Source organism: Pedobacter sp. R-06 (assembly GCF_049913135.1).
Lineage (GTDB): Bacteria > Bacteroidota > Bacteroidia > Sphingobacteriales > Sphingobacteriaceae > Pedobacter.
In genome coordinates this window covers 4,901,875-4,959,545 of the sequence record NZ_CP183977.1, presented here as the reverse complement: position 1 = coordinate 4,959,545, position 57,671 = coordinate 4,901,875, and the positions used below count along the sequence as shown (strand labels likewise).

Below are 57,671 nucleotides of genomic sequence, written 5' to 3'. Positions count from 1 at the left end.
TTAAAGTAATTGGAACGTTAAGCTTGCCTACAAAAACTTTACCGAACGGAATTGTTGGTACTTCATACTTGCCACAAACGTTACCTGCGGTAACTGGTGGTACTTCGCCATATACTTATGTAGCTACGAACCTTCCTCCGGGATTATCGTTCAATCCAACTACAAGAGAAATTACCGGAACACCAACACAAGGTGGTACCTATAATATTTCTGTAACAGCTACAGATGCTAATAATAATAAAGCGACTACCACTTATGCAATAACTGTAACGGTTAGTGCTCCGGTTGTGGCTTCTGCTACAGTATGTACCGGAAGCACCGCTACTTTAACAGTAAGCAACCTTCAGGCTGGTGTAACTTATAACTGGTATGCATCAACAGGAAGCACTCCATTGGTAACCGGTAACAACGGTACTTTTGTAACACCTGTTGTAAATTCGGCAACGGTGTTTTATGTTGAGGCAGTTTCTGGAACAGCGATTAGTTCAAGAACATCTGTTTCGGTTTCGGTTAACCCACCTGCGACTTTAGCTACGGTTACAACCAATAACCAGGTAATCAACTCTGGACAAACCACAACATTAACTGCAACGGCTGATGCTGGAAATACCATCGCCTGGTTTGATGCCGCAACAGCAGGAACACAAGTTGGAACAGGAACATCATTTACTACACCAGCTTTAACAGCAACCAAAATTTATTATATAGAAACCACAAGCGCTAGCGGATGTAAAAGCGCAAGCCGTGTGCCAGTAACCGTTACGGTTATTAACGGTGGTGGAGCAACAGCTTGTAATGCTGCAAACAGCCAAAACACAGGAATAAACGGAATTTGTTTATTGTGCGGTATAAGTGGAGCTGGAAACTCTACAGATGCTGATGCGACCAACTTTACCAGAATATCATTAGCGGTTGGTGTTGGTGCAACTGGTTACCAACAATTAATCTTCCCATCAACAGGTGTAGCTACAGATAGTATCCGTTTAGATTTAGCTTTACCAGGTGGTTTAGCTGATGTTGGTCTTTTAAATAATATAACCATTACCGTATTAAACGGTACTACAGTTGTAAGAACAGTACAGGTAAATCCTACATTGCTAAATCTTCAACTTTTATCTGGTAACCGTTTTGCAGCGACAGTTTTGGCTGGCGGTGCTTACGATAGGGTACAGGTAAGCTTCGGTGCCTTAGTTTCGGCATTAACAAGTTTAGATATTTATGGTGCAACAGTTGTTTACCCTAATCCAACGTTTATAGCTGGGGCACAATCTATCTGTTCAGGCAGTACCGCAACACTAAGTGCAACTGCAAATGGTGGTACAACTTTAGCCTGGTTCGATGCACTAACAGGCGGAAACCAAGTAGGTACGGGTGCAAACTTTACCACTCCTGCTTTAACAGCAACGACTACTTATTACGTTCAGGTAAGCAAAGGAACTTGTTCAAACACAACAAGAGTTCCGGTAACCATTACTGTTAATCCTGCAATTGTATTTGCTGGTGCAACTTTAACCAATGCAACCATTGCATCTCCTTACAGTAAACAACTTCCGGTGGCTACTGGTGGTACACCTGGTTATACTTACACTTTAGCTGCAGGTAGTACTTTGCCAGCTGGTTTAACTTTATCGCCAAGTGGTCTGGTAAGTGGAACACCAACAGCAGCAGGTAACCCAACATTCGATGTTGTAGCAACTGATACAAAAGGTTGCAGCACAACTTCAACCTTTACTTTAACCGTAACACCAGCATTGGCTTTGGTTCCTGGAGCATTGCCTAACGGTGTAACAGGTACAGCCTATACTACAAATGGAATTCCAGCTGCAACAGGTGGAACCGGACCATATACTTATTCAGCTACCGGTGTTCCTCCGGGATTAACCTTTAATCCGGCAACAAGAGAAATTACAGGTACACCAACTCAAATTGGAACTTTTACCATTCCGGTTACAGTAACAGATGCTAATGGCAATACCATTACTGCTAACTATACACTTAAAGTAACTGATCCACTGGTTTTACCAGCAGCAACTTTAGCTAACGGAACAACAGGAACAGTTTATCCAACACAAACTATTCCATCTGCAACAGGCGGATCAACACCTTATACTTATGCGGCAACTGGTCTTCCTCCGGGATTAACCTTTGATCCGGCAACAAGAGAAATTACGGGAACACCTACGCAATCCGGAACTTTCACCGTACCGGTTACAGTTACCGATGCTGATGGAAAAACAGCAACCAATAACTATACAATCGTAGTGGTTGATCCTTTATTGTTACCAGCGGCAACCTTGCCTGATGGAACAGAAGGAACAGTTTACGCTACACAAACCTTACCATCGGCAACTGGTGGTGTTGGTCCTTATACTTATGTAGCAAGCAACCTTCCAGCCGGATTAACTTTTAATCCAGCAACAAGAGAAGTCTCAGGAACACCTACACAGGCCGGAAATTATTCGATCGGTGTAACCGCTACTGATAGTGAAGGCAGAACCGCAAGTAATACTTATGCTCTTAAAGTAATAGGTGTATTATCATTGCCAGGTGCAACGCTACCAAACGGTATTGTAGGTACACCTTATCCAACACAAACTTTACCAGCGGTAACAGGTGGAACGGCTCCTTATACTTATTTAGCAACAAACCTTCCTCCGGGATTAAGTTTTAATACTGCAACAAGAGAAATTACAGGAACACCAACTTTAGGTGGAACCTTTACGATTTCTTTAACTGCAACAGACGCAAACGGAAACAAAGCAACAACAGCTTATAGCTTAACTGTAACGGTTAATGCTCCGGTAGTTGCTGCAGCAACTGTTTGTTCTGGAAGCCCAGCAACATTAAGCGTTAGCAATTTGCAAGCCGGCGTAACTTACAACTGGTATGCTTCGACAGGAAGTACGCCATTGGTTACCAATAACACAGGTGTTTTTGTAACACCTGCAGTAACCGCTCCAACAGTATTTTATGTAGAGGCGGTATCTGGAACTGCAGTAAGTTCGAGAACTGCTGTTAATGTTTCAGTTAACCCACCAGCAACAGCTGCAACAGTAACTACGAACAACCAGGTAATTAATGCTGGTCAGTCTACTACATTGTTAGCAACGGCCGATGCGGGCAATACCATTCAATGGTACGATGCCGCAACAGGCGGAACGCAGGTAGGAACAGGTACTTCATTTGTTACTCCGGTATTATCGGCTACTACAACTTATTATGTAGAAACAACAAATGCCAGTGGTTGTAAAAGTGCAACCCGTGTTCCGGTAACTGTTACCGTATTAAACAATGGTGGTGGTACTGCTTGTAACGCAGCTAATTCGCAAAACACAGGTATAAACGGAATTTGTTTATTGTGTGGAATAAACGGCGCTGGAAATTCTACTGATGCTGATCCTTCTAACTTTACCAGAATATCACTTTCTGTAGGTGTTGGTGCATCAGGTTATCAACAATTAATTTTCCCAACAGTTGGAACAGCTACTGATAGTCTTCGTTTAGATTTAGCTTTACCGACCGGTTTAGCCGATGTTGGTTTATTAAACAACGTAACCGTTACCATATTAAATGGTACCACGGTTGTAAAAACAGTACAATTAAATGGTGGGCTGTTAAATCTTCGACTTTTATCAGGTAACCGTTTTGCTGCAACTATATTGGCAGGAGGTGCTTATGATAGGGTACAAGTAAGCTTTGGTGCATTAGCATCGGTACTCACCAGCTTAGATATTTATGGTGCCACCGTAATTTATCCTAGCCCAACAATAACTGCTGGTGCACAAACCATTTGTGCCGGAAGTACAGCAACATTAGCTGCAACTGCAAACGGTGGTACAACATTAGTCTGGTACGATGCTGCAACTGGTGGTACACAATTGGCCACTGGCGAAACATTTACTACACCAGCTTTAACTGCTACCACTACTTATTATATTCAGGTAAGCAAAGGCGGTTGTCCGAACACAACAAGAGTTCCGGTAACTGTAACGGTTACACCAGCGTTACCAACACCAGTATTGGCAACAATAGCTAATGTTTGTGAAGGATCATCAGCAACTTTATCGGTTGCCAATCCAGATGCTGCTGTAACTTATAAATGGTACGATGCTGCGGTAGGTGGAAACTTAGTATTCACTGGCGCTGTATTCCCAACTCCGGCATTAACAGCGGCAACTACTTATTATGTAGAAGCATCTCAAGGAAACTGTACAAGCACTACACGTGCTGTAGCAGCAGTATCAGTAAATCCTCGTCCGGCTTTACCAGTAGTAACTGCAAGTTCATCAACAGTTAGTGCAGGTCAGACTGCAATTTTAACTGCTAGTTCTGCAGATGCAACCAATACTTTCAACTGGTACACTTCTAGCACTTCAACTACACCAGTTTATGTAGGAGCAACTTATGTAACACCACCGCTATTAGCTACTACAACTTATTATGTAGAATCGGTTTCTACAAATGGTTGTACATCAGCAAGCCGTGTTCAGGTTACCATCACAGTTGATGGTAACGGATCTCCAAATCCGGTTCCTTGCGAGGCTGCAACCACACAGGTTAATGGTGTTAACGGTGTAGCTTTATTATCGGGTGTATTTAACCCGGCATTGGCGATTGATAACGATACCCAAACTGCATCTTCATTGGTAATGCCGGTAGGAGCGCTTGGTGCATCAGTTTATCAAAGAGTTGGTTTTGGCTCATTATCTAAAGTAGGTGATACGGTACGAGTTTTAGTATCATCTCCAGGAAAACTATTATCACTTTCGTTATTAGGAAACGCGGCAATTACTACTTATGTTGGAACCAACAGTAATGGTGATTCTAAGTTTTTAAATGATAACTTAATAAATATCCAATTATTGAGCGGTAATACCCAGGCGTTAATCACTTTTGTTCCAACGAATGTTTTCGACGGGGTAGAGGTTAGGTTAAACTCAGGTTTATTAGGTGCTTTAACATCAATCAACTTAAATTACGCACAACGCATTTTGGTTGCACCTACTGTAGCATCAGCAAATGTTACGGCTTGTGTAGGTCAAACGGCACAGCTTGAAGTAAGCAACCCATCAGCAAGCTTAACTTACAGGTGGTACGATGCTACAGGCACTTACCTAACCGGTAAAGATGGTATCATATTTACTACCCCAGTTTTAACAGGCGATACTAAATTCTATGTTGCAGCAGTTTCTGCAACTGGTTGCGTGAGTTATAAAACGGTAGTAAATGTAACTACAAACCCAGCTCCGGTAACACCAGATCTACTTTCAGCATCTGTAAATACCTGTCCTAATACATCAGTTACTTTCCAGGTTAAAAACCCAATTGTAGGCACAACCTATAACTGGTACGATACCGCAACATCTACAACGGTATTATTTACCGGTGATAACTTTACCACACCATTAATCAATGCTGATAGAAGTTACTTTGTAGCGGCAGTAAACAGCTGCGGTAGCTCATCAACGAGAACAGAGGCTAAAATTATATTGGGAACTATCGATGTTCCGGTAATTACACCACCATCAATCACCATCAGTGAAGGTTCTGTTGCGGTATTAAAAGCAACATCGAGTACAGCAGGCGCAACCATTAACTGGTACACTACTGCAAATGGTGTGGTTCCAGTATTTACTGGCGAAACTTATGTAACACCGCAATTAAGTGCAACTACTACATATTATGTAGAAGCTACTATTCCTGGTGGATGTACTGCAACAAGCAGAGCAACTGTAACCGTTACTGTAATTCCTAACGGTAACCCGGTAACTACACCATGTGGAGCCGCTACAACAACAGTTGCAAGCGGTGTAACAGGAGTGGCTGTATTGGCTGGAGTTTACAACCCAACTTTTGCGGTTGATAACGACATCAACACAGGATCTAGCTTGGTGATCCCTGTGGGATTACTTGGTGCATCTGTTTATCACCATGTTGGTTTTACAGGCTTATCAAATGTAGGTGATACCTTAAGAGTGAAAATTACCACTCCAGGTACATTACTTTCGGTAGGAGTATTAAATAACTTAACGTTAACAACTTTCCAAGGTACAACCAGCAATAACGATGCGGTTTCTATTTCTAACCCATTAATTAGCTTAAAACTATTAACAGGCAATACATCTGCTATATTAACTTTCGTACCAACCAGTAAATTTGATGGCGTAGAATTGAGATTAAGCTCAGGTCTCCTTGGGGCATTAACATCTGTTAATTTAGATTATGCACAAAGGGTAATCACTACACCAACAGTTACAGCAGCTACAGCAAGCGCTTGTCAAGGATCATCTGCAACCTTAAGTGTTCAGAACCCACAAGCTGGTGTAGTGTATAAATGGTACTTAGGCACAACTTATCAAGCAGGAAAAGATGGAGCAACTTTCACAACAGACCCAACTTTAACTGCTGGAACTTATACTTATTCGGTAACGGCTACGGCTAACGGTTGTGAGACTGTAGGAACCAAAGTAACGGTAACTATTTTAACTCCACCAGTAGCACCGATTCCATCAACTAACAATCCAGCTACAACTTGTATCGGCTCACCTGCTACTTTAAGTGTACAGGCTGTTGCTGGAGTAACTTATAACTGGTACGATGCAGCTACAGCAGGAAACATGTTGGTAACCAATAACAGTAGCTTTACTACATCTGCATCACTTGCAGCAGGAACATACGATTATTATGTTGAAGCGGTAAGTGGAACAGGTTGCTCGAACTCAACACGTACTAAGGTTTCTATCACTGTTAATCCATCAGCAGTTGCTGCCGATTTAACTGTAACCGGAACAACATCATTATGTGCTTCTGGTACAGCGGTGCTTACAGCAGCCAGTACAACAGTAACCAGTCCGGTATTTACCTGGTACACTGATGCCGCTTTAACACAGGTTGCATTTGTTGGTGCAGTATTTAATACGCCTGCCATTACCGCAACTACCAAATACTATGTTACCGTTAGCGGAACAAATAAATGTGCTAACTCAGCGGGTAATGCAAAAGAGGTTACCATTACGGTAAATCCTGTTGCTACCCCATCTGATATTAACCTAGCTGGAACAAGTACCGTTTGCGGTGGTTCTTCAGTTACTTTAAATGCAACAAGCACAACGGTAACCAACCCGGTATTTACCTGGTACAGTGATGCGGCTTTAACTACAGTAGCATTTACTGGTGCTAACTTTGTTACGCCGGTACTTACTGCAACCACTACTTATTATGTGACAGTTAAAGGCGATAATAAATGTGAGAATACAGCAGCTACTGCAAAATCGATTACCATTACGGTTAATCCTGCGGCTACTGATTCAGACCTCGCCATTAACGGAATTGCATCAATCTGTAAAGGATCTACAGCTGTACTGTCTGCTTCAACAACAACAGTAATCAATCCTGTATTTACCTGGTATAGCGATGCTGCTTTAACTACAGTAGCTCATGTAGGTGCTAGCTTTACTACGCCTGCACTTAATGCAACCACTACTTATTATGTAACCGTAAAAGGCGATAATAAATGTGAAAATTTAGCGGCAAATGCTAAGGTTGCTACTGTAACAGTTAAAGAGTTTGCAACATCAGCAGATATTGCGGTAAGCAATGCTCAAATCTGTTCAGGTTCTACCGTAATGTTAATGGCTTCGAGTACTACGGTTACTCAACCGGTATTCACCTGGTATAGTGATGCATCATTAACAAGTGTAGTATTTACAGGCCCAACTTTCACAGTAACTGGTTTAACTGCAACAACTACTTATTATGTAAGTGTTAAAGGTGCCAATAAATGTGAAAACAGTGCCGCAGATGCCAAAGCGGTAACAATAACCGTTAATCCTTTGGCAACTACCACCGATATTATTCTTAGCGGAAGCACAGTGGCCTGTGCAGGATCATCGGCGGTATTAACTGCAACATCTCCAACAGTAACCAACCCAGTATTTACCTGGTACAGTGATGCAGCATTAACCAATGTAAGTTTCATTGGCGCAACATATACTACACCAGCCTTAACCAGCACCACTACTTATTATGTAACTGTAAAAGGTGATAATAAATGTGAGAATGCTCCTGGTACTGCCAGAGTAATTACCATAACTGTTAGTCCGGTTTCTACAGCTTCCGATATAACCGCTACTGATGCAACAATCTGCTCAGGATCTGGTACTACCCTGGTAGCAAGTACAACAACCGTTACCAATCCAACATTTACCTGGTACAACGATGCTGCTTTAACTTCGGTAGCTTATGTAGGTACATCATTCGTTACCCCGGTATTAACGGCAACAACTAAATACTATGTTACGGTTAAGGGTGATAATAAATGTGAAAACTCAGGTATCACTGCAAAAGTGGTAACTGTAAATGTTAATCAGAGTGCAACAGCTGCAGATATTACCTTATCAACGCCTACATTGGTATGTGGATCGGGTACAGCAGTAATCAACGCAAGCTCAACGACAGTAACCAGTCCAATATTTACCTGGTACAACGATGCTTCATTAACAAGTGTTGCCTTTACCGGACCAATATTTACCACTCCGGTATTAACTGTCACTACTACTTATTATGTAACCGTAAAAGGTGCTAACAAGTGTGAAAATACCGCAGCAAATGCAGCAGCAGTAACCATTAAAGTTAACCCGATTGCAGTTGCAAGTGATATCGTCGTAAATGGATCAACAAATATTTGCGGAGGATCTAAAGCAGTATTAACGGCAAGTAGCACAACAGTTACTAACCCGGTATTTACCTGGTATACCAATGCAACGTTAACTGATGTAGCTTTTGTAGGTGCAGTGTTTACTACACCAACTTTAACAGCCAACACTACTTATTATGTAACTGTAAAAGGAGATAATAAGTGCGAAAGCAGTGCCGCTACTGCTAAATCTGTTAACATTGTTGTTAACTCGGTAGCTTCAGCAACTGATGTTACTGCAACAGATGCCACCATTTGTGCAGGATCGTCAGCCAGCTTAGTGGCCAGTACTACAACAGTAACCAATCCAGTATTTACCTGGTACAGCGATGCTGCTTTAACAACGCCAGTATTTACAGGAGCAACTTTTAACACACCAGCATTAACCGCAACAACTAAATATTACCTAACTGTAAAAGGTGATAACAGATGTGAGAGTTCTGCTGCAAATGCAAAAGTAGTTACCGTTAATGTAAATGCAGGTGCAACAGCTGCCGACATCACATTATCGGCCCCAGCTAGAATATGTGGTTCTGGAACAGCAGTAATCAATGCAAGTTCTGCAACGGTTACCAGCCCGGTATTTACCTGGTACAACGATGCTTCATTAACAAGTGTAGCCTTTACCGGACCAATATTTACCACTCCGGTATTAACTGCCACTAAAACTTATTATGTAACCGTTAAAGGTGCTAATAGATGTGAAAATACAGCAGCTAATGTAAAAACAGTAACTGTTATTGTTAATCCAGGTGCGGTGGCAACAGATATCACAGTAAATGGATCAACTTCAGTGTGTGCAAGTACAGCCGCAACATTAGCAGCAACAAGCACAACGGTTACCAACCCAATATTTACCTGGTATAGCGATGCTACTTTAAATACAGTGGTATTTACTGGCCCAGTGTTTACTACACCAGTATTAACTGCAAGTACAACTTATTATGTAACCGTTAAAGGCGATAATAAATGTGAAAATACTGCAGCAACAGCAAGGGCTGTAGCCATTACAGTAAATGCATCACCAAACAACCCAGTGGTATCTGTTCCAAATGGAGGCATATGCGCAGGTGATGGAGCCACCCTAACAGTAACGAATGCACAGGCAGGTGTTACTTACGAATGGTACACTTCAGCGGTTGGTGGTAATTTATTATTCACAGGAACAACATTCAATGTAACAGCCTTAGCTGCAACAACAGATTATTACATTTTAGCAATCGGAACAGGAGGTTGTAACAACAACGGAGGACGTGTTAAAGTAACAGTTACAGTTAACGCAAAACCAACAGTTCCAACTGTCGCAGCAACATCTGTTAATGTTTGTACTGGAAGTCCAGCTGTATTAACGGTAACAAGTCCTCAAACAGGTGTAACATACAATTGGTATACTGCAGCTGCGGGCGGAACATTGGCTGGAACCGGAGTAAACTTTACCACTCCTGCAGTTAATGCAAACATTACATACTATGTTGAAGGTGCAAATGGAACTTGTGTCTCATCATCTAGAACACCAGTAAATGTAATTGCACTTCCGGTACCAGTTGCACCAGCATCGGTAACAGCGGCAAATGGAACACTTTGCGCAGGTAGCTCAACCATATTATCGGTTAATAATCCGGTAACAGGATTGGTTTACAGATGGTATGCAGCAAGCTCTGGAGGTTCTGTACTGGCGGAAGGTATAACCTTTACTACACCAAACTTAACTGCGACAACAATCTACTATGTAGAGGCAATAGCTGTGGGTGGTTGTGCTAGTCCAACAAGAACAGGCGTTACTGTTAATGTACTGCCAGTGTTAGAAAAACCAGTAGTAGTGGTACAAAGCACAACACCAAACAGTGTAACCTTTGCATGGGCTGCGGTTGCAGGTGCTACCGCTTACGAAGTTTCTCAGGATAATGGCTTAACATGGGTAAACCCAACAAGCGGATCAACCGGAACTACTTACTTGGTAGCAGGCTTAAAACCAGATCAAAGTGTAACCATTATTGTACGAGCCAGAGGTCAGATTGAGTGCCAAACCAGCGCAAATTCGATTCCGGTAACGGGTAAAGCAGCTAATCCTTTTGGAGATCAGGTTTATATACCAAACGCATTTACACCAAATAACGACGGTAAAAACGATACATTCTTAATCTACGGTAACACCATATCAGGCGCCAGAATGAGCATTTTCACACAATGGGGTCAATTGATATTCCAGTCAGATAATGTTGCCAATGGATGGGATGGAACTTTCAAAGGGGTAAATCAACCGATCGGAGTTTATGTGTACATGGTTGATATTACATTCACCAATGGAACAACATCATTAAGAAAAGGTACAGTAACGCTGATTAGATAAGAAGAGGATTAACAATAAACAGATAAAATCAAAGACCATGAAAATACTATCGGCTTTAAAAATATATGTTGCAGTGCTAGGATTACTGCTGTGTACAGCTAAGTCCTTTGCACAAACTGATCCGCATTTTTCACAATATTATGCAAACCCGTTATATCTTAACCCGGCCTTAACCGGGGTAATAGACGGCGATTACCGTGCAACTGTAAACTTTAAACAACAATGGAGTGCACTAAACAGTTCTTTCTTAACAGGTGGAGCATCGTTCGATATGGCTCCAAAAAAGAACTTCGCATTTGGTGCCACCATCTTAAACCAAAGGGCTGGGGAGTTAGATTTTAACTACCTTTCTGCCCTGGTATCAGGTTCGTACCGTTTAAGGTTTGGTGCAGAAGGTTTACAGATGGTGAGTTTTGGATTACAAGCCGGTGTAATTAACCGTAGTTTCGATTTCTCTCAGGCCAGGTTTGGTAACCAGTTTAATCCAATTTCAGGTTATGATGGTGGTATGATGAGCGGCGAAACACTTTCATCTCAATCCTCATTGGTTCCTGATGTAAATGCAGGTATCATGTATTTTGATGGTAACCCCAACAAAAGTGTAAACGTTTTCTTAGGCGCAAGTGCAGCACACTTAACCCGCCCGATGGATCGTTTCTCTGGTTCAAATTCACGTATCCCTGTTCGTTTTACTGCGCATGGCGGAGCGCGGATCAAGGCTTCAGAGTTATTGGATATTGTACCTAATGCATTGTTTATGTACCAGGGTAATACAAACGAGCTATCGTTGGGTGCTTATGCACAGCTTAACGTTAATCCATCGGCAAACATTTTGTTTGGTGGTAACTACCGTAATAAAGATGCTGCAATTGCCTTTGTTGGCCTACAGTTAAAGAATATGGTTTTCGGGTTAAGTTACGATATTAATACCTCTACCTTCAACCGCGCTTCTAACAGTAACGGTGGTTTAGAGCTTTCGATTTCCTTAATTGGCCGTAACGGTCTTATTGGTCCAAACTTCTTTTGTCCACGTTTATAATTAATCAAATGAAAAAAATATTACTCTTTTTGTTAGTGGCATTTGGCGGTTTTGCAAACGCACAGTATGTGGTGAATTATAAAAAGGTTGCAGATACTTATTTCGAAAATAAGGATTACTACGCAGCATCTACTTTTTATAAAAAAGCCTTAAAAATTACTGGAGATAGTACCCAGGCCATTTTACCGTACGGTATGGAAAGGAAATCAGCGACTGATGATAAAGTGATAGACGATTATGAAGGATCGATTTATAACCTTGCAGAATCTAGTAGATTGTATAGGGAATTTAACGAAGCTGAAAAATATTATGCAATAGCAATCACCTTTACCAATACACGTTTTAGAAAGGCGCTGTTTTATTATGCAGAAAGCTTAAGGGCAAATAAAAAATTTAACCTGGCTATCGATGCTTTTCAGCAGTTCATCCAAAAAAATCCTGGAGATGCTTTGGTAAAGGACGCTCAAAAGGAAATCGAATCGTGTAAGTTTGCGATCGAAGAAATGCGTTTTCCACGCATGGTGCAGGTTAAAAAAGTACCTGGTAATGTAAATGGTTTAGGTTCTAATTATGCTCCTGTTAAAATCAATAACGAGTTGTATTTTACTTCATCCCGTCCGGTTGCTGTAGGTAGTAAAAAAGACATGGTTAAAACAGATGCTGGAGAGGTTCAGGTATCAACTAAAACCAATCCATTCCTTAATAATATTTATGCAGCCAAAGGCGAACTAACTTCAGCTGATATTGCAGTGAGAAAAATCGATATCAGTTTCCCTAAAAACATGGAAGTTGCTGCTGCTACTTTTACTCCCGATGGAAATACAGTATACTTTACGGCCTGGAAGGATAAAGAAAAATATGCCATTTATTCTTCTAAAAAGACAGGTGATAAATGGGGTGATCCACTACCAGTTGGTTTACAGGTAAATAGTAAAGATTTTAATTCAACTCAACCATTTGTAACCAGCGATGGTAAATTCCTGCTTTTCTCATCTGATAGAAGCGGTGGTTATGGTAAGTACGATCTTTGGTATTGTACCGTTCGCGAAGACGGATCTTTAGGCCAGGCAGTAAATTTTGGCCCAACTATTAATACTGAAGATGATGAACGTGCACCTTACTATAATCCGTTAACCAAAAAGTTATTATTCAGTACCGATGGTAGAATAGGTTTTGGTGGTCTCGATTTCTTTGAGTCAGAAGGTGATCTTGTAGATTGGACCAAGCCAAAAAATGCAGGTTATCCGTTTAACTCATCAAAAGATGATCTTTACTTCACTGCAACAGATGATAAGGGAACAAAAGGATATATCAGTTCTGATCGCGAATCATCATGCTGTTTAGAGGTATTTGAAGTGAAAAAAGAATACTTCTCAATTGCAGGTATTTTAACTGACTGTAAAACTAAATTGCCTTTAGCAGGTGCAAATGTAACCCTTACCAATGCAGAAGGTACTCAGAAAATTACAACTGGTACCGATGGTATTTATAGGTTTAAGGTAGATTCGAAAAGACCAATCAAATTGCTTTTTGCGAAAGATAATTATTTCGCAATTACCAAAAACTATCCTTATGAAGAATTGGCAAAAGCAGATACCTTGATTTATAAAGATTATTGCTTAAGCCCTTTCAAATTAGGTATCCCAATGGCTTTGGATAACGTTTATTACGAATTTAACAGTGCTGAACTTACCGAGCCTTCTAAAAAAGTATTAGACTTCCTGATCCCGATTATGGAAGATAATCCTGAAATGGAAATCGAATTAGGTTCTCATACCGATAACATTGGAACAGATGAGTATAACTTAGATCTATCGAACAGAAGAGCTAAATCTTGTACCGATTATTTAGAAAGTAAAGGTATTGCTGCTGCCAGAATGACCTCTAAAGGATATGGAGAATCAATGCCAATTGCGCCAAACGAGATTGTAGTGAAACGCAAGAAAAAAGATAATCCTGAAGGAAGAGCAAAAAACAGAAGAACAGAATTTAAAGTAACCAAAAAATAAAATACAAATAACATCCCGGTGAGCCATCTTCCTAATAAGAAGATGGCTTTTTAGTTTTAAATTAAGTTGGTCGGGATTTGTAACCACTACTAAAGGATTTAAACCCTGAGTTCAGGAGTCGGGATTGCAAATCCCGATCAACAAAAGAATATGGAACGATCAACTGCAAACTGAAAACTGCTAATTGATAACTTTTTAAATTAATCTTTGTAATTTTCGCCCACCATTTAAATTCAATGAAACTTAATATCCAACCAACCGTAATTTTTAGAACACCTAAATTTTCATATCAATCTGAACTTGCAGATTGCTGGGAGGAATTAAAAGCGGCAATAGCAATATCTTCTGCAACATTTTACGAAACCATAAAAGAAGTAAAGGCAAACGAACTAAAAAATCTTCCGCCTAAAGTTTATTTTACCATCTGGAAATATTTTAACCGTGCGAAATTCCGGTCAACCCCTTATGGCACTTTTGCTGGTTTTAGTTTGTTAAGTGATGCCATTAAATCATCAGATAGCAGAATAGTAATTGAAGAAAACCAAAAGCTACGCGAACTGGTTGATTGGCCCTATAAGAATAATATCCAATTGTCATTGGCAGAATTGTTACGAAAGAACTGCCTGATATTTAGTAACAGCAGTTATTATTTAACGCCCAATAGTATCCGTTATATAGCCTGTACCGATGGTGTTTTTGAACTTGCAGAGTTAGATCAGGACGACTTTGTAAAACAAATATTGGCTGCTTGCTTAACACCGGTTAGGCTTAACGATCTGGTAAAACAATTAAACTTAAATGATGCTGAAACTGAAAACCTGTTTGCCTTGCTGCAGGATATGCACGATTTACAGCTTGTTTTTACCAACTACGATCCCAATATTATAGGGGATGATTATTTTGAACGTTTAGGGCTCACTGCTAACGCTGAGTTACCAAAATATCTTATCGCGCAACGCACAGCTTTATCGGGTGGTATTAATGAACGTTTGCTTCAGGCTATTCCAGGTTTGATCAATATACTCCATGGTGTGATGCCCGCAAAAGATCGCGATGCCCTTAGCCAGTTTCAGATCAGGTTTAAAAAGAAATTTGAGGATCAGGAAGTACCACTATTACTGGCACTAGATCCGGAAATGGGTGTAGGCTACGATGAGTTGGAGCAGGCTGGTCAAAACAGCGAGTTTATCACACGCTTCAATACGAAGCCGCCGAAAAAAGCGGAAGCAGAAAATATTAAAACAGCATTAAAAACCTTCCTAACGGAACAAAGCTTCGAAAAAGGTAAAACTGTTTATCTGAATAAACTTACCTTAACGCCGAATCAGAAATTAGCAGCCTTACCCAATTCATTTAGCATGGTAATGTCTGTTCATGACGATTTGATTTTTATCGAACAGATAGGTGGAGCAACATCAAATGCATTAAGCGGAAGATTTACAATGGCAGCCGATGATGTAGCACAATATGCTAAAGATATTGCGGGCGCCGAACAACAAGCAAACCCCGAGGTTTTATTTTTTGATGTGGCCTATATGGTTGAGGCCAATGTAGATAATGTAAACAGGCGAAAACTGATTTATGGGCATCAATTATCAATCTTAAATTTTGATACCTCAGCATCGCCACTTGCCTTAAATGATATACAGATTTCAATTCGGGGTACAGAGATCATCCTTCGCTCTAAGCATTTAAATAAACGGCTCGTACCAAGAATGGCTTCTGCGTACAACTATATCCGTTCTGATCTTTCTGTATTTAGATTACTGTGCGATTTGCAGCATCAAGGCTTACAAACAAATCTTTCCCTTCCACTTGATACTGTTTTCCCTGATTTGGATTATTATCCAAGATTACAATATCAAAATATAGTTTTAAGCAGTAATAAATGGAGAGTTAAAAAAGAAGCCCTTTTAGGTGCCGGTCAAAAGTCGCTTTCTGTCGCCAACAGTAGGTCATATCTGAGCAATTTAGGCGTTAGCGAATATTTTAAAGCAGGTATATCCGATCAAACATTATGCTTTGCCCTACAAAACGACGATGATATAAATGCTTTTCTGCAATACCTGCAAAAACATGGAAGCACATACATAGAAGAAATGTTACTGCCTCAAAACAGTATCGTGGTTGATGAAGCAACTAAGCCCTATTTAGCTCAGTTTGTTTTAAGTATAAGTCATGGCGAAGAAATTTATCGTGGTTTGGCTAAAACATCAGCAAATGCTGAGGTAACGCGGTTTTTTCTGCCAGGTAAGGAATGGCTCTATTTCGAAATTTATTGCCACCAGCAGCGCGGTGATCAGATTTTGACAGAAGTGATTGCACCCTTCATATCCGCACATACTGACCAGGTCAAATCGTGGTTTTTTATCCGCTACAATGAAAATGGAAACCACATCAGGTTCAGGGTTCAACTAAACAATCCAAGGGATGGGCAGCTGTTAACATCAAAACTCATGGATGATCTGGAATTGTTTTCAAATTCAGGTTTGGTATCTGACGTGCAGATTAAAACCTATAAGCGTGAGTTAGAGCGTTATGGCAGCAACATGATCGAAGATGTTGAGCAGCATTTTGCTGTAGACAGTGAATTTGTATTATCGCTTTTAGAAACTCAGACTGATGATTTCAACAAATATAAATTATGTAGCCTTTTGATTTCAAGGATTATCGGATCTAACATTGTAGATAAGCTGGCCATCAATAAGACCATACGAATAATGTCTGATACCTTTAATGAGGAACATCGATTAGATGCTGCTGATTTTAAACAATTAAACAGCCACTATCAGGAGTTTCGTAAAACAGAATGGACAGCGTTAACAGCAACGCAGGAGCAGGAGTTCGATGAGTTTTCGGATTCGTTTATCAAAATTCTTAAACAATGTGTTCCCGAAAACGCACTAAAGCTATTAACCGATTTAATGCACATGCACGTAAACAGACTTTTCAGCAAAGATCAGCGGACACATGAAATGGTTATGTATTATTTTCTGCTAAAAGATATCCAGCGTCAAAATGCGATGAAAGCTTAACGGTTTAACCTGGCCAAGGGGTTAACAACAGTTACATTTATTTCAGTAATGTACCGGTTAAGTGGGTCTTTGTAATATCTGAATACATAATCATTGCCGTAAAAATTACTAAGGCGCTTGCCAATATTGTCAATCCCTACGTGATGGCTTTCTGTCTGTTTGCCCTTATTATCATTAATCATGTTTATGGTACTGATACTAAGGTTGTCCTTTTGGTAAGCAATTTTAATAAGGGCCGGTTGAGTAGAGTGAGAAACATTTCCATGTTTAAATATGTTTTCAACCAAAGTTAATAAGATAAGCGGTGGAAATCTTAACCCGAACATATCGCCCGTTACCTCAAGTTCCAGATTAATTGTGTTAGCTGTTCGGAGTTTATGCAGATTGATTAGGTGTTCAATTTGCTCAATTTCTTCACTTAGTGGAACCATTTCTGATGCTTCAGGACGTTTTAGGGCATAACGCATCATTTCGGCCAGATTCATAATTGCATCTGCCGCCATAGGTGCCTTTTTGCGGGCGTCGTTATAAATAAAGTTTAAAGTATTAAATAGAAAGTGTGGATTGATCTGACTCCGCAGATAATTATTCTGTGATTGCACAAGGTCGTTCTCTAATGCCTGCTTCTCTATCTGGGTAACCAGGTTTTGGCGTTCTAATGCTTCTACTTTCTTCTGATCCTGAAATGATTTGATAATGTAAACGTAACCAGTAGAATAACCAACATATAATATAGAACGATAGATGCAGGCCAAAACAAATTCCCTGTCAAAAGCTCTGTCCGGATTTGTAGCAATTAGTCTTGTTTTTTCGAATAGGATAATGAGAAGAAATGTAGAAACAACATATGCGAAAATGATTACAAAAATTAGTAGGGTAATCTTTAATGTTTTTATAGCATTCGAACCCGTTTTTAATATTTTTTTTAGTAAAAAGCCATGAGTATAGAACGTTGTAATACTAACAATATATACAAGCAGATAAGCTCCAGGTTCTCTGAATCTGTTGGTGGCTAAACCAAGAATAAACACCTCATAAACGATGTAAAGACTCCAAACTAATAAGTGAAATTTATACTTTTCGTAGAATGTTTTTAGGTTTAAAAAGTTCATTTTTTTCTTTTAATCTATTGAAATGGGGTTTTTATCTCCCAAAAGTAGGGGTTTGTGTAAAAAATTGGCTGGGCGTAATTTTGAGCTGCATCTTTACAGAAATAAATAACAACAATAAATAACAAAATTTAAATACAATATATTATGAAAGCTCAACACACAAATACTTCAGCTAAACTTGCTAAAAAAACTGTTTTTGTTTATAAAAACGTTAAAGCTCAAAACAACTATCAAACTAATCCAACCGGTGATATGAGCCATACGGTAATGACAAGTTTTATCATGGAATTTTAATTTCATAATGAACTCATTTTAATAAATTATATCATCATATTTAACATTTAATACCATGAAAACTCAACAGACTATTAAACTTGCTAAAAAAACTGTTTTTGTTTATAAAAAAATCAAAAATCAAAACAACTATGAAACTAATCCAACAGGTGATATTAGTCATACTGTGATGACAAGTTTCATCATGGAATTTTAGTTTCCAAACTTACTGCTCCTATAGGAAACCAAATCCACACGATCGTAACAACTAGCTGGATCGATTCTATCTAATTACTGATTACGATTAGATTTTAACAAACTGCTCTGTACATAGGCGAAGAAAGCTTCTTTATAACCTTCGCCAATTTGGATCATCTCGTTATTTACCAAACGGATTATATTTCCATCTACTTTTTTAATTGCCGCTTTAGCAACAATATTCGATTTATTGACCCGTATAAATGGGTGGTTTTCTAAAGCCTTTTCAATTTCCTTAAGGGTAAGGTAGGTAGTGTGGGTTTCAGATTTAGTAATAATCTGTATATAATTCTGTAGCGCTTTGATGTAAAGTATTTCATCAATGGCGATGTTAGAAAAAGCATATTTATGGTCGCCTTTAATATAAAGGGCCGCCACCTGATCAGCTTCTTTCGTACTAACTTTGGTATTATTTGCTTCCTTTTTTAAGATCCTGTCAATACCTAATGCAAATTTTGCAAAGGAAATAGGTTTTAATAAGTACTGATCTGATTGTACATCAAATGCTTGCAAGGCATAATCAGGATGCGCAGTAGTAAAAATCAAATATTTTGCTTTTTCTCTGATATTTTTAGCCAGTTCCAATCCATTGATTCCTGGCATATCAATATCCATAAACAATAAATCAATTTCGTCCTCGATACTGATCTCTGTAAGTGCCTGGACAGGGCTGGTAAAGGTTTTAAAAACTGTTAAACCAGGCATTTCCGCAATGTGGTCAGTTAATACTTCAATTGCATGTTGCTCGTCGTCTATAACAACGCATTTTAGATTCATGAGTATAAATATGTTTGTTTTATTTGATTTGAATGCAAGTTAAATAAAAATGAATTGAATTAACAATACCACTAAAAAAACTTAGCTAAGGTTTCGTCTAAAAAAAACCTGGGTTTCGTGTAATATTCTGGGTGGTTGATGTAAAAAAATTACCCGAACCCCTTCTTTTTATAATCTTTATACTGTTTGCCAGAAACAAAAATAGTTAGCAGTGAAAACTACTAATTGTGAAAAACATCTACCTGCCCAATCTTGTGTAGCCTGTAGATAATAAAATTAAAAACAGGCCATACAATACTGGGTTAAAGATTTATTAAAACCAAAAAAAACAAAAAATACCGAAAAGTAAAGAAACATTCCCCTACATCTACCAAGCCTCCACATGAAACATAACGAATACGAGTATTTACTTAATAAAATCTACTACAAGGGGATTCTAAAAAATCAAGGAATCAACGCAGATATGTACCAAAGAATGCAAAATGAATATAGCAATCTTGATGGACAAAACCTTGCTAAGGGCCAATTAGATAGCGAATACGCATTCAGAAAATCTTTCCTGGTTGTACGTAACTACGTTCAGCAGGCGATAAAAGATGGTATGAAAAATTTTCAGTTTACCATGCGAGCAACTGATATCAATAAATTGACTTATATGATTGATATGCTGAACAGAAATTTTTTTGATAAACAAAGTTTAGATCAAATTATTATCACTGCAAACTCGGTATTTAACCAATACAATTTAAAAAACTAACTACCTATAATAGATAACATCATGGAATTGAAAGACGAAATCGGGCAGTTTGCCGTAAGAATTAAGAAAATGCTTCCACAAGTTCAATCTGAGGATTTAACAAGGAATGCGTTAGTTATGCCTTTTATCCAAATCTTAGGATTTGATCCTTCTGAGGTTCAATCTGAAGCTGTTCTAGACTTCGGGGTTAAAAAAAGTAAAAAAGTTGATTACACCATTATGAAAGATGGCGAACCAACAATTTTAGTGGAATGTAAACACCATGCTGAAAATTTAGATATCCATGATTCACGCTTATCTAAGTATTTCCGTAAAACAAAAGCTAAATATGGTTTATTAACCAATGGTTTAGTATACCGCTTTTATACAGAGAAAATGGTGAGATCAAAGAAAAATCAAGAACCATTGTTCGAATTTAAAATAACCGATACTAAAGCGGCTACCATTGCCAAAATGATCGAAGACCATAAAGATTACTTCAATGTAGATCAAAAGCAAACATCAATAGCAAGCTAAACAATATTAATTTTAATCTAAGAGTTCCCGAAAATTCTTACCTAAAAGTCCCGATCTAATCGGGACTTTTTTTGTGGCTTAGCTTAAAAACAAAAGGGCGAAATCTGATCGATTTCGCCCTTTAATATATTTAAATATGCAGATTAGATCAGCTCTACACTTCTGCTTACAAAAGCTGTTAATTCTGCACCGGTTAACATACCCTGCGCTAAAAGTGCTAAATCTACCGCTTGTTTAGCCAGGTTGCGCTGCTCTTCTCCTTCAGTTTTTAAAATTTTACTTACCAATTTATGGTTTCCATTAATGGCAACCTTATAGTTGTCTGGCATCTGGCCATAAAAGCCCATTCCGCCACCCATTGCAGCCATATCTTTCATCCGGCGCATAAATTCATCCATGGTAATGGTAACTGGTAATTCTTCAGGGTGTAAAGCCACAATTTCTACATGCATACCTGGTTTGGTAATGGCTTTTTCAAAAATTGCAGTTACTTCTTTTACCTGATCTTCGGTTAAAACATGCTCGTTCTGCTCATCTTTCTCAATTAATTTATCTGCAACACTCGAGTCAACACGTTTGATTGATGTTTTCTCTAGTTTTTGCTCCAATTGATTAATAAAGTGATTGTCGATTGGCGAATCCAATACTAAAACATCATAATCTTTTTTATTGGCCGATTGGATAAATGCATCTTGTTTAGCAGCATCATTGGTATATAAATAAACCACTGTACCGTTTTTATCGGTTTGTAATGCTGTTACCTTCTCCTTATACTCAGGAAGTGTGAAAAGCTCATTTTTAGTGTTTCCAACTAAAGCAAAATCTTTGGCTTTGTCATAAAACTTCTCTTCACTGATCATCCCGTATTTTACAAAAAGACCAATATCTTTCCATTTATCTTCGTAAGCTTTACGGTCTTTAGCAAATAACTCACCTAATTTATCAGCAACCTTTTTAGTAATGTAGTTGTTGATCTTTTTAACGTTGCTATCGGCTTGTAAGAAACTACGCGATACATTTAACGGAATATCGGGAGAGTCGATTACGCCGTGCAATAACATCAAAAACTCAGGAACAATGTCTTTAACCTCATCAGTAATAAATACCTGACGAGAGTACAATTTAATTTTGTTGCGCTGCATTTCGAAATCGTTTTTCAATTTAGGGAAATACAGTACGCCTGTTAAATTAAAAGGATAATCAACATTTAAGTGGATCCAGAATAATGGTTCTTCACTAAATGGATATAATTCGCGGTAAAAGTTTAAATAATCTTCGTCTGACAAATCTGCAGGAGCTTTTGTCCAGATCGGGTTGGTGGTGTTGATAATGTTATCAACCTCAACATCTTTATACTTCGCTTTGCCTTCTTCATCTACGCCATCTTCAACCGATTCTGTTTTAGTACCAAACTTAATCGGAACCGGTAAAAACTTAGCATATTTATCAAGAATTTCCTGCAGTTTACTTTCTGCTAAAAACTCTTCCGAATCTTTGTTTATATGGAGGATAATATCAGTACCACGTGTAGTTCTAGTGCCTTCAGTAATTTCAAATTCTGTACTGCCATCGCAAACCCAACGTGCAGGTTCAGCGCCATCTTGGTATGATAAGGTTTCAATCTCAACTAAATCTGCAACCATAAAGGCCGAGTAGAAACCTAAACCAAATTTACCGATGATTTCATTGGCATCTTTAGCATCTTTAAATTTCTCTACAAACTCACTTGCGCCAGAAAATGCAACCTGGTTAATGTATTTTTTAATCTCTTCGGCAGTCATCCCCAAACCATTATCGCTAATGGTGATGGTTTTTGCATCCTTATCAACCGCAACTTGCACCAATGGTTGACCAACTTCGCCATTAAACTGACCTAATGAACCTAGTCTTTTAATTTTCTGGACTGCATCTACTGCGTTAGAAACCAACTCACGAAGAAAAATTTCGTTATCAGAGTATAAAAACTTCTTAATTATCGGGAAAATATTCTCGGTGTGTATAGAGATATTTCCTTTTTCTTGTATGCTCATATGTAAATAAATTGTTTAATCTATATCCAGCATAACAAGGGTTGTTCCAAAAGAATTTGTTTGCCAAAATGACAGCATTCATAAACTCGTCATTGCTGATTCGTGGCTGTACCTCACAGACCATTAGTTATTTTATTATGACGTAATTTAAATGATGATTTGGAAAGCAAGGCCTGTATTTCAGTCAATGTTAGTCCCGCTGTACCTTCTGCCCCGATGAAACCTGTAGCACACACAATATCATAATAAAAAGCAGCGCTTAATCGGGGGCATTCGTGCCATCGGGTTTAGATCCAGTAGTGCAGTGCCGGTAGGTAAGGTTTCCCCTCATGCCGTCTATTAAATGATCTGTGTTTCCACATGTTGTAAGTTAAACACAGCCATTGTCAGCCTGAACGGAGTCGAAGACCCTTTAAGCAGCCGATTCCGTGGTCTGTGTCTCACAGATCACTAGTTGCTTTTATTATTACACAGCTTAAATCATGATTTGGAAAGCAAAGCCTCAGTATTATTTATTGAAATTTACTCCTCTTCTCCATAAGCCAGCTCAATATCAATAAACTGAATAATCAGCGAGCAAATATTGCCTTCAATATCAAAACCATAGTAAACAGGGTAGGTGCCATCGCCAAAACCACTTTGAAAAAATGGAACATGGTAATCGGTTCCTGGTATTTTCCAGTTGATCCAATCGCCGCCTTCGCGCTGGTAATCAGGGTTTTCGGCATAATTACTTGCAAAAAGTGCAGCGAAGTAATCATCATAGAGATTCTTACCGGGACTCTCCTTATTAAATCTGTCTTGAAATGCACAGAAATGGTTTAACGTTTCTTTATCCAGTACACAAGCCAGGCCTGCATCTACATTAAAACCAAAAAATTCTCCTTCGTTAAAATCAACAAGGTCTTCTGTTCCTATTAGCGCCTCTTCAAAGCGTATTGCATCATAAGCTGTAAATTGCACCTTAACGGCAGCATATCTGGCACAATCTTCACCATCAGGAACAACTACGGCAGCAGTTACCGGAAATTCGCCTCTAGGGACTTTAATTAAATACGGTTCAGCATCTTTTTGAACATATACAAGTGGGTCTCTGACCAGTATTTCTCCTGTTGGAATAGAAACACTTCCCAGCTCCAGATGATCTATTTTTTTACCAGCTACTGAGGTTTCCTCAAAATAATCATTCAAGTTATTGGGGCAGGCTAGTAAAGCACGTTTCTCGTTCCAGGTTTTTAACCATTCATCGCTTGGTATCATGGTAATTAGATTTGTTTGATAGAAAGATAAATTTTGGTTTTTTTAAATAAAAAAGCCAAGCAGATTTAAAAATCCTCTTGGCTAAATATTTTAATGTTGGATTAACTTAATTTAAAAGAAAACTTGGTTTATCTTCTTCCAGTGAAAGAATTTTAGTGATCTTTTTAAGCAATACATCCATTTGGAATGGTTTTGATAAGAAATCGTCCTGACCGTAGTTTAAGGTAGTAAAATCTTTTGGATCGTATAAACCAGAAATCAGTAAAATTGGAATTTTTGAGGTACTTTCAATTGATTTTAACTGCTCACACAGTACACGCCCATCGATGTGCCCAAGAGAAATATCCAGTAAGATTAAATCAGGACTAAATTTTTCGATTCTGTTAAAGATCTCTTCACCATCATTTAGTGCCGAAACTTTAAATCCTCCGATTTCCAGTATTAATTGTATGGTTTCTAAAACCTCAATATCATCATCTACTACCAGTATTCTCTTCATATGTGTTAGCATTTATATGCCGTTAAAAATATAACAAAAGTTTATGTTGTTATGTTTACAATCTTAAGGATATTTTAACAATAAATTTATAGTAGCTAAAAATTAGACATCGATTTTAACTCGCTTGTTGTACGATGCCTTCTTTATTTAAGATAAAATTAAATAACTCTTCAATCGGTTTCTGTAGTATTTTCCCAGGCTCAATGCCGTTTTCTAATAATACTGAAATTAATGTTTCCTGATAATAATAAGCTATAGAGCCTACAAAATGACATGGAACGTTTTTATGTTTAGGATAATCCTTAACATTCGTATCTACAAATTCCTGAAAGCCAGATCTTAAAATATCCTGAATAAATGGATGGTCTTTATGGCTGGCCATGAAACGGCTAAAGCCTGCTAAATAGATATTAGGGAAAGGTTTTTGATATACGTTGGTAATAATTTGTTCCTTTTCTGCTGGGAAAGATTTTTTAAATTCTGCCGCTAAGTTGGATGGCATTTTATTGTACATATAGCTTAAAAGTACTTTTTTTCCAAAGAAAGTGCCAGAACCTTCATCGCCAAGTACATAACCTAAGCCATGATGACCATCGTGGATTTTCTTTCCATCGAAATAACAGATATTCGATCCCGTGCCTAAAATACAGTTTAAGCCTTCGGCATTTCCGCATGTAGCATACACCGAGCCCAGAAGATCGTGATCTACTGATATAAAAGCTTTACCAAAAACAGCTGACAGACCATTTGAGACTACTTCATGTTTGTCTGGTGAAGAACAACCGGCTCCAAAAAAGTAGATTTCTTTTACCTCATCAGCATATTGTAATAAGGGTTCATTTTTAGAAATCAGTTTGGTAATTTCTTGCTCACTTAAGAAATAAGGGTTTATTCCAGGAGTGCTAAATTTAATGGTTTCGCCATTGTGATAGCCCATCCAATCGGTTTTTGATGAGCCACTATCTGCAACAAGTATCATGGGACTAAATATAAAAATTAATTAGATAAATTTATATTTCCACTGATTTCTTTCAGTGTAGTTTCGGCTATTTTGGCCTGATATTGCATTTCGATGAAACGGTTCCGTGCGTCTATTGCATTTCGCTGGGCTTCTCTTAACTCTAAAGGGGCAATACTACCCAAACGGTATTTTGCTAAGGTTATATCTAAGTTTTCTTTTGCAATGTCTACATTCCGCTGTTCTAATTTAATCAGATCCAGGTAGGTACTGTAATTTTGATAAGCAGTAAGCAACTGGGAGTTTACATCAAGCTTGGTTTTGTTTAAAGTAAGGGTAGAGTTGTCGATCTCTATTTTTGCATTGCGCTCTTGCTGGCGCTGTAAAAAACCATTAAATAAATTTATACTTGCAGTAACGCCGTAGGTAAATCCATTTGCTGCAAATTTTTGGTTAAAGCCCGTGGGGCTGGTACTGTTTGCCCTGCTGTAACCAGAGTTTAGACTGATTGACGGATATCTTGCCCCACGTACAGATTTTAAGATCAAGGAAGCGATCCGCTGATTGATAAAAGCGTTTTGTACACTCGGGTTCTGCTGCTCGGCCATTTCGGCCATTTTGCTAAAGAGGATACCTTTATCTACGTCAATGTTATTAACAACAGAAAAGGAAGTGCCAATATCTCTAACCATTAATTGGTTCAAACGAACTTTAGCTACCTGTAAAGCATTTTTAGTCTGCAGGTAATTTGAAGTATCGGTATTGTAATCAACCTGCGCAGTTAATACATCCAGTTTAGAACCGCGGCCAAGCTGCAGTTTTGTTTTGGCAATACTGGTACGCAGTACCGAAACATCCATAGCACTATCGGCTGCTATAACCAATTGCTGCTGTCTTACAATATCATAATAGGCTGTAATTACATCGGCTACAGTGGTTAAAATGGTTAAGCGAGCATTTAATTCACCCTGTTTTTGCAGTTCTTTTAAGCGGTCGTAATTGGCGAACATACTAAAACCATCAAAAATGGTCCAGTTTAAATCGGCTCCATAACTGTTATTGGTACTTTTTGCGCCTGTAATTACCCGATCAGGGCCAGTTGCGGGGGTTTGCCTGGTGTTCTGGATACTTCCACCATTAGTGTAACTTCCGGTTAAATTGGGCAACATACCAGCATTGCCGATATTGGCATTATTCTTTGCCATATCGATCTGGTTTTTACTGATTTTAATATCGTAATTATTCTGTAAAGCAATGGTAATGGCTTCCTGCAAGCTCAGCTGTTCTTGTGCAAAGCCCGAAAGGGATAAGCTTAGCAGTAGGATAAATATTTTTAATTTCTTGCTCATCTTATTCTTCTATATGTAAAGCTTCTTGTTCAAAACGATGGGCTTCTTTCAATTCTTTATTCGGTTTGTATGGTTTAGCCCAGTAAGAGTAAATAGCCGGGATTACAAATAAGGTTAAAACCAAAGAGAATAAGGTGCCACCAACAATTACGGTTCCCATACTCATTCTACTTTTTGCAGCCGCTCCTAAAGCCAATGCAATAGGTAGTGCACCAATGGCAATTGCCAAACTGGTCATTAAAATTGGACGCAAACGCGAAACAGCAGCTTCACGTATGGCTTCGGGGATCGGAATACCTTTTTCTTTTAACTGGTTGGCAAACTCAACAATTAAAATACCATTTTTAGTAACCAGACCAATAAGCATAATGGTACCGATCTGGCTAAAGATATTCCAGCTTTGGCCACATAACCATAGCGATAAGAATGCACCGGCAACCGCCATAGGTACGGTTAAAATGATAATAATTGGATCTTTGAAGCTCTCAAACTGCGCCGAAAGAATTAAATAAACGAGTAGGAGGGCCAAACCAAATGCAAAGAAGGTATTTGAAGAACTTTCTTTAAAATCCCGCGATTCTCCACTTAAATCAGTAGAGAAAGTTTCATCTAATACTTTTTTGGAAATGGCGTCCATGGCATCAATACCTTCACCAATACTTTTTCCAGGTGCTAACCCTGCCGAAACAGTTGCAGCGATAAAACGGTTGTTCCTGTACAACTGTGGCGGACTACTTTCTTCTTTAGCAGTAACCACATTGTCGAGCTGAACCAATTCGCCCTTATCATTACGTACATAAACCGAGCTCAAATCCAATGGGTCTTTCCGGTCTCCACGATCGAACTGGCCAATTACCTGGTATTGTTTTCCATTCATGAAGAAATACGAAAACCTTTGACCGCTTAAACCTAAATTTAAGGTTTGGGCAATAGCAGATATGGAAACGCCTAAATTTTTGGCCTTATCCCTGTCGATGGTTAAATTAATTTCAGGCTTGTTAAATTTCAGGTTCACATCCGAAACGGTGAATGTTGGATCTTTTGATACCGCATCCATAAACAAAGGAATTTTCTCCCTTAATTTTTCGAAATTTTGTGCCTGGATGATATAGCTGATCGGTAAACCCCCACGACGGCCAACTGAGATAGTTGGTTGTTGATTTACAATAGTTTTACCTTCGGTATATTTTTTGGTAATCCTGGTAAGCATATCGGCAATGTCTTTTTGCGAACGCTTACGATCTTCGGGATCAACCAAACCCATCCTTACAAAACCAGAGTTTACCGAACCTGATCCACCAAAACCTGGTGAGGTAATGGTAATGTTCACATTTTTTTCGGGAACTGAATCGAGAACCAATTGGTTCAATTTCATAATAAACTGATCGGTATAGGTAAAAGATGCACCCTCTGGAGTAGTCGCATTAATGTTTATCGCACTTCTATCATCATACGGAGCGGTTTCTTTTGGTAAAATCTTCCAGAATAAGAAAATTAGGCCCATACAAACCAAAATGATCGGAACGGATAGCCATCTTTTATCCAAAAATTTATTCAGGTTCGATTCGTAGGCATCATTTAACTTTACAAAATAGGGTTCGGTCCAATTGTAAAACCTGGATGGTTTATGTCCACCTTTTTTCATCAGGTAGGCATTTAACATTGGTGTTAAAGTAAGCGATACAAAGGCCGAGACCAGTACTGCTGCACCGATTACTACTCCGAACTCTCTAAATAAACGGCCAACAAACCCCTGCAAGAAAATTACCGGTAAGAATACGGCTGCAAGGGTAATGGAGATCGAAATTACAGCAAAAAAGATCTCATTCGATCCTTTAATGGCTGCTTCGAAGGGCGACATCCCTTCTTCTACCTTTTTAAAGATATTTTCGGTAACCACAATACCATCATCTACCACCAATCCTGTTGCCAGTACGATCGCCAACAGACTCAAAACATTAATTGAGAACCCAAAGGCGTACATGATAAAGAAAGTGAAAATCAATGATACCGGAATATCGATTAATGGTCTAAATGCAATGGCCCAATCTCTGAAAAACAGGTAAATGATTAATATTACCAGTACCAATGATAAACCAATGGTTTCGGCAACTTCGGTTACCGATCGTTTGATAAATAATGTATTATCTAATGCAACTTTCAGTTTAATGTCTTGAGGGATATCGGCTTTTAGCTTATCAAAACGCTTGTAAAACTCTTTACTGATATCGAGGTAATTGGCTCCTGGCTGAGGGATTATGGCAATGGCCACCATCGGTCTGCCCGATTCACGTAGAATGGTTTCCTCGTTTTCAGGCCCTAAAACTGCATAACCTACATCCTTTAATTTGATTACCTGGTTGCTATCTGTTTTTAGGATCAAGTTGTTAAACTCGCTTTCGTTGGTCAGTTTTCCTAAAGTTTTAACCGTTAGCTCGGTAGTGGCTCCGGTGATTTTTCCTGATGGAAGCTCTACGTTTTCATTATCTAAGGCGGTAACAATATCTTGCGAAGTCAGGCCGTAAGCACTTAGTTTATTCGGGTCCATCCAAATACGCATGGCATATTTCCGTTGCCCCTGGATTTGAACGCTACTTACACCCGGAATGGTTTGGATACGGTCGGCAATTACGTTTTCAGCGAAATCACTTAATTCCAGTGTATTACGTTTATCGCTCTGGATCGTCATCGATAAAATCGGGTCGGAGTTTGCATCGGCCTTACTTACTACCGGTAAACCGTCAATATCTTTTGGTAAGGTACGGGCAGCCTGCGATACTTTGTCACGTACATCATTCGCAGCTTCTTCTATATTTTTATCGAGGTTAAACTCTATGGTGATATTGCTTGTTCCCTGGTTGCTTGATGAAGAAATATTTCGGATGCCATCAATGGAGTTGATCGATTTTTCTAAAGGTTCGGTAATTTGCGATTCGATAATATCTGAGTTGGCACCGGGATATGAAGTCCTTACCGAAACCACTGTTGGGTCGATAGATGGATACTCGCGCACACCTAAAAAGGTATAGCCGATTATCCCGAATAGGACAATCAATAAGTTCATCACAATGGCCAAAACCGGCCTTTTTATACTCGTGGTTGAAATACTCATTATTGATTGTATTTATTTTTTTTATGCTCGTTGTTCATTCTAAAACAATATATTTTGGCTTCTTTTGGTAAGCCTGTGTTAGCTACAGTTAACCTGTTTTGTACCTCGATAGCTGCACTATCTATATTTTTATCCATATTAAATTCAACTATAATATTGCCTGCACCTTTTTGGGATGATGTTGATATTTTATGGATATTGCTGATCTTTGAAATTTCTTTTTGTAAAGGATCTAAAACCTTCATTACTGTAGCCGAATCTGCCTCGGTATAGGATACATATACCTGCATCACAGCACGCTCTTTAGGGGTTTGCTTGCAGCCAACCAAGCCAAAGACCATATTCGAGATGGCAATAAAGGCTGCTTTTTTGATACCCGTGGTTGAGATACTCATAATTGTTTAACCAAATGAACTTTTACCGGGGCATCTTTCTTCAATGCCATCGATCCGGTTGTCAAAACCGTATCGCCAACTTTTAATCCCGAGGTAATTACAATATTTTCATCAGTACGTGTGCCGGCTTCTACTTTAACCTCTTGTGCTTTTCCATCTTTTTGGATATAAACAATCTTACCTTTTAACACAGGTATTACGGCTTCGTTAGGAATTAATATGGCATTTTGCACTGTATTTAAGGCTAGCTTAATTTTGGCGAAAGAACCTGGTAACAATGCATTGTCTGCATTAGGTGCCAAAGCTCTGATCTGTAACGTTCTGGTAGCGGCGTTAATTCCAGGTTCAATGGCATAAACCTTTCCTTTATTCTCTTTGGAAGAACCATCGGTGGTGAAGGTAATTTCCGAATTCAGTTTAATCTGCCCGGCATATTTCTCCGGAACAGAAAATGTAACTTTAACCGGGTTGGTGCTCACCAAATTGGCAATTACGGTGGCCGGTGTTAAATAGGTTCCTGCAGAAATACTACGTAAACCCACTCTGCCGGTAAAAGGTGCGCGGATAGTCGTTTTAGCCAGTTGTGCCCTGATTAATTGTGCCTGTGCCTGTAACGATTTTAAATCGGCTAGCGCTGTATCATATTCTTCCTGACTGATTGCACCTTTGGCCAAAAGCTGTTTTGCCCGGTTTTCGTTTGTTCCGGAAAGTTTTTGTTTTGTTAGTGCATCCTGCAATTGGGCTTGTATATCTCTGTCGTTTACTTTAACCAGTACACTTCCTTTCGACACTGTCGTGCCTTCTTTAAAATAAATGCCGGTAACCAATCCAGAAACTTCACTTTTCAATACAACAGATTCGTTTGCATCAATAGCACCAGTTACCTCCAGATCATTATCAAATGATACTGGTTTTACTATGATTCCGTCAACTACCAATGGTGCAGAAGCACCTCCTTTACCACCAGCTTTACCTTTGCCAGCTCCGGCAGATGCTCCGCCTTTTCCTTCCAGTTTTTTATTTGCGTTAATTCTGTAATAGACCAAATAGGCCAAGCCTATAGCTAAAACAGCATAGATAATATACCTTTTCTTCATGTTTATTTATTGTGTTGTGCGTATTCCTACATTAAAATAAAATTAATGTTTGAATTAGAGGGTAAAAATATTCAAATAGTTTAGTCCTAAATTTGTTGTATTAAGGATGTTACAGCTTTTCAGTTTAGAGTTGGCAGTTATCAGTTTGGAGTAAATCAGCCTGGGAATACAATATAATTGACCTTTATATCCCCATAACTAAGTTAGAGATGAGAGAGCCAATTGGTTTTTAGGGTTAGGTTAGCTAAAAAACCATCAACCATCAACCATGAACCAACCTGATGGAAACAACTATTTTACACCCCAGCTGGCTTTTTCTTTCAAAACCCCGCCAATAAGTCTAAATTTGCAACAAAACACAGTCAATATCAATATGTTTAACAAAAAATCAATTTTAAGTTTAGTTTTACTACTAACGTGTATTATGGCAGCGAAGGCGCAGGTAAAAATAGGCTTTGAGGTTTCTTTTAAGGAGCCGCAGGCACACTATGCTGAAGTTCAGATGAATATTTCTGGCTTGGCAAAAGATTATGTAGATGTAAAAATGCCCGTTTGGACACCAGGTTCTTATTTGGTTCGTGAGTTTGAAAAAAGTGTAGAAGAATTTAAGGCTACTGCAGCAGGTAAAGCTGTAAAAGTTGAAAAAGTGAGGAAAAACACCTGGAGAATTTTTTCCGCTAAGGCTGCTAATATTCAGATCAATTACCGTGTCTATGCATTCGAAATCTCGGTGCGTACGCCTTTTATCGACGAATCTCATGCATTCTTGTCTCCAACAGGGATTTTTATGCATCCTGATGGGATGATCAAATCGCCAAGCACTGTAAAAATTATTCCTTTTAATACCTGGAGCAAAGTTTCTACCGGTTTAACACCTATTGCTGGAGCGCAATTCACCTATAAAGCTACTGATTTTGATATTCTTTACGATAGCCCTATTGAAGTGGGTAATCAGGATATTTTCGAATTCACAGCTTCTGGTGTTCGCCATGAAGTAGCCATGTACGGCGGTGGTAATTACGATAAAGAGAAACTAAAGGTAGATATGGCTAAAATTGTAGAAAAAGAAACTGCAGTTTACGGCGAAAACCCTAATAAATATTACCTCTTCATTGTTCATAATTTCTTAAAAGGTGGCGGAGGTTTAGAGCACTTAAACTCTACAACTTTAGGCGCTACAAGAAATGCTTATAATACTGCAGAAGGTTATAAAGGCTTTTTAGGCTTAGTTGCACACGAATATCATCACCTTTGGAATGTTAAGCGCCTACGCCCGGTAGCATTGGGCCCTTTTGATTATGACAATGAAAACTACACAACCAACCTTTGGGTAGCTGAAGGATTTACATCGTATTACGAAAATAAATACTTGCACAGAGCAGGTTTTACTGATGTAAACGAATTTTTGAAAGATCTCGCTGGGGGTGTGGCTACGGTATTAAATACCCCTGGAGCTAAATACCAGTCGGCTGCTTCATCTAGTTATGATGCCTGGATTATTGGTTACCGCCCGAATGAAAATTCAAAAAACAATTCCATCTCTTACTATAATAAAGGAGAAGTGATCGGTATTTTGATGGATCTCGAAATCATCAACGCCACCAAAGGTGCTAAAAGTTTAGATGATGTAATGAAAGCCATGTATTTGCAGTGCAAAACCTTAAAACGAGGTTATACCGATGCAGAATTTAAAGCAATGGTTGAAAAGGTATCAGGAATTAGCTTTACTAACTTTTGGGCAAAATATGTTAATGGTGTAGACGATGTAGACTATGTAAAATATTTTGCATATGCTGGTGTTGATGTATCTACAGAAAATGCAACGCCTGGTAAACCGGTTACTGGTGCGGCTGTTCAATTGGCTACAAAAGGTTTAGAAGTAACTTCGGTTACCAGAAACTCAGCAGCTTGGGTAAGTGGTTTAAATGTTAACGATGTAATTGTTCTGATTGATGGCTCATCATTGAGTGATGTGTTGAAAAATGTGAAACTAAAAGAACCGAAATTTTCTTTAGATATTTTACCCATCATTACCGATAAAAAAATCGGCGATCAGCTAACGGTTAAGGTAATCCGCGATGGACTTGAAAAAGATATCTCTTTAAGTTTGAAAGAAAATCCAAGTGTACGCTTAAAAGCAACCGTAAACGAAAATGCAACACCAGCTCAAAAAGCAGTGTTAAAAAAATGGACAGGCGTATAGGCCGTTCGCAGTTGAAGGTTTTCAATTTGCAGTTAATTTTAAATTTCATAAAAAATCCCGTAAGATTAATTTCTTAAGGGATTTTTCATTTCAGATATTTGTTCAGTTACAAACCAGTATATGATAAAACATTTAGGATTTATATTGTGTCTTTTAAGCTTTTCTTTTTTAAAGGATAAGCAGGGTTTTGTACAGCAAACTTCTTGTAAGGGCTATTACGATAAAGAATTGCACCTATTCGTGTATACAGAAGTTGATGAAATGCCCGAATTTCCTGGAGGAATTGCTAAATTTTATAGGTTTATCTCTAACGTACCACTAAAAGGAGCAGATAAAGAGTCCTTGCAATCAGTTGTTTTTCCAACTTTTGTAATTGATGCTTCTGGCCATGTTAAAAACGTAGGCATTTATCAGAAAGAGGCTAAAGATTATACGCAATTGGATCGTAACATGATAAAATTATTACAGGCCTGTCCGAAATGGGAACCCGCACAGTGTAACAATAAAAAAGTAGCAATGAGCTATCGAACACGGGTTACCTTGTGTTATACTAATTAAAATATTAGATCATAATTAGGACCTATTTATAAAAAAAAAAACCGTAAGATTAATTTCTTACGGGATTTTTTATGTCGTTTAATTACGCTTAGCGCTCAGCGCCATGCGCTCGCCTAGAAAGTATATCTAAAGCCTAAACCGAATCTTCCGGCGTTAAAATCGCTATCGTTGTCGCCAATGTAAAGTCTTGGTCTCCAGTCTAATGCTAATGCCAATGGTGCGCCAGAGAATTTATAATCTAAACCAACCATCGGAACAAGGTAAAAACTAGAACCACCATCATACAATTGAATTGATGGACCACCACCTAAATACCAGTCTAAACCTTTTGCACCTGGGATAGATGAATTGTATTGAAGAAATCCCTGGATAATAGTAGAGTTTCCACCAAATAAAACTTCACCTTGAAGTGCAGCTTTAGGGCTAAAGTGATGCCTAACTGAAGGACCAACCAATGTAGCACCATCACCAAAGTCAATACCTAAACCAAGTCCGGTTTTATAGTTTTGGGCTTTAACGTTTGTTGTAGTGAAGGCAAACAATGCAATGCATCCTAAAATTGTAAATAACTTTTTCATAATTTAAATGTTTTGTAAATAATTATCAGCCTAACAACTTTAATGCCGTTTCTGTTTTTTTGGTAAAAATCCATGAGGATAAAAAACAATGCTTGCATAGTAATTTTGTAATTACTAAGTTTATTTAAATTTTTTTTACGAAAAGTAAATACAGCGTTTTATTAACTACGAGGTATTATTTTCATTAAAAAGGCATATAGATGTTAATCTTTATGTTTGATTTTTTAACTTAACCAAATAATATACAATTCATATGGCGGCAGAAATTAAACGGGTTTTTGATCTTTTGAAATATAGCCTCGAAAATCCTAAGCAAGAATTCATCAGTGGAAAAATTAACGGAAAATGGATAAATTATAGTACAACCGATTTTTGTACTGCCGTAGATAACCTAAGCCGCGGATTAATTAAACAAGGCATAGGCAAAGGAGGTAGGGTTGCTGTAATGTCGCATAATCGACCCGAGTGGAATATCGCCGATTTTGCAGCCAACCAGATTGGCGCCTACCAAATTCCCTTGTATCCAACCCTGGCCGAGCACGATATCCAGTTTATCCTAAAAGATGCAGAAATTGCCATTATTTTTGTAGCCGACGAAGATTTGTATAAAAAAATTAAACCCTGTGCCGATGCGATAAACCCAACCATTAAGATTTATAGTTTTAACGAAATTACAGAAACCGAAAACTGGAATACATTAATTGAACTGGGCAAAGCGAGTACAGATATTGATTTAGAAGAATATCGCGCTAAAGTTGCCCCAGAAGATGTATTGACCCTAATTTATACATCTGGCACTACGGGTACGCCAAAAGGTGTAATGCTAACGCACAATAACCTGGTAGCAAATTTTGTTAACTCGGCCGTGGTGATACCCGAAGGTGTTAAAAAAGGGTTAAGCTTTTTGCCACTTTCGCACATTTTTGAGCGGATGATCATTTATTTATACCTGTTTAACTATACAGGAATTTATTATGCCGAAAGTATGGAGACCATTGTAGCCGATATTCAGCATGTAAAACCCAATGTGTTCTCTACAGTTCCAAGGCTTCTCGAAAAAGTGTACGATAAGATTATGGAGAAAGGAAAAGCATTAACGGGGATTAAAAAAGGGATTTTCTTTTGGTCTGTAGCTTTGGCAGAAAAATATACAATTGATGCAGGGGCCTGGTATAACTTCAAACTCGGAATTGCCCGTAAACTGGTTTTTAAAAAATGGCAGGAAGCTTTAGGTGGCGAAATTGTAGTTATTGTATCGGGTGGAGCGGCGCTAAATCCGCGTTTGGCCAGAATCTTCTGGGCTGCGGGTATGCCAGTTTTTGAAGGATATGGGTTAACAGAAACCTCACCTGTAATTACGGTTAATCATTTCGGCGGAACGATGTTCGGCACTGTTGGTGAAGTAATTAAAGGTGTGGAAGTTAAAATTGCGCCAGATGGCGAAGTGTTAACCAGAGGGCATCAGGTAATGAAAGGTTATTACAACCGACCTGATTTAACTGATGAGGCGGTAGATCAAGAAGGATGGTTCCATACCGGAGATATTGGAGAATTGGTTGATGGTCGCTTTTTGAGAATAACCGACCGTAAAAAAGAAATGTTTAAAACAGCAGGTGGTAAATACGTTGCCCCACAAATGCTGGAGAATAAATATAAAGAATCGATTTTTATCGAACAGATTATGGTTTTGGGTGAAAATAGAAAATTCCCTTCTGCATTGATTGTCCCAAATTTCGAAACCTTAAAAACCTGGGCAGGAAGAAAAGGCATTGCTTTTACCTCGAACGAAGAGGTTATCAAAAATGAACAGGTACTCACTAAATATAATGAGGTTATCGAAGCGGCAAATGTAGGTTTTGGTAAATGGGAACAAGTAAAAAGGTTTGCGCTGTTACCTAAAGAGTGGAGCATAGATGGCGGTGAGCTTACCCCAAAATTAAGCTTGAAAAGAAAAGTGATTACCGAAAAAAACAATGAGGTAATCGAAAAAATATATAAAGATGCAGAGGGTTATAAACCATAGAAAGATTTCCAAATAAGGATTGTCGAAAAATAGCCTTAATAAAAGTTAAATTATGAAAAAGATAATTTTGTCTATTTTACTAATTACAGGTGCAATAATTTCTTTTGCACAGGAAGCAAGACTTAATATCAAAAGTTTAAATACTAAAAATAACAAGGTAATTATTCAGATTCCTGTGGATGATACATGGTTTTATCCTGCTAAGCAAGAGATTAAATTTGGCAATGATAGTACAGTAAATTATTCTTTAAAGATTAACAAACTTGCTTGGTTAAGAATTAACAATAATACAGTGTTAATAGAACCCGGCACTACGCATTTAGTTTTCGATAATGGTATTTTGGTTCAGAGCGATAAAAACAAAAAAGGAATGTTGCTTTTTAACAAGAGAAATTCGGAGTTTTATCAATACAGGGCCGGAAATTATTATAAAAAAGATAGCACTGCAGCCGGTCTGTATCAATTGCTCGAAAATGATAAGAATGAAGCACTAAAACCTTATGCTGAGCTATTTTCGAAACAAGAGATTTCGGTAAACTTTTATAGCGAAATAAAAAGGTATTTTTCAACCGAACAAATAATTTTGCAAGCCGCTATTCCAATGATAGTTTTAAGTACAAAACAAAAAATAAATAGCGATTTGGATAAAATGTGGGCAGATACCTATGAAAAGTATTCAATGAATAATCTTCAAGATGCTTTTTACCCGGATTTTTACTACCACGCCAAATATTATGTAAATACTTACCTCAATTACTACATCCCGCTAAAAAAAGGAATTAAATTGCCCAAAAAAGATGAGGATACAGGATTTAAAATCATATATAAAGCTTTCGAAGATAATTTTACAGGCAAAATGAAAGAATTTTTGCTGGCAACCTTTCTATATGAGGAGATGTTGCAGGCTAGTTATCAGGAGGTATTGGTCGATTTGTTCAATTCATTTAAAAAAAGCTATCCTAAAAGTAATTTTACGCCATATTTGCAACCAATGGCCAATGAAATTATAGCCTACCATAATAAGGTAAAAAACGATTTTGAACCTGAACAAAAAATATTGGCTAACTACGATAAATTTAATAGCCTGGATAGTTTAATTGGCCAATTTAAAGACAAAACTGTATTTGTTGATATTTGGGCAACCTGGTGTGGGCCATGTAAACAAGAATTTGAATATAGTAAAGACCTGGAGAAATTTCTCAAAGCAAAACAGGTTGACATGCTTTTTATCTCTATAGATAAAGATGATGCAGCACAGCAATGGAAAGAGATGATAAAATATTATAAACTTTCTGGCAATCATGTTCGGACTAATCAAGCCTTGAAAAAAGATTTGAGCGATAAATTGGGAAAAAGCGGGAGTTTTGGAATACCACGTTATTTAATTATTAAAAATGGAAAATTAGTTGTTGATAATGCTTTAAGGCCAAGTGATAAAGAAAAATTACATGCACAAATTAGTAAATATTTATAGCTGCTAGAAAGAAGTATTTTCTATCTGAAAATTAAGGTTAAAAAGAAAAGTGATTACCGAAAAAACAATGAGGTAATCGAAAAAATATATAAAGATGCAGAAAACTATAAAGCCCCTCAATAACTTTAAAAAATCGTTTATATACCTAAGCGTTGTGCTGTTATTGGCTGGTTGCGTAACCGGACAATTGGGTAAAAACAACAGCGGTGAATATAAAAATGGGATGGTGGTTTCTGCCCATCCAGAAGCATCGCAAGTTGGTATAGATATTTTAAAAATAGGTGGGAATGCGGTTGATGCAGCCGTTGCGGTTCAATTTGCACTTGCTGTGGTTTACCCAAACGCCGGAAATATTGGTGGGGGCGGGTTTATGGTATATCGTGGTGCAAATGGCGAAATAAATGCTCTAGATTTTAGAGAAAAAGCAGCTGCGGCAGCCAGTAGAGATATGTATCTCGATTCGGCCGGCAATCCAATTGTAGATAAAAGTTTATATGGGCATTTAGCAGCGGGCGTACCAGGATCAGTAGATGGTATGGTAGAGGCACACAAAAAATATGGAAAGCTTTCCTGGGCACAGGTGTTACAACCGGCAATAAATTTGGCGCAAAATGGTTTCAAAATTACCAAGCGGCAGGCAAGCGAATTGAATGGCTTGCATAGAAAGTTTATGGATTTTAATCCAGATGGAACGGCCTTCGTAAATTTAGAGAGCACCTGGCAGGGAAATGACCTTTTGGTTCAAAAAGAGCTTGGTAATACGCTAAAACTGATCCAGGAAAAAGGTAGGGCGGGTTTTTATGAAGGTGCTGTGGCCGATTCGCTTGTGGCAGAAATGAAACGGGGCCAAGGACTTATTACAAAAGAAGATTTAAGAAATTATCATGCTACCTGGCGTAAACCCATAACGGGTAACTATAGAGGCTATAAGATTATTACCATGCCGCCAACTTCGAGTGGAGGTATTGCACTAATTCAATTGCTGCAAAGTGTAGAAAATTTTCCATTAAAAAAGTGGGGCCATAATGCAGACTCTACAGTTCAGGTAATTGTAGAAGCCGAAAGAAGAGTGTATGCCGATAGGGCAACACATTTAGGCGATCCTGATTTTTACGCTGTTCCACAACAACAAATGTTGAGCGCCGATTATAATAAAAAACGCATGTCAAACTTTAACTGGGCAGCAGCAACACCAAGTAGCGCTGTTTTGGCCGGTGAAATAAAAGGAGCAGAGCACGAAGAGACCACACATTTTTCTATTGTAGACCGCGATGGAAATGCCGTTTCCATTACCACTACCTTAAATGGTTCTTACGGATCGCTAGTTGCGGTAAAAGGAGCGGGATTTCTGCTAAATAACGAAATGGATGACTTCTCCGTTAAACCTGGCGCACCTAATATGTACGGTTTAGTTGGTGGCGAAGCCAATGCAATTGCACCCAATAAACGAATGTTAAGCTCTATGACCCCGAGTATTGTAGAGAAAGAGGGAAAATTATTTATGGTGGTAGGTACTCCGGGTGGTTCAACCATCATAACATCCGTATTTCAAACCATTATAAATGTAATCGATTTTGACATGTCGATGCAGTCGGCGGTAGCTGCCAAAAAGTTTCATCACCAATGGCTGCCAGATGAAGTATATATAGAAAAAGATGCCATCGATAGCTTATCAATAGAAAAATTAAAAGCAAAAGGCTATAAAATTGTGCCTAGAGGCCCAATCGGCAGGGTTGATGCCATCTTAAAAACTAAATGGGGCAATTATCAGGGCGGTGCCGACCCGAGGGGAGATGATAAGGCTGTTGGATGGTAGCAATTTCTCACATCTATTTTTTATCTTAGGGTTTAAAGTTTAAAGAGATGAAAAAGCGCATATTTAATCTTGCCCGAAATTATCCAGATTTACCTCAGGTAGATTCGGCCATCTCTTTTGGTCCTTTTATCAAATACCTGCAACGAAAAATTAAAGAAGAACGGACCGTAAAATCTACTCTTTATAGCAATGCCTTAAAAGAATTTAAAAAGCAGGGAATTGATGAACAGGTTATCGCTATTGAGGATATTTATCAGCACGAATTATTGCTGGAACATATGTATGCCTGTCTTTCACCAACACTTTTAGCAGAAGATCATCAGGCCTGGGGGCTCTGTGCGCCAATGCAACCCATTACTTTTTATGGAACGGAGCTGATGTACGAACTACTCGAACATGAAGAGAAAGATCAAAACAGTTTTGTCGGCTCAAAAACGCTTGAGCAACATCAGCATGATCGCCTGCATTTTATCTACTCCTTCATTCTTAACGAATTATATGCGTTCCACGCACCTTTAAAAGAAAAATACCATTCAGGCATCAACTCCGATAATGGTTTGCCAGGTTATTTTCATATTGGTGTTAATGCCAGTTTTATCGAAGTAAAGGCTAAGCAGCCATTGCCCGATCTTAGTTACCGCGAGTTACAACAGTATTTGAGTGAAGAATCTGGATTGGATAAACTACAGCAAGTGTTGCCATTAACGCTTTTTGAGCTTAGAGGTATTTCAGTGCTTACCATTACTGATGTTACCGCCAAGCAGGCCGTAGAAAATATTAAAAGTGTAAGGTTGAGCCGCGTGCCAGGCAGCGAGGGTGGCGCTTATGGAGAAGTGATACAATCGCTAAAAGTGCTGGTGCAAAATGCCAATATCCAATTCGATCTTTTCCCTTTCGTGAGGGTAAACAATAAAATGGTTTATGGGTATGTAAAAGGCGGAAGTGGCTTGTTGTTTTCGGTGTGGGGTGAAGAAACTTTAAGCCCTGAAGCTTTCCGGCAGATTGCCGAAGGTTATGCTGCAAATCCGAATTCGTTTTACTCGCCCGATATCTGGGCTGAAAGCAAAGAGATGTTTCCCTGGTTAGACAGGTTTAGGGAATTGAATGTAAAATCGATGGCACTCATACCTGTATTTCATAACCAGATTTTGGTAGGTGTATTGGGGATGCATACCTGGGTTGGCGAAACTTTCGATGAAAAGAAAATTACTTTATTGGAGCCTGTCTTAGCACCTATTGCTCAACTCTTACAGGTCTATATCGACGAATTTAATCTCGAGATTGAAAACATCATCAAAGAAAAATACACCTCTATCCAGCCTGCTGTACAGTGGAAGTTTAACGAAGCAGCATGGCATCACCTTTACAATAAGAAAAGGAATCTGCCGCAGCATAACGAGGATATTAGTTTTGCAGATGTTTACCCTTTTTATGGTGCAATAGATATTAGAAATTCTACTACTGAACGTAATACAGCCAGTAAGGCCGATCTGAGCCTGCACCTGAGCCTGTTTCGTGAAACGCTGGAAGAGCTGAGCAAAACTTATAGTGATGCTTTGCTGGTAGAAATTATCTTTAACTGCAATAAATGGAGTGATATTTTGCAGGACGATGAGCTGAATACAACTGATGAAAACAGCCTCAATATTTTTCTTAAAGAAGAAACCAGCGATTACCTAAAGCTCATTTCCCAATCGCATCCTAATACCCAACAAGTAATCGGTAAATATCTTGATCGCATTTCGACGCCTCATGGCGAGGTGTATAAACATCGGCAGGCTCTGGAAACATCTATGCAGCTGATCAATACAGCCATTAACAATTATTTTGAAAGTGAACGCGAAAAACTGCAAGATTCTTACCCCTGTTATTTCGAAAAATTCAGAACAGATGGTGTTGAATACGACATCTATATCGGGCAGTCTATCGCACCTGATCGGATTTTTAATCACTTTCATCTTAAAAATATACGGTTATGGCAACTATCATCAATGGCTGAGATTGCCAGGATGGTTCAGCAGCTCCAGCCCGAGTTGGCCGTTAAGTTGGCCACTACACAACTTATCTTTATTCACAACCATCCAATAGACATTAGCTTTAGGGTCGACGAGCGGAAGTTCGATGTAGAGGGGGCTTACAATATCAGGTATCAGATGATCAAAAAAAGGATTGATAAGATCCTCATTCGCAATTCGCAGGAGCGCCTTACCCAACCCGATAAACTGGCATTGATCTATTTCAATAAGAGGGATATTGACGATTACCTTCCATTTGTAAAATACCTGCAGGAAACTGGTGTACTGAAACCTGAAACTGAAGATCTTGATTTGGAAGATTTACAGGGACTAAGCGGATTAAAGGCATTGCGCTTAACTATTTTTTAAACATTTAATTGAGCTGCCTTAAGTCTAATATCTTCAATAAGTTACACAGGCACCCTGCTGCAAATACTTAACGATTTAGCTATATTGCGTCAGCTAATTAAAATGCCCAATCGCTATGCGTAAACTATTTCAACTATTTCCGTTGTTTTTGTTTCTAACAGTTACCCTACAATTACACGCTCAAACCAATGAAGCCAGCCTGCTGAGTCCACTGATTAATCAATACCAATCAGACGAGACCATGCTTAACCGTAAATATACGCTCAAGCGATCGGAGGAATACTTTAAGCGGATGGAGCGCTTTTATACTGAATGGCAAAAACAATTAAAGGCATTGCCTTTTAACAAGCTAACTGTAAATGAAAGGGTAGATTATATTTTGCTTAAACGCGATATCGGATCAGATTCTGCAAGTTTGCAACAGAACTATGCCGAATTTAGAAGCAGCATTTTTACTTTGCCTTTTGCCAAAATATTATTGGATTTTGAAGCAAAGCGAAGGATTGGTCAGCAACAAGATGGTAAAATTACCAAAGAACAATTCGAACAACTGAAAGAGGCCATTCAGAAAGCCACAAAAGCTGTAGAAAACAAAGACTTGGCAGTTACGCCAGTACAGGCTTCTTGGGCAGAGCAAACCGTTAATCAATACCTAACTGTATTTACTGAAGCCTATAAATTTTATGATGGTTACGATCCGCAATTTACCAAAGCCACCAAAACAGTTTATCCTGATGTTGTAGATGCATTAAAGGATTATGCAGCTGTATTGGGTAAAATAGCCAAACCTTCAGATGCTAAAGACGATGGAAGTGGCATTATTGGCAATCCCATAGGAAGAACAGCTTTATTAAGTAGTTTAAAAGATGAGATGATTGCCTATACGCCTGAGCAGATTGAGGCCATTGCCATGAGGGAATTTGCATGGTGTGATGCCGAAATGCTTAAAGCCTCGCAACAAATGGGCTTTGGTAACGACTGGAAAAAAGCACTGGAAAAAGTAAAAACAGATTATCCTGAATTAGGGAAACAGCCCGAACTGGTTTATGAACTGGCTAACGAAGCAATAGGCTTTGTAGAGAAAAATAAATTAATCGCCATTCCAGCTTTGGCCAAAGAAGGCTGGCGCATGCGCATGTTAACTCCGAAGGAACAATTGTTTGCCCCGTTTTTTCTAGGTGGAGAATCGGTATTAATTGCTTATCCAACAGAAGATATGACCGAGGATGCTAAAATGATGACCTTACGTGGCAATAACAGGCATTTTTCCAGAGCTGTAGTTTTTCATGAGCTTATTCCTGGGCACAACCTTCAGTATTTTATGCAAAGCCGCTACAAACCTTACCGCAAAGTATTTGGTACGCCTTTCTGGACGGAAGGATGGTCGCTGTACTGGGAGATGTTATTGTGGGACCAGAATTTTGCAAAATCTCCGGAAGATAAAATTGGAATGCTTTTTTGGCGCATGCACCGTTGTGCGCGTATTATTTTTTCAATGAACTACCATTTAGGCAAATGGACACCTCAGCAGTGTATCGACTTTTTGGTAGATCGGGTGGGTTTTGAGCGTGCTAACGCAGAAGCAGAGGTTCGTAGATCGTTTACCGGAGGCTATGGTCCGTTATATCAAATTGGGTACATGTTAGGCGGATTACAGTTCAGGGCATTGCACAAAGAACTGGTGCAAAGTGGTAAAATGACCAATATTGAGTTTCATAATCGTATACTCCGTGAAAATAATATGCCTGTAGAAATGGTAAGGGCCTTGTTAACCAACCAGCAGCTGCCAGAAAATTTCAGTACCCGATGGAAATTTGCCGGAGACATTAAATAGTGTACAATATTTGGCAGATGTGCTTACAACATGAGGCAATAGATTTCAAAAAAAAATGAAAAAATTTATCCGTGATTTGCAGGAGTGATTCATCCAACATGATAAATTGACATTTAGCTATCTTAACACAAGAAGGGTACTGACAATTACCTCCATTCGTAAAATGTCAACAGAAAATAGGAGTACTAAGGCCCGAATCTAAATATTTTGATTTTGGAAAGCCAATAAGGTTTAAGCAGATGAAAGCCATGCGTTTACTATTTTATAACTTATTTTTTAGTTTCGTCTGGGTATTGCACTGGCGATTAGTGTTGAAAAGTTGATAAGTATTTTTACATGCTTGTATTTTTGGTATGGCTATTGTAATACGAGTGCCAACGCTTATTCAACGTTAAAAGAAAATTTATGAAATTACAACTATTTAAAACACTCCCAGTTGCACTCGCTGGTTTACTCATCGGGTCGGTTGCCTCAGCTCAAGAAAGCCCTGCAACTTCCACAACAACGTTCAGGACATGGTCTATCGGTGTAAATGCTGGTGTACTTACGCCATTATCCCCATTAGGTGGAAAAAATGATTTCAGTAACAACAAATCAAGTTTAGGTTATGGTCTTTACATTAAAAAACAATTTACACCTTATTTCTCTCTTCGTTTAGATGGAGTTCGCGGTAAGTTAAAGGGCGATAATACCGAGCCTTATGAAAGCGGTTTGGTAAACAACTCTCCAGTAAGAGCATTCGACACAGAGTTATCTTATTCAGGAAGTTTGAACGCTGTAGTAAACATGTTCAACATTGATATGTTTAAAAAAGAGAACACGCTACAACTTTATGCTTCTGCTGGTGCTGGTATTGCGGCTTACAAACCCACAATTACTACCGCAGCGGGAACTTCGGAATTTGGTGGTGGCGATAACATCAACGAATTAATTATTCCTGTAGGATTAGGTGCTAAATTTAAAATTTCTGATGCGGTTAATTTAGATTTAGGTTGGACAATCAACTTTGTTGATGGTGATAACTTAGATGGTTACTACAAAAACGGAAACGATAAATACAATTACGCTTATGCTGGTTTAGAGTTTGCATTAGGTACTGGAAAACAATTGGCTTTCCACAACCCGGTAGCTTTAACTTATGATGAAGCTTTAAAAGCAAAACAAACTGCTGAAGGTTTAAAATCTGATTTAAATGCTCAAAAAGCTGATAATGCGAAATTACGTTCAGAACTAAACGATATCTTAAAAGATAGCGACGGTGACGGTGTTGCAGATAAATTGGATAAATGTCCTGATACACCAGCAGGCACTGTTGTTGACGGTTCTGGCTGTCCATTAAAAACTCCGGAAAAAGTTGTCGAAAAAGTAATTGTAACAGAAGAAGATCGTAAAGTTGTTAACGAAGCGATTAAAAACTTAGAGTTCGATTTAGGTAAAGCAACCATCCGTTCTAAATCTTATGCTTCTTTAAACAGAGTTGCAGCATTATTAATCCAGAAAAACTTTAGCTTAAAATTAGCTGGTCATACAGATAATACAGGTTCAAAAGAATTAAACTTGCGTTTATCGAAAGATAGAGCAGAATCTGTAAAAGCTTACTTAGTTTCTCAAGGTGCTAATGCATCACGCATTGAGGCTACAGGTTATGGTATGGGTCAACCAATTGCTACTAATAAAACAGCAGCTGGTCGTCAACAAAACCGTCGTGTAGAGTTCACCCTTTACTAGTCTGTTATTAACCATATGGATAAAGTCCCGATGAAAATCGGGACTTTTTATTTTAAATAGATTTTATTTATATCAGATTCCTGCTCAATCGTCATGCTGAATTTATTTTATTAGTAGTTTTTATTGTTTAAAGGTCTAATAGCTAATTCGTGGTCAGCATCTTTGTTGCAAAATAGACCTTCAAATGAATTGCCTTCGGTGAGCTCGCGAAGGCTTGGCTCGGGGTTACTACATTATTATTGAAATGCCTAAAAGTATTACTCAACGATATTTTAAGTATATTTTATTTAAGCGTAACAATTACTTTTTTAATCTCGCTTAAATCATTCATTTCAAAATTTGGAGATTGTGGATAAAAGCGTTGATAAATGATTTTATCGTCTTTGCTATCGTAAACGCTTATAATTTTATCGTCCGAACGTTGCGTGTAAACCACGTATTTAATATGTGTTTCTTTGTTTAAAATTAAACTATCAAGCACCTTATACGATACAAATTTGAGTTTATAATTATAAGGTTCAGAAATTATACCTGATGGTGGTAAAAGTGCCAGTCTTGAAGAAAACACTTCCTTAATATATTCGGGTACGTACAGTGTTTCCTTTGCTAATTCTGGTAAACGTACCTTATTGTAAAATTGATAATCTAAAGTACAGTTCTTATTTGAGAGCAATCCATCATTGATCTGTTTTAAGTAACCCGTTAAAAATCCTGGAGACCAGTTCAGGAAGCTAGACTTGTTATAGAAGTTTGATAAAATATTATTTTTTATACTTCTTTTTGATCCAAATTGTTGATCCTGCGTTTCAACCAGCAGATTGGTGTTCCGATCAGCAAAAAGTGTAACTGTTGCCAATATACTTTCTTCCTTTACCTTGGGTTTTTTAGATGGCGTTACTAATTTTAATGCATAAACCACATTTACGTTAGTTGTACTATCCAGCTTCTCAGCATATCCATCGAAATAAAAAAAAGAGTAATTAGCAAGTGTATCATAACGAGCAAGCTCTTCGGGTTTAATGATTTTATAAGGTGTAATCGTCCAGTTTTTTTTAATGGCCTGATCAAATTTTTCCAATTCAGCATAATCCGTATACTGTAAAGTAAACAAGGTTGTTGTTTTTTTAAATGTCTCTAATTTTTGACTGTTTAAAAGAGCAGCCCCAAAATAAGATACCTGACTTTTACAAATTGTAGCCCATAAAATAAACAGGCTAAATGGGAGAATTCCTCTGGCTTTAAACATCTTAAGTGTTTTCATTTTGTGTATGGCTATGATAAGAAAAATTTGACAAATATTTTGAATTTTTCTATTGCATTAACAAAATACATTCATTAGCTTTGTTATGCAAGCATAATAAATTAACAAAAATGAAACAACAACAAACCATAGATTACCACGTTAAGTTTGCCTGGCAAAATATGTTTAATAAGTACAATCAAATGGCATCTGGTTTCGGGATTACCCAGGCCATCGGTTACATGCTTATTAATATAGATGATACCGAGGGAACTGCGGTTTCAAATTTAGCTGGCTTGCTTGGGGTTAAAGCTACCAGTTTATCCCGCATGTTAAATAATATGGAAGAGGCCAACCTCATTTACCGTGAAACATCTGCAGGCGATAAACGATCGGTAAAAGTTTTTCTAACTGATTTCGGCAAAGAGAAAAAACATTTGGCCAAAGGTGTTGTTCGGAAATTTAATGAATATCTCGATGAGCATTTCTCTAAAAAGGAGAAAGAGACTTTCATTAACCTATTGATAAAACTAAACGATATCACGGTAGCCTATACTGTTGATTAACAAATATAACAATCAAATCTGTTTGATAGGTTGCAGCATAAATGATTCTATCAGACTAATGAAAAGCAAATAGATAATGAAACGAAGCATTAATAAAGTTGCAGTTTTAGGTTCGGGTATTATGGGGTCGCGTATTGCATGCCATTTCGCCAATATTGGTGTAGAGGTTTTGTTGTTAGATATTGCCCCTAAAGAGCTAAGTCCCGAAGAGCAGGCAAAAGGATTAACACTGGATAATCCAGTTGTAAAAAACCGGATTGTTAATACAGCCTTGCAAACGGCTGTAAAAACAAACCCATCTCCGGTTTATACCAAAAAAGCATTAAATAAGATCAAAACTGGGAATTTCGACGATGATATGCCAAAAATTGCTGGTTACGATTGGGTAATTGAGGTTGTGGTCGAAAATCTTGATATCAAGAAAAAAGTTTTCGAGCAGGTAGAGCAGTTCCGTAAACCCGGCACATTGATTACCTCGAACACTTCCGGTATTCCAATCCACTTAATGGCTGAAGGAAGGACTGAAGATTTTAAGTCGCATTTCTGTGGTACACACTTTTTTAATCCACCCCGCTATTTAAAATTGTTGGAGGTTATCCCTACGCCACACACTCAACCTGAAATTGTTGATTTTCTGATGCATTATGGCGATAAGTTTTTAGGAAAAACAACTGTTTTATGTAAAGATACGCCAGCTTTTATCGCCAATCGTGTAGGTGTTTATTCGATTATGGCGCTTCTGCACCTAGTCGAAAAGCTGGATTTAACGGTTGAAGAAGTTGATAAATTTACAGGACCGGCCTTGGGCAGACCAAAATCGGCTACTTTCCGTACTTCGGATGTGGTAGGTTTAGATACCATGATCAAAGTAGCAAAAGGGCTTTATGATAACTGTCCGGATGATAAAGCACACGATTTGTTTAAACTTCCTGCATACGTGCAAAAAATGGAAGAGAACAAATGGCTTGGAGATAAAACCCAGCAAGGTTTCTATAAAAAAACAAAATCTGCTGAGGGTAAAACCGAAATCCTTGCGCTTGATTTAAAAACATTAGAATATAAACCGCAGCAAAAAGTAAAATCGGCCACCTTAGAAATGACTAAGCCGGTTGAAAATCTTCGGGAGCGGATGAAGATTTTTGCCAAAGGAAAAGATAAGGCAGGCGAATTGTTCCGCCATTCTTCATTTGGTTTATTTGAGTATGTATCAGATAGAATTCCTGAAATTTCTGACGAATTGTACCGTATTGATGATGCTATGCGTGCAGGTTTCGGTTGGGAGCTTGGTCCCTTCGAACTTTGGGACGCCGTTGGTGTTAAAGAAGCGATTGAAGGAATGGAACAATATGGCAATAAGGCTGCGGCTTGGGTGCATGAAATGCTCGATGCCGGAAATACTTCATTCTATAAAGTAGAAAACGGTGTTAAAAAATATTACGATATCCCTTCTAAAAGTTATAAAGCCTTACCTGGAACCGATGAGTTTATCATTTTAGATAATCTTCGCGAAAATAAAACCCTTTGGAAAAACTCAGGTGTTTCGGTTATCGATCTGGGCGATGGCATTCTGAATGTAGAATTCCACACCAAAATGAATACCATTGGCGGTGATGTGATTTCGGGTATCAACAAAGCGATTGATATGGCCGAAAAAGATTACCGCGGTTTGGTAATCGGGAACGATGGTGCAAATTTTTCTGCCGGTGCAAATGTGGGTATGATTTTTATGATGGCGGTAGAGCAGGAGTGGGATGAATTGAACATGGCGATCAGAATGTTCCAGAATACTTCAATGCGCATCCGTTATTCTTCTATTCCGGTTGTGGTGGCACCACATAATCTAACCTTGGGCGGAGGTTGCGAGTTTAGTTTACATGCGGATCATGTTCAGCTTTCGGCCGAAACTTATATGGGGCTGGTTGAATTTGGTGTTGGCGTAATCCCCGGTGGTGGAGGTACTAAAGAGTTTGCTTTGCGTGCATCTGATGAATATAAGGATGATCAGATTGTGCAGAATGCTTTGAAAGACCGTTTCTTAACCATCGGAATGGCGAAAGTTTCTACTTCGGGTTACGAGGCTTACGAACTGGGTTATCTGCAAAAAGATAAATTCTCGATCTCGATGAACCGCAACCGCTTATTGGCCGATGCAAAAGCTAAAGCAATAGAACTTGCTGATGCCGGTTATACGAAGCCCGTGCAACGGAACGATATTAAAGTATTAGGAAAGCAAGGTTTAGGAATTGTTTATGCTGGTGCAAATAGCATGTATGCAGGGCATTTCATTTCTGAACACGATAAAAAAATATCCGAAAAATTAGGTTATGTAATGTGCGGCGGCGATTTATCGGCTCCAACTGAAGTAACCGAGCAATATTTATTGGATCTGGAAAGAGAAGCCTTTTTATCTCTTGCCGGTGAGCGTAAATCGTTAGAGCGGATTCAATCAATTATTACTAAAGGGAAACCGTTGAGGAATTAGTAAGTTAAATATTTAGATATGAGTATCAAGTATCAAGATACGAATCACGAATAAAGCTTTACTTACATTAATTAACAAATAAAACAATGCGAGGATTAGGTCTTGATACTTGATTCTGGCTACTAGATACTAAAACAATGGAAGCATATATTATAGCCGGATACCGTACAGCAGTGGGCAAAGCACCCCGTGGCGTGTTCCGTTTTACAAGAGCTGATGATTTAGCCGCAGAAGTAATCAGGGCTTTAGTGGCATCGGTTCCGAATTTAGATAACGAACAGATTGATGATGTAATTGTGGGTAACGCTACTCCGGAAGCAGAGCAGGGCTTAAATATTGGCCGTATGATTTCGCTGATGGGTTTGGATACCGATAAAGTTCCTGGTGTTACCGTAAACCGTTACTGCGCATCAGGTTTAGATACCATTGCCACGGCAGTTGCTAAAATTAAAGCCGGTATGGCCGACTGTATTATTGCAGGTGGTGTAGAGGTTATGAGCGGAATGCCTTTTGGCGGGTGGAAACTCGTTCCTAATGCAGAAGTTGCAAAAAACAATCCAGACTGGTATTGGGGTATGGGCTTAACCGCCGAAGCAGTAGCTAAAGAATACAATGTGAGCCGCGAAGATCAGGATGCTTTTTCGTTAAAATCTCATGAGAAAGCCATTCACGCTATAAAAAATGGTCATTTAAAAGATGGTGTTTTGCCAATCACGGTAAACGAAAATTACCTTGATGCCAACCTTAAAAAGAAAACCCGTTCATATGTGGTTGATACCGATGAAGGTCCACGTGCAGATACTACCTTAGATAAATTGGCGAAACTGAAACCCGTATTCGATGCGGTTGGAAGTGTAACCGCGGGTAATTCATCGCAAACATCAGATGGAGCAGCTTTTGTTTTGGTGGTGTCTGAAAAGAAAATGAAAGAATTAAATGCAGAACCTATTGCCAGGTTGGTAAGCTACGGTATCGCAGGAGTTCCACCACGCATTATGGGGATTGGCCCAATTGAGGCTATTCCAAAAGCGTTGAAACAGGCAGGTTTGAAAAAAGAAGATATCGATTTAATCGAGCTGAACGAAGCTTTTGCCTCGCAATCGTTAGCCGTAATCAGAACATTGGATTTAAACCCTGATGTAATTAACGTAAATGGTGGTGCAATTGCATTGGGGCATCCGCTGGGCTGTACAGGAGCAAAACTTACCGTGCAGATTATGAATGAGCTAAAAAGACAAAACAAAAAGTACGGAATGGTAACCATGTGCGTAGGAACCGGGCAGGGTGCAGCGGGGATATTTGAGTTGCTTTAATTAGTATCGAGATATGAGTATGTAGTATCAAGATTTAATAGCAGGTGAATAAACCAGTTTATAAAATCATCCCGACATATTACTCAGTCACTAATACTAATATATATGCATAATTTTAAAGAACTAAAAGTTTGGCAAAAATCAATCGAATTAGCTGTTGAAGTTTATAAAGCGACATCGCTCTTGCCGAATGAAGAAAGATTTGGACTGATTTCACAAATGAAAAGATGTTCAGTATCAATTCCTTCAAATATAGCTGAGGGTTCTGGTAGAGGAAGTGGTGCTCAATTCAAATATTTTTTGAACATAAGCCAAGGTTCAGCTTTTGAGCTAGAGACCCAATTGATTATTTCAAACCGACTTGAATTACTAGATACTGAATTATCAGCAGATTTGATTGAGAAAACTACTGAGATTCAAAAAATGGTTTATGCTTTGGATAGAAGTATCAAAGTGTAAGCATTAAGGTTTGAGTATAAAGTGTCCAGATTGAATAAAAGAAATAATAGAAAAAAATAATAAGCGATATCAAGTTTTTAAGCACAGTTTTGATACCTGATAATAGCTGCCCAATATTAAAATTTAGTGATATCTAGTGTTAAGCTTTGTCTTGATACTAGATACTCATTACTAGATACTATTAAAATGGAAACAACTGAAAAAAAGACAATTAAAGGTGGTGAATTCTTAATTAAGGATACCACTTATCAGGAAGTATTTATCCCTGAGGAATTTGATGAAGAGCAGCAGATGATTGCACAAACCTGTCGCGATTTTCTGGCGGCTGAGGTTTATCCCAATTTAGATAAAATTGACAAGCAGGAAGATCCTGAGCTAATGCCAACACTCTTAACCAAAGCTGGCGAACTGGGTATTTTAGGCGTTTCGGTACCGGAAGAGTATGGCGGTTTTGGTAAAAACTTCAATACTTCCATGCTGGTTGCAGATGTAGTAGGTGCAGGCCACTCTTTCGCCGTTGCACTATCCGCTCATACCGGAATTGGGACGTTACCGATTTTATATTATGGTAATGAAGCACAAAAAGCAAAATATATTCCTAAACTCGGTTCGGGTGAATGGAAGGCTGCTTATTGCTTAACCGAGCCAAACTCAGGTTCGGATGCAAACTCTGGTAAAACGAAGGCCAAGTTAAGTGACGATGGTAAACACTATATTATCACGGGACAAAAAATGTGGATCACCAATGGTGGTTTTGCTGATATCTTTATCGTATTTGCCAAAATAGACGATGATAAAAACTTAACCGCATTTATTGTGGAGAAGGAATTCGGTGGCATCACTATGAATCCCGAAGAGCATAAAATGGGTATTAAAGGTTCTTCAACCCGTCAGGTTTTCTTTAACGATTGCCCTGTACCTGTTGAGAATATGTTGAGCGATAGAGAAAATGGTTTCAAAATAGCGGTTAACATTTTAAATATCGGTCGTATCAAATTATCAGCAGCAGCTATTGGTGCTTCAAAAGCAACTTTAAATACAGCGATTAATTATTCGAACGAACGGATTCAATTTGGTCGGCCGATTTCTAAATATGGCGCTATCCGTTTTAAAATTGCAGAAATCGCCGCTAAACTTTATGCTGTTGATTCTGCAAACTATCGTGCCGGACAAAATATTGATGACACTTACGATCAACTGGTTGCAGGTGGAATGGAATCTGGTAAAGCGAGGTTAAAATCTGTTGAACAATTTGCGGTAGAGTGTGCCATTTTAAAAGTATGGGGTTCTGAAGCTTTAGATTATACTGTGGATGAAGGTGTGCAGATTTACGGTGGCATGGGCTTTAGTGCCGATGCGCCAATGGACAGGGCCTACCGTGATGCACGTATCAACCGGATTTTCGAAGGTACAAATGAAATTAACCGTTTGTTGACAGTTGATATGATGCTGAAACGCGCCATGAAAGGTGAACTGGATTTAATGACGCCAGCTACAGCAGTTGCAGCCGAATTGATGAGCATCCCCGATTTTGGTGAAGAAGATACTACCCTGTTTGCTGCAGAGAAAAAGGTGCTCTCGAATTTGAAAAAAGCAACTTTAATGGTGGCTGGTGCTGCGGTTCAAAAATTGATGATGACTTTAAGCAAAGAGCAGGAAATTTTAATGAACATTGCCGATATGGCGAGTTATGTTTATGTGCTCGAATCGGCGTTGTTGAGAACAGAAAAATTAGCAAGTACCCGCGGCGAAGAAGCCATTGCAGGTCAATTAGATCTGTTGAGAATTTATTTAGTAGAAGCGGTTGATGGCATAGCCAAAGCAGGTAAAGAAGCACTTTGGGCTTTTGCGGAGGGGGATGAGCAACGTATGATGCTGGTTGGTTTACGCCGCTTTACAAAAGTAGAACCGTTTAATGTTAAAGATGCCCGCCAAAGAGTTGCGCAACAGCTTATTGAGGCGAACAAATATATCTTTTAAGAGGGGTAAGGTGTAGGGTTTAAGGTTTAGGGCCTGGGTGCATTTACTCAGGGCCTAAACCTTTTTTTGTTTCCCTCCGAATTTGTCGTCATTTCGAGCGAAGTGCAACGCAGTCGAGAACCCTAAGGCTCAGCGAAGCTAAATCTTTTAGAGGTGCTATAAAAGCATGAAGATTTCCGTGGTGTCAGATATTACCATCTGACACCATCGGGAAGTGGAAAAGATAAATTGTAAAGCAGGCTTGCAATAACCGAAGAGGTGGAAGATTGCGCTTCAAAAAAATATAACCCATTAGCTTTATGCTATTAAAATCCTATTTTCGCGCATGTTTAAATTTAGATTTCTTACGGTACTTCTTTTATGTGTAGCTGTTGTTTCATCCTGTAAAAAAGATGAAGACCCTGAAAAACAGATTACAGATTTCATCAAGCAAAATAATATTAATGCAGTTAGAGACGATTCTGGCTTGTATTATCAGATCATTAAACCCGGTACAGGTTCGTTTACTTATCCAAGTAATACCAAAATCACCATTAAATACGAAGGCAGGTTGTTAAGTGGCAATGTATTTGATAATGGAGGAGGCAAAGAACAAACATTTAATCTTGCCGAACTGATCCAAGGTTGGAGAATAGGCATTCCTAAAATCCAAAAAGGTGGCGAAATCAGGTTGATCGTGCCACCGGGTTTGGGATATGGAAGCAGTTCGGTAGGTACTATTCCTGGTAACTCCGTACTAGATTTTACCATACAACTTTCGAATGTACAGTAGTGGGCTATTAATCAGCTACGTTTTACAGTAGCATATTTGTTAAAATAGGTTAAAAATTGTAGCATCCGTATTAAAAGCTTATTTTTGCGGATGATGGTTAAGTTTAAATATTTTATACTCATGATCTGCCTTGCAGGATGCTTGGCAGCCTGTAAGAAAAATGAACCAGTAGATGATTACGATCCTACTCCACAATTTAAGGCCGATACTGCTGCAATAAGTGCTTTTGTTAAGACGAATAATATCCAGGCTACGAAAGATGCCAGTGGTATATTTTATCAGATATTAGAGCCTGGGGCAGGAAGTGTAACTTATCAAGCTTCTACTAAAATTACCTCCAATTATGAAGGTAAACTATTAAACGGTACTGTTTTCGATACCACTAATGGTACTCCTATATCATTTATATTGGGAAATGTGATCGTAGGCTGGCAGATCGGAATTCAGAAAATACAAAAAGGTGGTAAGATCAGGTTAATTATACCATCAGTTTATGCTTATGGAACGCGCTCATCAACTTCGGTCCCGGCAAATTCAATACTCGATTTTACTATAACACTTACAGACGTACAATAATAAATGAACAAATTTACTAAACTTAGCCTATTCGCACTTTTACTGGCTACTACAATCTTTAGCTCATGTAAAAAAGAGTATGATACTGCTCAAACTATAGATGATGCGGCTATAAAAGCATATATATCAAAAAACAACCTGACTCAAATGCAACCTGATTCTGCTAAAACAGGATTTTATTTTCAGGTTACAAACCCTACTGATGGTACGCTTTTCTTAAATAAAGATTCAGTATTGTATGATGTAACAGTTAAATCTATGACGAATGGAACAACTTATCTCCAGTCTCCATCGAACGGCAATTTGGGTACATATGTTGGATATTTAAATAGCTTTTTCCAATCGTCTTTATCAACAACTATTACCTACAATATACCTGCAATAAGGACAGCTGTGCTTAAATTAAAACCAGGAGGTACAGCTAGAATTTTGTTGCCATCATATTTGGCCTTTGGTAGAAATGGTGCAGGCCCGATCCCTTCAAACGAAAATCTTGATTTTATAATCAAAACTTATCCATACCGCAAACAGTGGTTATTTGATGATGCGAAGATTCAAAGTTATTTAACGGCTAAAAATTTAACAGCAACTAAAGATTTAAGCAGAGTATACTATATTGTTGGAACCGAAGGCACTGGTTCGGATGTAATCACCAATGAAAGTACACTCATACTTAAGTATACAGGAAGATTTTTAGATGGCACCAGTTTTGACTCTTCAACAGATGGAACTTTCTCAACGACATTGAACGGTGTAATAGCCGGATGGGGATTACTTACTAAGTTTAAAGCAGGAACAAAGGTTAGACTTTTCATTCCTTCTGACCTCGCTTATGGAGCTGGTGGGCGCAACTCTATCCCCCCTAACGCTGTTTTGGATTTCGATATTGAAATTGTAAAGGTTACAAATTAGATAAAGCCTCTTTAAAAACTTTTAAAACCCTTTCCCTTGCAAAAGTATGCTCAACTATTGGTTGGGCATTTTTTTTTGTCCCAAATTCCGGCACCCACTTTTTAATATATTCAAATTTGGGATCAAATTTTTTGGTTTGAAGTTCAGGATTAAAAACCCTAAAATATGGAGCTGCATCATTTCCTGATCCGGCTGCCCATTGCCAGCCGCCCACATTGCTTGCCATTTCGTAATCCAATAATTTTTCAGCAAAATACGTTTCTCCCCAACGCCAATCGATGAGTAAATGTTTGGTTAAAAAACTCGCTACTACCATGCGCACGCGGTTGTGCATCCAGCCGGTTTGGTTAAGCTGCCTCATCCCTGCATCAACAATCGGATAACCAGTATTGCCCTCGCACCAGGCCCTAAATTCATCTTCGTTGTTGCGCCATTTTATTTTATCGTACTGTTTTTTAAACGAATCGAAAGCGGAGTAAGGGAAGTGCCAAAGTATGGTCATATAAAATTCCCGCCAGGCCAGTTCAGAAAGCCATACATTCGATTTTGCTTCCAATGCATCCTTAACCGCTTTCCGAATACTTAATGTTCCAAACCGCAAGTGTAAGCCGATGTGAGTGGTGCCATCTAAAGCAGGGAAATCGCGCTCTTTTGCATAATCATCGAGTTTGTTTTTATAATTGATTTTCGGAAAATCCAGCTTACTCTTTTCAAAGTCCATTTTATTTAAACCTGGATGGGGTAGGTGTTTGATTTGCAATAAATTTTTAAGATATTTTTTAGTGGGGTAAGCTTTCACATAAAAATCGTTCAGCTTGGCATGCCATTGTTTGTAGAAAGGTGTAAAAACAGTGTAAGGCGTCTTATCAGCTTTTAAAATTTCGTTTTTTTCAAAAATAACCTGATCCTTGTACGTTTTGAAGGCTATTTTTTCGCTGGTTAAAAATTCGGCCATGTTATCGTCACGTTCGCGGGCATAAGGTTCATAGTCGTGATTGGTGTACACGCCCTTCACATCATATTCCTTTAAAATTTCTGACCATATTTTTTCGGGCTTGCCATATTTTACCAATAAATCTGATCCATATTGCTGAAGTTCTTCCTTCAAATCTTCAATAGTTTGATAAATGAAGGTTACCCGTGCATCATCTTTTGGAAGCTTATCTAATATGTTCTGATCAAAAATAAACAATGGTAAAACCGGATAACCGCTTTTAAGTGCATGGTACAAAGCAGCATTATCTGCTAAGCG

The 57,671-nt window shown here is 38.5% G+C and carries 37 protein-coding genes (2 of these 37 only partly in view); 24 read left to right on the top strand and 13 right to left on the bottom strand.

What is annotated here, in order from left to right:
* The 4 genes from ACN9MR_RS19940 to ACN9MR_RS19925 all read left to right on the top strand — a co-directional run.
* Nucleotides 1-11,045: the 3' portion of a putative Ig domain-containing protein gene (locus tag ACN9MR_RS19940; RefSeq protein WP_426326296.1), read on the top strand. Its footprint begins 2,413 nt before the window's first position; 11,045 of the gene's 13,458 nt are visible here — the last part of the coding sequence; its start codon lies beyond the left edge, outside the window; it ends in the stop codon at nucleotides 11,043-11,045.
* 37 nt (nucleotides 11,046-11,082) lie between these two features.
* A complete protein-coding gene (locus ACN9MR_RS19935; RefSeq protein ID WP_426326295.1) occupies nucleotides 11,083-12,084 on the top strand; it encodes a PorP/SprF family type IX secretion system membrane protein in 1,002 nt (333 codons plus the stop codon).
* 8 nt (nucleotides 12,085-12,092) lie between these two features.
* Nucleotides 12,093-14,093: an OmpA family protein gene (locus ACN9MR_RS19930; RefSeq protein ID WP_426326294.1), complete on the top strand. Its 2,001-nt coding sequence runs from the start codon at nucleotides 12,093-12,095 to the stop codon at nucleotides 14,091-14,093.
* 236 nt (nucleotides 14,094-14,329) lie between these two features.
* Nucleotides 14,330-17,128 (top strand): thiopeptide-type bacteriocin biosynthesis protein, encoded by a 2,799-nt coding sequence (locus tag ACN9MR_RS19925; RefSeq protein WP_426326293.1) that lies wholly within the window; start codon nucleotides 14,330-14,332, stop codon nucleotides 17,126-17,128.
* Here the strand turns inward: ACN9MR_RS19925 and ACN9MR_RS19920 are convergent.
* Nucleotides 17,125-18,240 carry a sensor histidine kinase gene (locus ACN9MR_RS19920; protein WP_426326292.1) on the bottom strand — a complete coding sequence of 372 codons (1,116 nt, stop codon included), beginning with the start codon at nucleotides 18,238-18,240 and terminating at the stop codon, nucleotides 17,125-17,127. The genes ACN9MR_RS19925 and ACN9MR_RS19920 overlap by 4 nt on opposite strands.
* A 144-nt stretch (nucleotides 18,241-18,384) precedes the next feature.
* On the opposite strand from ACN9MR_RS19920, the gene ACN9MR_RS19915 reads away from it, so the two are divergent.
* Both ACN9MR_RS19915 and ACN9MR_RS19910 read left to right on the top strand, forming a co-directional pair.
* Entirely contained in the window at nucleotides 18,385-18,534 is a 150-nt protein-coding gene (locus ACN9MR_RS19915) for a hypothetical protein (RefSeq protein ID WP_426326291.1), read from the top strand.
* Nucleotides 18,535-18,589: 55 nt separating this feature from the next.
* Nucleotides 18,590-18,730 (top strand): hypothetical protein, encoded by a 141-nt coding sequence (locus ACN9MR_RS19910; RefSeq protein ID WP_426326290.1) that lies wholly within the window; start codon nucleotides 18,590-18,592, stop codon nucleotides 18,728-18,730.
* A 74-nt stretch (nucleotides 18,731-18,804) separates the two neighbouring features.
* On the opposite strand, the gene ACN9MR_RS19905 is transcribed toward ACN9MR_RS19910, so the two are convergent.
* On the bottom strand, nucleotides 18,805-19,548 hold the full coding sequence (locus ACN9MR_RS19905; protein WP_426326289.1) for a LytR/AlgR family response regulator transcription factor: 744 nt from the start codon (nucleotides 19,546-19,548) through the stop codon (nucleotides 18,805-18,807).
* Nucleotides 19,549-19,930: 382 nt separating this feature from the next.
* On the opposite strand from ACN9MR_RS19905, the gene ACN9MR_RS19900 reads away from it, so the two are divergent.
* Both ACN9MR_RS19900 and ACN9MR_RS19895 read left to right on the top strand, forming a co-directional pair.
* Complete coding sequence (locus ACN9MR_RS19900) at nucleotides 19,931-20,305, top strand: hypothetical protein (protein WP_426326288.1); 375 nt, start codon at nucleotides 19,931-19,933, stop codon at nucleotides 20,303-20,305.
* Between the two features lie 21 nt (nucleotides 20,306-20,326).
* Nucleotides 20,327-20,821 carry a type I restriction enzyme HsdR N-terminal domain-containing protein gene (locus ACN9MR_RS19895; protein ID WP_426326287.1) on the top strand — a complete coding sequence of 165 codons (495 nt, stop codon included), beginning with the start codon at nucleotides 20,327-20,329 and terminating at the stop codon, nucleotides 20,819-20,821.
* A gap of 143 nt (nucleotides 20,822-20,964) precedes the next feature.
* Here the strand turns inward: ACN9MR_RS19895 and htpG are convergent, their stop codons facing one another.
* The 8 genes from htpG to ACN9MR_RS19855 all read right to left on the bottom strand — a co-directional run bounded on the left by htpG (nucleotide 20,965) and on the right by ACN9MR_RS19855 (nucleotide 31,521).
* The gene (gene htpG, locus ACN9MR_RS19890) at nucleotides 20,965-22,851 is read right to left on the bottom strand and encodes a molecular chaperone HtpG (RefSeq protein WP_426326286.1); all 1,887 of its coding nucleotides are present in this window, start codon (nucleotides 22,849-22,851) and stop codon (nucleotides 20,965-20,967) included.
* A gap of 522 nt (nucleotides 22,852-23,373) precedes the next feature.
* Nucleotides 23,374-24,111 (bottom strand): DUF4241 domain-containing protein, encoded by a 738-nt coding sequence (locus tag ACN9MR_RS19885; RefSeq protein WP_426326285.1) that lies wholly within the window; start codon nucleotides 24,109-24,111, stop codon nucleotides 23,374-23,376.
* Nucleotides 24,112-24,217: 106 nt separating this feature from the next.
* A complete protein-coding gene (locus ACN9MR_RS19880; protein ID WP_051691826.1) occupies nucleotides 24,218-24,610 on the bottom strand; it encodes a response regulator in 393 nt (130 codons plus the stop codon).
* A 115-nt stretch (nucleotides 24,611-24,725) separates the two neighbouring features.
* Nucleotides 24,726-25,589: an N-acetylglucosamine kinase gene (locus tag ACN9MR_RS19875; protein ID WP_426326284.1), complete on the bottom strand. Its 864-nt coding sequence runs from the start codon at nucleotides 25,587-25,589 to the stop codon at nucleotides 24,726-24,728.
* Nucleotides 25,590-25,606: 17 nt separating this feature from the next.
* Nucleotides 25,607-26,917 (bottom strand): TolC family protein, encoded by a 1,311-nt coding sequence (locus ACN9MR_RS19870; protein ID WP_426326283.1) that lies wholly within the window; start codon nucleotides 26,915-26,917, stop codon nucleotides 25,607-25,609.
* A gap of 1 nt (nucleotide 26,918) precedes the next feature.
* A complete protein-coding gene (locus ACN9MR_RS19865; protein WP_426326282.1) occupies nucleotides 26,919-30,029 on the bottom strand; it encodes an efflux RND transporter permease subunit in 3,111 nt (1,036 codons plus the stop codon).
* A complete protein-coding gene (locus ACN9MR_RS19860) occupies nucleotides 30,029-30,424 on the bottom strand; it encodes an efflux RND transporter permease subunit (RefSeq protein ID WP_426326281.1) in 396 nt (131 codons plus the stop codon). Before ACN9MR_RS19860 ends, ACN9MR_RS19865 begins: the two co-directional genes overlap by 1 nt.
* The gene (locus tag ACN9MR_RS19855; protein WP_426326280.1) at nucleotides 30,421-31,521 is read right to left on the bottom strand and encodes an efflux RND transporter periplasmic adaptor subunit; all 1,101 of its coding nucleotides are present in this window, start codon (nucleotides 31,519-31,521) and stop codon (nucleotides 30,421-30,423) included. Before ACN9MR_RS19855 ends, ACN9MR_RS19860 begins: the two co-directional genes overlap by 4 nt.
* Before the next feature lie 424 nt (nucleotides 31,522-31,945).
* Between ACN9MR_RS19855 and ACN9MR_RS19850 the strand changes: the two genes are divergently transcribed.
* Both ACN9MR_RS19850 and ACN9MR_RS19845 read left to right on the top strand, forming a co-directional pair.
* Entirely contained in the window at nucleotides 31,946-33,724 is a 1,779-nt protein-coding gene (locus ACN9MR_RS19850) for a M61 family metallopeptidase (protein WP_426326279.1), read from the top strand.
* 120 nt (nucleotides 33,725-33,844) lie between these two features.
* Nucleotides 33,845-34,282 carry an energy transducer TonB gene (locus ACN9MR_RS19845; RefSeq protein ID WP_426326278.1) on the top strand — a complete coding sequence of 146 codons (438 nt, stop codon included), beginning with the start codon at nucleotides 33,845-33,847 and terminating at the stop codon, nucleotides 34,280-34,282.
* A gap of 113 nt (nucleotides 34,283-34,395) precedes the next feature.
* On the opposite strand, the gene ACN9MR_RS19840 is transcribed toward ACN9MR_RS19845, so the two are convergent.
* Nucleotides 34,396-34,860: a hypothetical protein gene (locus tag ACN9MR_RS19840; protein WP_426326277.1), complete on the bottom strand. Its 465-nt coding sequence runs from the start codon at nucleotides 34,858-34,860 to the stop codon at nucleotides 34,396-34,398.
* Between the two features lie 253 nt (nucleotides 34,861-35,113).
* Here ACN9MR_RS19840 and ACN9MR_RS19835 point away from each other — a divergent pair, with 253 nt between their 5' ends.
* From ACN9MR_RS19835 to ACN9MR_RS19810, 6 genes are all read left to right on the top strand, one after another.
* Nucleotides 35,114-36,883: an AMP-dependent synthetase/ligase gene (locus ACN9MR_RS19835; RefSeq protein WP_426326276.1), complete on the top strand. Its 1,770-nt coding sequence runs from the start codon at nucleotides 35,114-35,116 to the stop codon at nucleotides 36,881-36,883.
* 52 nt (nucleotides 36,884-36,935) lie between these two features.
* Nucleotides 36,936-38,357 (top strand): TlpA family protein disulfide reductase, encoded by a 1,422-nt coding sequence (locus ACN9MR_RS19830; RefSeq protein WP_426326275.1) that lies wholly within the window; start codon nucleotides 36,936-36,938, stop codon nucleotides 38,355-38,357.
* Between the two features lie 94 nt (nucleotides 38,358-38,451).
* Nucleotides 38,452-40,173 (top strand): gamma-glutamyltransferase, encoded by a 1,722-nt coding sequence (ggt, locus tag ACN9MR_RS19825; RefSeq protein ID WP_426326274.1) that lies wholly within the window; start codon nucleotides 38,452-38,454, stop codon nucleotides 40,171-40,173.
* A gap of 47 nt (nucleotides 40,174-40,220) precedes the next feature.
* Nucleotides 40,221-42,557 (top strand): GAF domain-containing protein, encoded by a 2,337-nt coding sequence (locus ACN9MR_RS19820; RefSeq protein ID WP_426326273.1) that lies wholly within the window; start codon nucleotides 40,221-40,223, stop codon nucleotides 42,555-42,557.
* Between the two features lie 115 nt (nucleotides 42,558-42,672).
* Nucleotides 42,673-44,391: a DUF885 family protein gene (locus ACN9MR_RS19815; RefSeq protein WP_426326272.1), complete on the top strand. Its 1,719-nt coding sequence runs from the start codon at nucleotides 42,673-42,675 to the stop codon at nucleotides 44,389-44,391.
* 405 nt (nucleotides 44,392-44,796) lie between these two features.
* Entirely contained in the window at nucleotides 44,797-46,119 is a 1,323-nt protein-coding gene (locus ACN9MR_RS19810) for a DUF6089 family protein (protein WP_426326271.1), read from the top strand.
* Between the two features lie 283 nt (nucleotides 46,120-46,402).
* On the opposite strand, the gene ACN9MR_RS19805 is transcribed toward ACN9MR_RS19810, so the two are convergent.
* A complete protein-coding gene (locus ACN9MR_RS19805; RefSeq protein ID WP_426326270.1) occupies nucleotides 46,403-47,380 on the bottom strand; it encodes a hypothetical protein in 978 nt (325 codons plus the stop codon).
* Nucleotides 47,381-47,490: 110 nt separating this feature from the next.
* Here ACN9MR_RS19805 and ACN9MR_RS19800 point away from each other — a divergent pair, with 110 nt between their 5' ends.
* The 8 genes from ACN9MR_RS19800 (at nucleotide 47,491) to ACN9MR_RS19765 (ending at nucleotide 56,419) form a co-directional block, all read left to right on the top strand.
* Nucleotides 47,491-47,925: a MarR family winged helix-turn-helix transcriptional regulator gene (locus ACN9MR_RS19800; RefSeq protein WP_426326269.1), complete on the top strand. Its 435-nt coding sequence runs from the start codon at nucleotides 47,491-47,493 to the stop codon at nucleotides 47,923-47,925.
* 76 nt (nucleotides 47,926-48,001) lie between these two features.
* Nucleotides 48,002-50,407 carry a 3-hydroxyacyl-CoA dehydrogenase NAD-binding domain-containing protein gene (locus ACN9MR_RS19795; RefSeq protein WP_426326268.1) on the top strand — a complete coding sequence of 802 codons (2,406 nt, stop codon included), beginning with the start codon at nucleotides 48,002-48,004 and terminating at the stop codon, nucleotides 50,405-50,407.
* Nucleotides 50,408-50,544: 137 nt separating this feature from the next.
* Nucleotides 50,545-51,720 carry an acetyl-CoA C-acyltransferase gene (locus ACN9MR_RS19790; protein WP_108198048.1) on the top strand — a complete coding sequence of 392 codons (1,176 nt, stop codon included), beginning with the start codon at nucleotides 50,545-50,547 and terminating at the stop codon, nucleotides 51,718-51,720.
* 105 nt (nucleotides 51,721-51,825) lie between these two features.
* Entirely contained in the window at nucleotides 51,826-52,179 is a 354-nt protein-coding gene (locus tag ACN9MR_RS19785; protein ID WP_426326267.1) for a four helix bundle protein, read from the top strand.
* Between the two features lie 186 nt (nucleotides 52,180-52,365).
* A complete protein-coding gene (locus ACN9MR_RS19780) occupies nucleotides 52,366-54,159 on the top strand; it encodes an acyl-CoA dehydrogenase family protein (protein ID WP_426326266.1) in 1,794 nt (597 codons plus the stop codon).
* Between the two features lie 325 nt (nucleotides 54,160-54,484).
* Nucleotides 54,485-54,931: an FKBP-type peptidyl-prolyl cis-trans isomerase gene (locus ACN9MR_RS19775; RefSeq protein ID WP_426326265.1), complete on the top strand. Its 447-nt coding sequence runs from the start codon at nucleotides 54,485-54,487 to the stop codon at nucleotides 54,929-54,931.
* A 90-nt stretch (nucleotides 54,932-55,021) separates the two neighbouring features.
* A complete protein-coding gene (locus tag ACN9MR_RS19770) occupies nucleotides 55,022-55,507 on the top strand; it encodes an FKBP-type peptidyl-prolyl cis-trans isomerase (RefSeq protein ID WP_426326264.1) in 486 nt (161 codons plus the stop codon).
* A 3-nt stretch (nucleotides 55,508-55,510) separates the two neighbouring features.
* Nucleotides 55,511-56,419, top strand: coding sequence for an FKBP-type peptidyl-prolyl cis-trans isomerase (locus ACN9MR_RS19765; RefSeq protein ID WP_426326263.1), 909 nt, complete (start codon nucleotides 55,511-55,513; stop codon nucleotides 56,417-56,419).
* Here ACN9MR_RS19765 and ACN9MR_RS19760 read toward each other — a convergent pair.
* On the bottom strand, nucleotides 56,409-57,671 hold the 3' portion of the coding sequence (locus ACN9MR_RS19760) for a cryptochrome/photolyase family protein (protein ID WP_426326262.1). 39 nt of this gene lie beyond the right edge of the window; 1,263 of the gene's 1,302 nt are visible here — the last part of the coding sequence; its start codon lies beyond the right edge, outside the window; its stop codon occupies nucleotides 56,409-56,411. The genes ACN9MR_RS19765 and ACN9MR_RS19760 overlap by 11 nt on opposite strands.

Coding starts and splice junctions, on each gene's coding strand:
- ACN9MR_RS19935 (WP_426326295.1), top strand. CDS start 11,083: ATGAAAATACTATCGGCTTTAAAAATATATGTTGCAGTGCTAGGATTA.
- ACN9MR_RS19930 (WP_426326294.1), top strand. CDS start 12,093: ATGAAAAAAATATTACTCTTTTTGTTAGTGGCATTTGGCGGTTTTGCA.
- ACN9MR_RS19925 (WP_426326293.1), top strand. CDS start 14,330: ATGAAACTTAATATCCAACCAACCGTAATTTTTAGAACACCTAAATTT.
- ACN9MR_RS19920 (WP_426326292.1), bottom strand. CDS start 18,240: ATGAACTTTTTAAACCTAAAAACATTCTACGAAAAGTATAAATTTCAC.
- ACN9MR_RS19915 (WP_426326291.1), top strand. CDS start 18,385: ATGAAAGCTCAACACACAAATACTTCAGCTAAACTTGCTAAAAAAACT.
- ACN9MR_RS19910 (WP_426326290.1), top strand. CDS start 18,590: ATGAAAACTCAACAGACTATTAAACTTGCTAAAAAAACTGTTTTTGTT.
- ACN9MR_RS19905 (WP_426326289.1), bottom strand. CDS start 19,548: ATGAATCTAAAATGCGTTGTTATAGACGACGAGCAACATGCAATTGAA.
- ACN9MR_RS19900 (WP_426326288.1), top strand. CDS start 19,931: ATGAAACATAACGAATACGAGTATTTACTTAATAAAATCTACTACAAG.
- ACN9MR_RS19895 (WP_426326287.1), top strand. CDS start 20,327: ATGGAATTGAAAGACGAAATCGGGCAGTTTGCCGTAAGAATTAAGAAA.
- htpG (WP_426326286.1), bottom strand. CDS start 22,851: ATGAGCATACAAGAAAAAGGAAATATCTCTATACACACCGAGAATATT.
- ACN9MR_RS19885 (WP_426326285.1), bottom strand. CDS start 24,111: ATGATACCAAGCGATGAATGGTTAAAAACCTGGAACGAGAAACGTGCT.
- ACN9MR_RS19880 (WP_051691826.1), bottom strand. CDS start 24,610: ATGAAGAGAATACTGGTAGTAGATGATGATATTGAGGTTTTAGAAACC.
- ACN9MR_RS19875 (WP_426326284.1), bottom strand. CDS start 25,589: ATGATACTTGTTGCAGATAGTGGCTCATCAAAAACCGATTGGATGGGC.
- ACN9MR_RS19870 (WP_426326283.1), bottom strand. CDS start 26,917: ATGAGCAAGAAATTAAAAATATTTATCCTACTGCTAAGCTTATCCCTT.
- ACN9MR_RS19865 (WP_426326282.1), bottom strand. CDS start 30,029: ATGAGTATTTCAACCACGAGTATAAAAAGGCCGGTTTTGGCCATTGTG.
- ACN9MR_RS19860 (WP_426326281.1), bottom strand. CDS start 30,424: ATGAGTATCTCAACCACGGGTATCAAAAAAGCAGCCTTTATTGCCATC.
- ACN9MR_RS19855 (WP_426326280.1), bottom strand. CDS start 31,521: ATGAAGAAAAGGTATATTATCTATGCTGTTTTAGCTATAGGCTTGGCC.
- ACN9MR_RS19850 (WP_426326279.1), top strand. CDS start 31,946: ATGGCAGCGAAGGCGCAGGTAAAAATAGGCTTTGAGGTTTCTTTTAAG.
- ACN9MR_RS19845 (WP_426326278.1), top strand. CDS start 33,845: ATGATAAAACATTTAGGATTTATATTGTGTCTTTTAAGCTTTTCTTTT.
- ACN9MR_RS19840 (WP_426326277.1), bottom strand. CDS start 34,860: ATGAAAAAGTTATTTACAATTTTAGGATGCATTGCATTGTTTGCCTTC.
- ACN9MR_RS19835 (WP_426326276.1), top strand. CDS start 35,114: ATGGCGGCAGAAATTAAACGGGTTTTTGATCTTTTGAAATATAGCCTC.
- ACN9MR_RS19830 (WP_426326275.1), top strand. CDS start 36,936: ATGAAAAAGATAATTTTGTCTATTTTACTAATTACAGGTGCAATAATT.
- ggt (WP_426326274.1), top strand. CDS start 38,452: ATGCAGAAAACTATAAAGCCCCTCAATAACTTTAAAAAATCGTTTATA.
- ACN9MR_RS19820 (WP_426326273.1), top strand. CDS start 40,221: ATGAAAAAGCGCATATTTAATCTTGCCCGAAATTATCCAGATTTACCT.
- ACN9MR_RS19815 (WP_426326272.1), top strand. CDS start 42,673: ATGCGTAAACTATTTCAACTATTTCCGTTGTTTTTGTTTCTAACAGTT.
- ACN9MR_RS19810 (WP_426326271.1), top strand. CDS start 44,797: ATGAAATTACAACTATTTAAAACACTCCCAGTTGCACTCGCTGGTTTA.
- ACN9MR_RS19805 (WP_426326270.1), bottom strand. CDS start 47,380: ATGAAAACACTTAAGATGTTTAAAGCCAGAGGAATTCTCCCATTTAGC.
- ACN9MR_RS19800 (WP_426326269.1), top strand. CDS start 47,491: ATGAAACAACAACAAACCATAGATTACCACGTTAAGTTTGCCTGGCAA.
- ACN9MR_RS19795 (WP_426326268.1), top strand. CDS start 48,002: ATGAAACGAAGCATTAATAAAGTTGCAGTTTTAGGTTCGGGTATTATG.
- ACN9MR_RS19790 (WP_108198048.1), top strand. CDS start 50,545: ATGGAAGCATATATTATAGCCGGATACCGTACAGCAGTGGGCAAAGCA.
- ACN9MR_RS19785 (WP_426326267.1), top strand. CDS start 51,826: ATGCATAATTTTAAAGAACTAAAAGTTTGGCAAAAATCAATCGAATTA.
- ACN9MR_RS19780 (WP_426326266.1), top strand. CDS start 52,366: ATGGAAACAACTGAAAAAAAGACAATTAAAGGTGGTGAATTCTTAATT.
- ACN9MR_RS19775 (WP_426326265.1), top strand. CDS start 54,485: ATGTTTAAATTTAGATTTCTTACGGTACTTCTTTTATGTGTAGCTGTT.
- ACN9MR_RS19770 (WP_426326264.1), top strand. CDS start 55,022: ATGATGGTTAAGTTTAAATATTTTATACTCATGATCTGCCTTGCAGGA.
- ACN9MR_RS19765 (WP_426326263.1), top strand. CDS start 55,511: ATGAACAAATTTACTAAACTTAGCCTATTCGCACTTTTACTGGCTACT.